This window comes from Nonomuraea sp. NPDC050478, from assembly GCF_044458265.1.
In the GTDB taxonomy this organism is placed as follows: domain Bacteria; phylum Actinomycetota; class Actinomycetes; order Streptosporangiales; family Streptosporangiaceae; genus Nonomuraea; species Nonomuraea ferruginea.
Map to the genome: position 1 here is coordinate 831,674 of NZ_JBITHT010000002.1, position 55,098 is coordinate 886,771.

General features: G+C 72.8%; 54 protein-coding genes and 1 tRNA gene (2 of these 55 only partly in view). 29 read left to right on the plus strand and 26 right to left on the minus strand.

The genetic code is table 11. From position 1 onward, the window contains the following. A protein-coding gene (locus tag ACIBF7_RS11850) for a DUF5925 domain-containing protein (RefSeq protein ID WP_148032526.1) crosses the window boundary here: on the plus strand, positions 1–1,067 show its 3' portion. It extends 46 nt beyond the left edge of the window; 1,067 of the gene's 1,113 nt are visible here — the last part of the coding sequence; the start codon falls outside the window, past its left edge; its stop codon occupies positions 1,065–1,067. Positions 1,068–1,118: 51 nt separating this feature from the next. Here the strand turns inward: ACIBF7_RS11850 and ACIBF7_RS11855 are convergent, their stop codons facing one another. After that, the gene (locus tag ACIBF7_RS11855) at positions 1,119–2,450 is read right to left on the minus strand and encodes an SWIM zinc finger family protein (RefSeq protein WP_148032527.1); all 1,332 of its coding nucleotides are present in this window, start codon (positions 2,448–2,450) and stop codon (positions 1,119–1,121) included. Positions 2,451–2,531: 81 nt separating this feature from the next. Between ACIBF7_RS11855 and ACIBF7_RS11860 the strand changes: the two genes are divergently transcribed. Genes ACIBF7_RS11860 through ACIBF7_RS11870 form a run of 3 tightly spaced genes read left to right on the plus strand, consistent with a single transcriptional unit; the run spans position 2,532 to position 6,709 of the window. Continuing rightward, positions 2,532–3,581: a peptidase C39 family protein gene (locus ACIBF7_RS11860; protein ID WP_271276492.1), complete on the plus strand. Its 1,050-nt coding sequence runs from the start codon at positions 2,532–2,534 to the stop codon at positions 3,579–3,581. 3 nt (positions 3,582–3,584) lie between these two features. Next, positions 3,585–5,450, plus strand: a complete 1,866-nt coding sequence (locus tag ACIBF7_RS11865) for a prolyl oligopeptidase family serine peptidase (protein WP_345483173.1) — start codon at positions 3,585–3,587, stop codon at positions 5,448–5,450. Beyond that, the gene (locus ACIBF7_RS11870; protein ID WP_148032528.1) at positions 5,447–6,709 is read left to right on the plus strand and encodes a M20/M25/M40 family metallo-hydrolase; all 1,263 of its coding nucleotides are present in this window, start codon (positions 5,447–5,449) and stop codon (positions 6,707–6,709) included. The genes ACIBF7_RS11865 and ACIBF7_RS11870 overlap by 4 nt, the downstream gene beginning before the upstream one ends. Positions 6,710–6,714: 5 nt before the next feature. Here ACIBF7_RS11870 and ACIBF7_RS11875 read toward each other — a convergent pair whose 3' ends face one another. From ACIBF7_RS11875 to ACIBF7_RS11900, 6 genes are all read right to left on the minus strand, one after another. Next, the gene (locus tag ACIBF7_RS11875) at positions 6,715–7,677 is read right to left on the minus strand and encodes an ABC transporter permease (RefSeq protein WP_397197063.1); all 963 of its coding nucleotides are present in this window, start codon (positions 7,675–7,677) and stop codon (positions 6,715–6,717) included. Beyond that, on the minus strand, positions 7,674–8,519 hold the full coding sequence (locus ACIBF7_RS11880; RefSeq protein WP_397197064.1) for an ABC transporter ATP-binding protein: 846 nt from the start codon (positions 8,517–8,519) through the stop codon (positions 7,674–7,676). Before ACIBF7_RS11880 ends, ACIBF7_RS11875 begins: the two co-directional genes overlap by 4 nt. Next, the gene (locus ACIBF7_RS11885) at positions 8,516–8,908 is read right to left on the minus strand and encodes a GntR family transcriptional regulator (protein ID WP_148032530.1); all 393 of its coding nucleotides are present in this window, start codon (positions 8,906–8,908) and stop codon (positions 8,516–8,518) included. The genes ACIBF7_RS11880 and ACIBF7_RS11885 overlap by 4 nt, the downstream gene beginning before the upstream one ends. Positions 8,909–8,962: 54 nt before the next feature. Beyond that, entirely contained in the window at positions 8,963–9,703 is a 741-nt protein-coding gene (locus tag ACIBF7_RS11890) for a DUF427 domain-containing protein (protein WP_364227411.1), read from the minus strand. A gap of 28 nt (positions 9,704–9,731) precedes the next feature. Beyond that, positions 9,732–10,319 (minus strand): hypothetical protein, encoded by a 588-nt coding sequence (locus tag ACIBF7_RS11895; RefSeq protein WP_148032532.1) that lies wholly within the window; start codon positions 10,317–10,319, stop codon positions 9,732–9,734. An 88-nt stretch (positions 10,320–10,407) separates the two neighbouring features. After that, on the minus strand, positions 10,408–10,875 hold the full coding sequence (locus ACIBF7_RS11900; RefSeq protein ID WP_148032533.1) for an adenylyltransferase/cytidyltransferase family protein: 468 nt from the start codon (positions 10,873–10,875) through the stop codon (positions 10,408–10,410). 157 nt (positions 10,876–11,032) lie between these two features. On the opposite strand from ACIBF7_RS11900, the gene ACIBF7_RS11905 reads away from it, so the two are divergent. Continuing rightward, a complete protein-coding gene (locus ACIBF7_RS11905; protein WP_261808648.1) occupies positions 11,033–11,473 on the plus strand; it encodes an ATP-binding protein in 441 nt (146 codons plus the stop codon). Positions 11,474–11,498: 25 nt separating this feature from the next. On the opposite strand, the gene ACIBF7_RS11910 is transcribed toward ACIBF7_RS11905, so the two are convergent. After that, positions 11,499–12,470 carry a response regulator transcription factor gene (locus ACIBF7_RS11910; RefSeq protein ID WP_397197065.1) on the minus strand — a complete coding sequence of 324 codons (972 nt, stop codon included), beginning with the start codon at positions 12,468–12,470 and terminating at the stop codon, positions 11,499–11,501. Between the two features lie 50 nt (positions 12,471–12,520). Here ACIBF7_RS11910 and thrS point away from each other — a divergent pair, with 50 nt between their 5' ends. The 3 genes from thrS (at position 12,521) to ACIBF7_RS11925 (ending at position 17,223) form a co-directional block, all read left to right on the plus strand. Beyond that, positions 12,521–13,840: a threonine--tRNA ligase gene (gene thrS / locus ACIBF7_RS11915; protein ID WP_397197256.1), complete on the plus strand. Its 1,320-nt coding sequence runs from the start codon at positions 12,521–12,523 to the stop codon at positions 13,838–13,840. 81 nt (positions 13,841–13,921) lie between these two features. After that, entirely contained in the window at positions 13,922–16,285 is a 2,364-nt protein-coding gene (locus tag ACIBF7_RS11920; protein WP_397197066.1) for a TRAP transporter fused permease subunit, read from the plus strand. Then, entirely contained in the window at positions 16,282–17,223 is a 942-nt protein-coding gene (locus ACIBF7_RS11925; RefSeq protein ID WP_271279261.1) for a TAXI family TRAP transporter solute-binding subunit, read from the plus strand. The genes ACIBF7_RS11920 and ACIBF7_RS11925 overlap by 4 nt, the downstream gene beginning before the upstream one ends. A 448-nt stretch (positions 17,224–17,671) precedes the next feature. Here the strand turns inward: ACIBF7_RS11925 and ACIBF7_RS11930 are convergent, their stop codons facing one another. Both ACIBF7_RS11930 and ACIBF7_RS11935 read right to left on the minus strand, forming a co-directional pair. Then, complete coding sequence (locus ACIBF7_RS11930; RefSeq protein ID WP_219544483.1) at positions 17,672–18,640, minus strand: magnesium transporter CorA family protein; 969 nt, start codon at positions 18,638–18,640, stop codon at positions 17,672–17,674. Beyond that, positions 18,641–19,354, minus strand: a complete 714-nt coding sequence (locus ACIBF7_RS11935) for a DUF72 domain-containing protein (RefSeq protein WP_397197067.1) — start codon at positions 19,352–19,354, stop codon at positions 18,641–18,643. Between the two features lie 74 nt (positions 19,355–19,428). On the opposite strand from ACIBF7_RS11935, the gene ACIBF7_RS11940 reads away from it, so the two are divergent. After that, positions 19,429–20,781, plus strand: a complete 1,353-nt coding sequence (locus tag ACIBF7_RS11940; RefSeq protein ID WP_397197068.1) for a YibE/F family protein — start codon at positions 19,429–19,431, stop codon at positions 20,779–20,781. A 9-nt stretch (positions 20,782–20,790) separates the two neighbouring features. Here the strand turns inward: ACIBF7_RS11940 and ACIBF7_RS11945 are convergent, their stop codons facing one another. Beyond that, entirely contained in the window at positions 20,791–21,648 is an 858-nt protein-coding gene (locus ACIBF7_RS11945; RefSeq protein WP_271279265.1) for an NAD(+)/NADH kinase, read from the minus strand. Positions 21,649–21,773: 125 nt separating this feature from the next. On the opposite strand from ACIBF7_RS11945, the gene ACIBF7_RS11950 reads away from it, so the two are divergent. The 5 genes from ACIBF7_RS11950 (at position 21,774) to ACIBF7_RS11970 (ending at position 23,983) form a co-directional block, all read left to right on the plus strand. Continuing rightward, positions 21,774–21,847 (plus strand) — tRNA-Pro (locus tag ACIBF7_RS11950). 136 nt (positions 21,848–21,983) lie between these two features. Then, positions 21,984–22,409, plus strand: coding sequence for a hypothetical protein (locus ACIBF7_RS11955; protein ID WP_148032541.1), 426 nt, complete (start codon positions 21,984–21,986; stop codon positions 22,407–22,409). Between the two features lie 69 nt (positions 22,410–22,478). Then, positions 22,479–23,024, plus strand: a complete 546-nt coding sequence (locus ACIBF7_RS11960; protein ID WP_148032542.1) for a hypothetical protein — start codon at positions 22,479–22,481, stop codon at positions 23,022–23,024. A 5-nt stretch (positions 23,025–23,029) separates the two neighbouring features. After that, positions 23,030–23,776 carry a hypothetical protein gene (locus ACIBF7_RS11965; protein WP_148032543.1) on the plus strand — a complete coding sequence of 249 codons (747 nt, stop codon included), beginning with the start codon at positions 23,030–23,032 and terminating at the stop codon, positions 23,774–23,776. 12 nt (positions 23,777–23,788) lie between these two features. After that, positions 23,789–23,983: a hypothetical protein gene (locus ACIBF7_RS11970; protein WP_397197069.1), complete on the plus strand. Its 195-nt coding sequence runs from the start codon at positions 23,789–23,791 to the stop codon at positions 23,981–23,983. An 82-nt stretch (positions 23,984–24,065) separates the two neighbouring features. On the opposite strand, the gene ACIBF7_RS11975 is transcribed toward ACIBF7_RS11970, so the two are convergent. Both ACIBF7_RS11975 and ACIBF7_RS11980 read right to left on the minus strand, forming a co-directional pair. Further along, complete coding sequence (locus tag ACIBF7_RS11975) at positions 24,066–24,419, minus strand: ATP-binding protein (protein WP_261808649.1); 354 nt, start codon at positions 24,417–24,419, stop codon at positions 24,066–24,068. 73 nt (positions 24,420–24,492) lie between these two features. Next, entirely contained in the window at positions 24,493–25,266 is a 774-nt protein-coding gene (locus ACIBF7_RS11980; protein ID WP_148032546.1) for a SigB/SigF/SigG family RNA polymerase sigma factor, read from the minus strand. 169 nt (positions 25,267–25,435) lie between these two features. Between ACIBF7_RS11980 and ACIBF7_RS11985 the strand changes: the two genes are divergently transcribed. After that, positions 25,436–25,798, plus strand: a complete 363-nt coding sequence (locus ACIBF7_RS11985; RefSeq protein WP_261808650.1) for an STAS domain-containing protein — start codon at positions 25,436–25,438, stop codon at positions 25,796–25,798. Here ACIBF7_RS11985 and ACIBF7_RS11990 read toward each other — a convergent pair. Next, entirely contained in the window at positions 25,795–26,514 is a 720-nt protein-coding gene (locus tag ACIBF7_RS11990; protein ID WP_148032547.1) for an ANTAR domain-containing response regulator, read from the minus strand. The two genes, ACIBF7_RS11985 and ACIBF7_RS11990, sit on opposite strands and share 4 nt — an antisense overlap. Before the next feature lie 64 nt (positions 26,515–26,578). Here ACIBF7_RS11990 and ACIBF7_RS11995 point away from each other — a divergent pair, with 64 nt between their 5' ends. The 3 genes from ACIBF7_RS11995 to ACIBF7_RS12005 all read left to right on the plus strand — a co-directional run bounded on the left by ACIBF7_RS11995 (position 26,579) and on the right by ACIBF7_RS12005 (position 30,238). Continuing rightward, positions 26,579–28,405 (plus strand): SpoIIE family protein phosphatase, encoded by a 1,827-nt coding sequence (locus ACIBF7_RS11995; protein ID WP_271280368.1) that lies wholly within the window; start codon positions 26,579–26,581, stop codon positions 28,403–28,405. Between the two features lie 107 nt (positions 28,406–28,512). After that, entirely contained in the window at positions 28,513–29,616 is a 1,104-nt protein-coding gene (locus ACIBF7_RS12000; RefSeq protein ID WP_148032548.1) for a glycosyltransferase, read from the plus strand. A 28-nt stretch (positions 29,617–29,644) separates the two neighbouring features. Further along, positions 29,645–30,238, plus strand: coding sequence for an FMN-binding negative transcriptional regulator (locus tag ACIBF7_RS12005; RefSeq protein ID WP_397197070.1), 594 nt, complete (start codon positions 29,645–29,647; stop codon positions 30,236–30,238). A 30-nt stretch (positions 30,239–30,268) separates the two neighbouring features. Here the strand turns inward: ACIBF7_RS12005 and ACIBF7_RS12010 are convergent, their stop codons facing one another. Then, complete coding sequence (locus ACIBF7_RS12010) at positions 30,269–31,321, minus strand: PucR family transcriptional regulator (RefSeq protein ID WP_397197071.1); 1,053 nt, start codon at positions 31,319–31,321, stop codon at positions 30,269–30,271. Between the two features lie 75 nt (positions 31,322–31,396). Here ACIBF7_RS12010 and ACIBF7_RS12015 point away from each other — a divergent pair, with 75 nt between their 5' ends. Continuing rightward, complete coding sequence (locus ACIBF7_RS12015; RefSeq protein WP_397197072.1) at positions 31,397–32,314, plus strand: proline dehydrogenase family protein; 918 nt, start codon at positions 31,397–31,399, stop codon at positions 32,312–32,314. A gap of 2 nt (positions 32,315–32,316) precedes the next feature. Then, positions 32,317–33,942 carry an L-glutamate gamma-semialdehyde dehydrogenase gene (pruA, locus tag ACIBF7_RS12020; protein WP_397197073.1) on the plus strand — a complete coding sequence of 542 codons (1,626 nt, stop codon included), beginning with the start codon at positions 32,317–32,319 and terminating at the stop codon, positions 33,940–33,942. Positions 33,943–33,952: 10 nt separating this feature from the next. Here the strand turns inward: pruA and ACIBF7_RS12025 are convergent, their stop codons facing one another. From ACIBF7_RS12025 to ACIBF7_RS12045, 5 genes are all read right to left on the minus strand, one after another. Beyond that, positions 33,953–35,299 (minus strand): mannitol dehydrogenase family protein, encoded by a 1,347-nt coding sequence (locus ACIBF7_RS12025; protein WP_397197074.1) that lies wholly within the window; start codon positions 35,297–35,299, stop codon positions 33,953–33,955. 38 nt (positions 35,300–35,337) lie between these two features. Then, on the minus strand, positions 35,338–38,553 hold the full coding sequence (locus tag ACIBF7_RS12030) for an HAD-IA family hydrolase (protein ID WP_397197075.1): 3,216 nt from the start codon (positions 38,551–38,553) through the stop codon (positions 35,338–35,340). A 102-nt stretch (positions 38,554–38,655) separates the two neighbouring features. Beyond that, complete coding sequence (locus ACIBF7_RS12035) at positions 38,656–39,546, minus strand: siderophore-interacting protein (protein ID WP_148032555.1); 891 nt, start codon at positions 39,544–39,546, stop codon at positions 38,656–38,658. An 84-nt stretch (positions 39,547–39,630) separates the two neighbouring features. Then, positions 39,631–40,356 (minus strand): DUF4142 domain-containing protein, encoded by a 726-nt coding sequence (locus ACIBF7_RS12040; protein ID WP_397197076.1) that lies wholly within the window; start codon positions 40,354–40,356, stop codon positions 39,631–39,633. Positions 40,357–40,423: 67 nt separating this feature from the next. After that, a complete protein-coding gene (locus ACIBF7_RS12045) occupies positions 40,424–41,029 on the minus strand; it encodes a winged helix-turn-helix domain-containing protein (RefSeq protein WP_397197077.1) in 606 nt (201 codons plus the stop codon). Positions 41,030–41,097: 68 nt separating this feature from the next. On the opposite strand from ACIBF7_RS12045, the gene ACIBF7_RS12050 reads away from it, so the two are divergent. Continuing rightward, positions 41,098–42,342 (plus strand): MFS transporter, encoded by a 1,245-nt coding sequence (locus ACIBF7_RS12050; RefSeq protein WP_397197078.1) that lies wholly within the window; start codon positions 41,098–41,100, stop codon positions 42,340–42,342. Between the two features lie 56 nt (positions 42,343–42,398). After that, positions 42,399–43,208 (plus strand): serine/threonine-protein kinase, encoded by an 810-nt coding sequence (locus tag ACIBF7_RS12055; RefSeq protein WP_148032559.1) that lies wholly within the window; start codon positions 42,399–42,401, stop codon positions 43,206–43,208. Between the two features lie 6 nt (positions 43,209–43,214). On the opposite strand, the gene ACIBF7_RS12060 is transcribed toward ACIBF7_RS12055, so the two are convergent. Further along, a complete protein-coding gene (locus ACIBF7_RS12060; protein WP_148032560.1) occupies positions 43,215–44,000 on the minus strand; it encodes a 1-acyl-sn-glycerol-3-phosphate acyltransferase in 786 nt (261 codons plus the stop codon). A 65-nt stretch (positions 44,001–44,065) separates the two neighbouring features. On the opposite strand from ACIBF7_RS12060, the gene dhaK reads away from it, so the two are divergent. The 3 genes from dhaK to ACIBF7_RS12075 are packed head-to-tail and all read left to right on the plus strand — an operon-like array spanning position 44,066 to position 46,049. Continuing rightward, on the plus strand, positions 44,066–45,046 hold the full coding sequence (dhaK, locus tag ACIBF7_RS12065) for a dihydroxyacetone kinase subunit DhaK (protein ID WP_148032561.1): 981 nt from the start codon (positions 44,066–44,068) through the stop codon (positions 45,044–45,046). Continuing rightward, positions 45,034–45,675 (plus strand): dihydroxyacetone kinase subunit DhaL, encoded by a 642-nt coding sequence (gene dhaL, locus ACIBF7_RS12070; RefSeq protein ID WP_397197079.1) that lies wholly within the window; start codon positions 45,034–45,036, stop codon positions 45,673–45,675. The genes dhaK and dhaL overlap by 13 nt, the downstream gene beginning before the upstream one ends. Further along, positions 45,675–46,049 (plus strand): PTS-dependent dihydroxyacetone kinase phosphotransferase subunit DhaM, encoded by a 375-nt coding sequence (locus ACIBF7_RS12075; RefSeq protein ID WP_397197080.1) that lies wholly within the window; start codon positions 45,675–45,677, stop codon positions 46,047–46,049. Before dhaL ends, ACIBF7_RS12075 begins: the two co-directional genes overlap by 1 nt. On the opposite strand, the gene ACIBF7_RS12080 is transcribed toward ACIBF7_RS12075, so the two are convergent. The 4 genes from ACIBF7_RS12080 to ACIBF7_RS12095 form a co-directional block, all read right to left on the minus strand. Continuing rightward, positions 46,046–47,791 (minus strand): thiamine pyrophosphate-binding protein, encoded by a 1,746-nt coding sequence (locus ACIBF7_RS12080; protein WP_397197081.1) that lies wholly within the window; start codon positions 47,789–47,791, stop codon positions 46,046–46,048. The genes ACIBF7_RS12075 and ACIBF7_RS12080 overlap by 4 nt on opposite strands. Further along, on the minus strand, positions 47,788–48,570 hold the full coding sequence (locus ACIBF7_RS12085) for a cyclase family protein (protein ID WP_397197082.1): 783 nt from the start codon (positions 48,568–48,570) through the stop codon (positions 47,788–47,790). The genes ACIBF7_RS12080 and ACIBF7_RS12085 overlap by 4 nt, the downstream gene beginning before the upstream one ends. An 80-nt stretch (positions 48,571–48,650) precedes the next feature. Beyond that, positions 48,651–49,241, minus strand: a complete 591-nt coding sequence (locus ACIBF7_RS12090) for a hypothetical protein (RefSeq protein WP_397197083.1) — start codon at positions 49,239–49,241, stop codon at positions 48,651–48,653. 21 nt (positions 49,242–49,262) lie between these two features. Next, entirely contained in the window at positions 49,263–49,691 is a 429-nt protein-coding gene (locus tag ACIBF7_RS12095; RefSeq protein ID WP_148032566.1) for a CBS domain-containing protein, read from the minus strand. Positions 49,692–49,814: 123 nt separating this feature from the next. On the opposite strand from ACIBF7_RS12095, the gene ACIBF7_RS12100 reads away from it, so the two are divergent. Beyond that, positions 49,815–51,209: an aminopeptidase P family protein gene (locus ACIBF7_RS12100; protein WP_397197084.1), complete on the plus strand. Its 1,395-nt coding sequence runs from the start codon at positions 49,815–49,817 to the stop codon at positions 51,207–51,209. Between the two features lie 93 nt (positions 51,210–51,302). Next, positions 51,303–52,832 carry an alpha/beta fold hydrolase gene (locus ACIBF7_RS12105; RefSeq protein ID WP_271278148.1) on the plus strand — a complete coding sequence of 510 codons (1,530 nt, stop codon included), beginning with the start codon at positions 51,303–51,305 and terminating at the stop codon, positions 52,830–52,832. Here the strand turns inward: ACIBF7_RS12105 and ACIBF7_RS12110 are convergent. Beyond that, positions 52,813–54,216 (minus strand): FAD-binding oxidoreductase, encoded by a 1,404-nt coding sequence (locus ACIBF7_RS12110; protein WP_397197085.1) that lies wholly within the window; start codon positions 54,214–54,216, stop codon positions 52,813–52,815. The two genes, ACIBF7_RS12105 and ACIBF7_RS12110, sit on opposite strands and share 20 nt — an antisense overlap. A gap of 110 nt (positions 54,217–54,326) precedes the next feature. On the opposite strand from ACIBF7_RS12110, the gene ACIBF7_RS12115 reads away from it, so the two are divergent. Then, a complete protein-coding gene (locus ACIBF7_RS12115) occupies positions 54,327–54,926 on the plus strand; it encodes a 4'-phosphopantetheinyl transferase superfamily protein (RefSeq protein ID WP_261808651.1) in 600 nt (199 codons plus the stop codon). Positions 54,927–54,996: 70 nt separating this feature from the next. Further along, positions 54,997–55,098 carry the 5' end (the start) of a MarR family winged helix-turn-helix transcriptional regulator gene (locus tag ACIBF7_RS12120; RefSeq protein ID WP_148032570.1) on the plus strand. It continues 357 nt past the right edge of the window, so the window shows 102 of its 459 coding nt (coding positions 1–102); its start codon is at positions 54,997–54,999; its stop codon lies beyond the right edge, outside the window.

Below are 55,098 nucleotides of genomic sequence, written 5' to 3' on the forward strand. Positions count from 1 at the left end.
AGCTTCCCATGAACATCTGGCTCGACGACTCCGACTCGGCCGTCGACGTGATCGACGCGCTGGCCCTGTCGCCGTTCGCGACGGGCCTGCAGCCGTGGTCGCGGGTCGCCAGCCTGGAGCGGGTCCGCGCCGACGCGCCGCTGCGCCCCGCCGAGGGCCGCGTGGTGCGCACCGCCATGGTCGAGGACGGCATGGAGTCGCGGCTGATCTGCGGCGAGGGCTGGACCCTGCGGGTGATCAGGCACCGCAACCGCTCGGCCACCCTGAGCGTGAGCGCGATCAGCGAGGACCTGGCCCGCACCGTGCTCAAGGAGAGCGTCGCCGGCGCCGAGGAGGCCGCGCCGGAGACCGACCACGTGGAGATGGGCTTCTGGTGGCGCGGCTCCCACGGCGGCAACCGGTCGGAGAAGCCGATCACCGCCCAGCCGTGGGACCAGATCAGCGGCAACTACGCCGAGCGGGTGCGCGGCGGCCTGGCCGACCTGATGACGATCACCCCCGGCGACGTGAACGGCCGCCTCCTCCTGCTGCACGGCCCGCCGGGCACCGGCAAGACGACGCTGCTGCGCACGCTGGCCAAGCAGTGGCACGACTGGTGTCAGGTCGACTGCGTGCTCGACCCCGAGCGGCTGTTCGACGACCCCGGCTACCTGATGGAGGTGGCCGTCGGCTACGACAACGACGAGGACGAGAAGCAGCGCTGGCGGCTGCTCGTGCTCGAAGACTGTGACGAGCTGATCAGCGCGTCGGCCAAGTCGCAGGCGGGCCAGGGCCTGTCGCGGCTGCTCAACCTGACCGACGGCCTGCTCGGCCAGGGCCGCGACGTGCTGGTGGCGATCACCACGAACGAGGACCTGACCCGCCTGCATCCCGCCGTCGTGCGTCCCGGCCGCTGCCTGGCGCAGCTGGAGGTCGGCCCGCTGTCGCGCGAGGAGGCGGTCGCCTGGCTGGGCTCCTCCGACGGCATCGGCCCGTCGGGCGCGACCCTCGCCGAGCTGTACGCGCTCCGCACCGGCCGCACCTTCACCCCGGCCGCGTCCGACGACAACACCGGCCTCTACCTGTAGCCCGGCCGGCCCTACGACACGGCGACACGGACGCCTGAACCCGGGCCCGTGTCAGACGGGGGCCTCCACGGTGGCGCGGGCGGCGATCCTGGCGGCGAGCACGTGCTTGCACGGGCCGCGGGAGCCGCGGTGGTCGAACCACCACTCGCAGGTGCACGAACCCGGCCCGACCGCGACCCGGCGGACGCCGCCCGGCGTGGTGACCTCCGCGTGGTCGCCCTCCAGCCGCACCGCGCCCGACTCCACCAGGGCGCGGGCCGCGGTGAGCCGCGGGTTGAGCTCCGCGACCTGGTCGCGGTCGTACGGGAGCTCGCGGTGGAAGTGGGACGCGTCGTGCAGGTCGTACCCGACGCGGCCGGCGGTGCCGAGCTGGGTGAGCGCGGCGCGCACCCGCGCGGGCGGGAGGCCGGAGCGGTCGGCGAGCAGCCCGATCTCCACGGCGGGCTCGAAGTTGAGCAGCATGCCGATCAGGTCGGCGTCGCCGGCGGCCTCGTCGGTGGCCAGGTCCTCCAGCACCTGGCCCTCGCCGGAGAAGCCGCGCCACGGCTGCGGTGAGACCGCCAGCGTGTAGCGCATCCCGGGCAGCTCCAGCTCCCACGCGCTCGCCTGGTGCTCGGCGTCGCCCGCGGGGCCGTACACGCGCAGCGCCTTAGCGAACCTGAGCAGCGGCATGAGCGTGACGATCCGCCCGGTGCCCGACAGGCAGACGGCGCCGCGGCCGGGGCCGGCGGCCAGGCGCAGGTCGCGTCCGGCGGGCGCGGCCCAGACGGCGCCGCGCGCGCGGCGCGGCAGCGAGCGCAGGAAGCGCACCGCCTGCGGCCCGTTCAGCTCGGCCCGCAGGTCGAACCCGGCCGCGATCACCTGCACCTCGGCGAAACCGCGCAGCCACCGGGTCGGCAGCGGCACCTTCTTCTCCACCACGGCGCCGTCGAGCGTGGTGACGGTCAGCTCGTCGGGGCCAACGCCCAGGTGGAGCGGGTCACGGCCGCCGACCCGGCGCAGCGACTCGCGCAGCGGGCCGTTGACGTCGACGTTGGTGGTGCCGCGGTCGAGCACCTCGCCGTCGAGGGCGGTCACGTCGAGCCGGGCGTAGACGCCGCCGCAGGCGGAGAACGACTCGAACCTGAGCCGGTCGCCGTCGCAGGTCACCACCGGGTCGCGGGTCCAGCCGGGGCGCGGCTGGTGGTAGCGGGCCAGCGCCACGTCGGCCACCGCCAGCAGCCCGGCCGCGGCCGGGGCGGCCTGGGTGAGCAGGCCGCTGAAGAACCTCGGGTGCGTGTGGGGCCCGGACAGCGCCGTGCCGCCGGAGGTCGACAGGCCGAGCCTGCCGTCGGCGAGCGTGGAAGCCCCGGCGTAGGAGTACGCCTGCACTGCTTGAGTCATGGGCCGGACGATAGTGATCACGACCGACAATCAGGCCAGTACGTAAAACATCCGATGCGTGACCTGCGGCGCGACCCCACAATGGGGCTGGTGCTCACTGTCGACCGGCCCCGCGTCGCCCTCACCCGCTTCGCCGTGCCCCCCGTGCTCCCGGACACCGGGGACGGCTGGACCGGTGACGACCAGCGGATCGGCTTCCCCGCGACGCAGCTGGTGCCGTCGTGGACCGCGCGCACCCCGCCGGGCTCCTGGATCGAGGTCGAGCTGCAGGCGGTCACCGCCGAGGGCCGCCGCACCAAGTGGTACGTGATGGGCCGCTGGTCCGAGCACGGCGAGCCGCGCACGTCGGTGGCCGGCCAGGGCGACGACGACGGCGACGTGGCGGTCGACACGTTCGTGGCCCGGCGGCCCGTCACCGCCTACCGGGTCCGGGTGCGGGCGTGCGGGGCGGGCGCGCGGGTCGACGGGCTCGCGGTGATGGCGTCGGCGCTGCCGCCGCACCCGTCCGGCTCGCCGCCGTCCGGCCGCGAGCCGGTGGAGCTTGACGTGCCGGCGTTTTGGCAGCACGCGCACGCGGGCCACCACCCGGAGTACGACGGCGGCGGCGCCAACTGGTGCGGCCCCGCCGCGACGTCCATGGTGCTGGCCTACTGGGGCCGCGGGCCCGACGATCTGGGATGGGTCGGCGGCGGCTGCCCCCACCCGGCCGTCGACCACGCCGCGCGCGGCACCTACGACCGCAGCTACCTGGGCACCGGCAACTGGCCGTTCAACGTGGCGTACGCGGGCTCGTACGGCCTGCGCGGGTTCGTGACCCGGCTGAGGTCGGCGGCCGAGCTGGAGCGGTTCGCCCGCGCCGGGATCCCGGTGGTGGTGTCGCTGTCCTTCAAGGAGCGCGAGCTGCCCGGGTCCGGCTACTCCACGAGCGGCAACCTCATGGTGGTGACCGGCTTCACGGCCGGCGGCGACGTGCGGGTCAACGACCCGGCCGTGCCCGACGGCCGGGTGCGGCGGGTGTATCCGCGGGCGGCGTTCGAGCGCGTGTGGCTCAGGAGTTCCGGCAGCGGCGGCATCACGTACGTCCTGCACCCACCCGAGATGTCCCTGCCCGAGTCCGATGGCAATTGGTGAGACATGAGTATTGAAGCGATTGATGTGGCCCGCACCGACGGCGGCCCCCAGTGGGTCGAGGCCGTCGCCACGCCCGCGGGCGTGGAGGTGTGGTGGGACGAGCCGCGCCCGCACGAGGGCGGCAGGCGGTGCGTGGTGCGCGGGCTGCCCGGCGGCGGGCGCGCGGACGCGCTGCCCGGCGGCTGGAACGCGCGCAACCGGCTGGTCGAGTACGGGGGCCGCTCGTGGCGGCCGTTGCCCGGCGGCGGCCTGGTGTTCACGAACTGGGCCGACCAGCGGGTCTACCGCGTCGACGGCGGCGACCCGGTGCCGCTGACGCCGGAGGGCCCGGCCCGCTACGGGGACCTCTACCTGCCGCCGGGCCGGGCCGAGGTGTGGGCGGTGCGGGAGACCGACGACGTGCGCGACCTGGTGGCGATCCCTCTTTCCGGCCTCCTTTCCGGCGGCGAGGTGCGGGTGGTCGCGAAGGCGCAGCACTTCCTGATGAACCCGCGTCTCTCCCCCGGCGGCGGCCACGTCGCCTGGATCGGCTGGGACCACCCGGACATGCCGTGGGACGGCACCGAGCTGTGCGTCGCCCCGCTCGGCGACGACGGCGTCGCGGGCCCGTACACGGTGGTGGCGGGCGGCCGGGAGGAGTCGGTCGTGCAGGCCGAGTGGCGCGACGACGACACGCTGTACGCGGTCACCGACCCGACCGGCTGGTGGAACGTGCACGAGATCGGCCGCGACGGCGTCCGCGGCCGTAACCTCACGCCGATGGAGCTGGAGTTCGGCAACGCGCCGTGGAAGCCGGGCATGACCTGGCTGGCGCTCGCCGGCGACCGCCTGGTGCTGGTGTACGGCACGGCCGACCGGCGGCGGCTGGGCGTGCTCGACCCGGCCACCGGCGAGCTGCGGGAGATCGGCGGCGAGGCCACCCACTGGGCCTCGACCGTCTCGGCGGCGGGCGGGAAGGCCGCGGCGGTGCCCGCGACCCCGTTCTCGCCCCTGGAGGTGGTGCTGGCCGACCTCGACGGCGGCGGGCTGGAGACCGTGTCGGCCCCCCGGCCGCTGCCGGACCGCGCGCTGCTGCCCGAGCCGGAATCGATGACGATCGAGGGGGTGCACGCGCACGTGTACCCGCCGCTCGGCGTCCAGGGCCCGGCCCCGTACGTGATCTTCGTGCACGGCGGGCCGACCGGCAGCAGCCCCGTCATGCTCGACCTGGAGATCGCCTACTTCACCAGCCGCGGGCTGGGCGTGGCCGAGGTCAACTACGGCGGCTCCGCCGGATACGGGCGGGCCTACCGGGAGCGGCTGCGCCACCAGTGGGGCGTGGTCGACGTGCAGGACTGCGCGAAGGTGGCGCGCGGGCTGGTGGAGCTGGGCCGCGCCGACGCGGCCAGGATCGCGATCAGGGGCGGCAGCGCCGGCGGCTGGACGACGGTGGCGGCGCTGGTGCACAGCGACGTGTTCGCGGGCGGCGTCGCGCAGTACGCGATCACCGACCCGGAGAGCTGGGCGGCCGAGACGCACGACTTCGAGTCTCGCTATCTGGACGGGCTGATCGGGCCGCTGCCGGAGACGCGGCAGCGCTACACCGACCGTTCGCCGCTGCTGCACGCGCACCGGGCGTCCGGCCCGTGCCTGATGCTGCACGGGCTGGAGGACGCGATCGTGGACGTGAGCCAGGCCGAGCGGTTCGTCGCCGAGCTGGACCGGCACGGCAAGCGGTGGGCGCTGCTCACCTTCCCCGGCGAGCAGCACGGCTGGCGCAGGGAGGAGACCATCGTCGCGGCGCTGGAGGCCGAGCTGGCCTTCTACGGTCAGCTGTTCGGGTTCGAGACGCCCGAGGTCGCGCCGCTGAAGCTGGAGGGCGGGAAGTGAAGAGCGTCGCCGAGATCTGCTCGGACCTGATCAGGTTCGACACCACCAACCCGGGCTCCGGCGAGCGCCCGGCGGCCGAGTACGTCGCCACGCTGCTGGCCGACGCCGGGCTGGAGCCTGAGGTGTTCGAGTCCGCGCCCCGGCGCACGACCGTGGTGGCCAGGATGGCCGGCGACTCCTCCGACGCGCTCCTGATCCACGGCCACCTGGACGTGGTGCCCGCCGACCCGGCCGAGTGGCGGATGCACCCGTTCTCCGGCGAGATCGTCGACGGCTGCGTGTACGGCAGGGGCGCGGTCGACATGAAGGGCTCGTGCGCGATGACCCTGTCCACCGTGCTCGGCATGCGGGCGCGCGGGCAACGGCCGAAGCGCGACCTGGTGCTGGCGTTCCTGGCGGACGAGGAGGCGACCGGCGACTACGGCTCCCGCCACGCGGTGACCGAGCACCGTGAGCTGTTCGACGGGGTGACGGAGGCGATCAGCGAGTCGGGCGGGTTCAGCGTCACGTCCGGCGGCCACCGGGTCTACCCGGTGGCGGTGGGCGAGCGCGGCACCGCCTGGATGAAGCTGACCGCGCACGGCGTGGCCGGTCACGGCTCCAAGCCCCCGGTCGACAACCCGGTGGCCACGCTGGCGCACGCGCTGTCGCGCCTGGCCGCACACCAGTGGCCGGTACGGCTCACGCCGCCGGTCGCGGCGCTGATCCGCGAGCTGTCGGCGATCACCGGACAGCCGGTGGACCTGGACCGGCTGGACGCCGAGGCGGCCCGGCTCGGCCCGCTGGGCGAGCTGTTCAAGGCCCAGATCCGCAACTCGGCCAACCCGACGATGCTGGCCGCCGGCTACAAGGTGAACGTGGTGCCCTCCTCGGCCGAGGCGCACGTCGACGGCCGCTACCTGCCGGGGCTGCGGGAGGAGTTCCTGGAGACGCTCGACGAGCTGCTCGGCCCGAAGATCACCCGCGAGTTCGTCAACCTGGAGGACGCCCCGGCGGCGCCGTACCCGTCGTCGTTCTTCGACGAGCTGGCCGGCTCGCTGGTGGCCGAGGACCCGCTCGCCAGGCCGGTGCCGTACGTGATGAGCGGCGGCACGGACGCCAAGTCGTTCGCCGGGCTCGGGATCCAGGGGTACGGGTTCGCGCCGCTCATGCTGCGGCCGGATCTCGACTACTTCGGCATGTTCCACGGCAAGGACGAGCGGGTGCCGGTGGCGGGGCTGGAGTTCGGCACGAGGGTGCTGGCCAGACTGCTCACCTGACGGTCTCACCCCCGGCGGCGCAGCACGCGGCGCGCGGTGAGGGCGCACAGCAGGGCGGAGGCGGCCACCAGGATGCCCGCCTCCGTCCACTGGAAGCGCCAGAACCGCTCCGGCGGGTGGTAGGTGACGGCGTAGGCGTAGCCCTCGGCGAACAGGCAGTCCTGCCACGCCTCGGCTTTCGCGCTGCTCCGCCCGGTGTCGAGGCCCCGTTCGCAGGCGGCGGGGTCGTCCACCGCCCGCCCCGACGGGTCCACCCAGGTGGCGCCGACCAGCCGGGCGTCGGGGTCGTCGAGCACGACCGTGCCCGACAGCACGGCCCGGTCCGGCGGGGCGTAGTGGTCGCTGAGCGCGAACAGCGTGAACATGGTGGCCGCGACCCCGGCCACGACCAGCGCCATCGCCGGGAGCGTGCGCCTGAACAGCGTCCCGGCGAACACTCCGGCCGCGAACGCGTACAGCCACCACGCGGCCGGCGCCACCCCCGTCATGTTGAACACCCCGATGTTGCCGAACCCGGAGTCGACCCCCTCCCTGAACACCGGACGCCACAGGCTGACCATGAGCGACAGCAGCAGCCCGCCGGCCACCACCGCGCCGCCCAGCACGCCGAGCTTGACCGCCAGCCACCGCCGCACCGGCACGGACTGGGTCCAGGCCAGCCGGTGGGTGCCGCGCTCGTACTCCCTGCCGAGCAGCGGCGCCCCCCAGAACGCGCCGATCAGCGCCGGCAGCACTAGCGGCATCCAGCCGAACAGCGTGTAGACGGCGTCGTACCGCTCCCCCAGGCCCACCGCCACCTCGACCGACCCGCAGTGGGCGAAACCGGCGGGGCAGCCGTCAGGGAAGTAGCCGGACACATAGCTCCGGGCCTCGGTCGCGGAGCCGAGCAGCAGCAGCCCGAGCACGACCAGGAAGCCGGCGGTGGTCAGGAGCTGCGCGCGGTGCTGGCGCCAGGTGACCCAGATCATCGCGCCACCCCCGCAGGGCCGGGCAGCGCCGCCGCCTGAGGGCTGCGCAGGTAGCCCATGACCAGTTCGTCCAGGTTGGGGCGGCGGGTGCTCCAGCGCGGGCCGAGCGCGCGGTCGCCGCGGACCAGCAGGGTGGCGTGCCTGCCGGTGCCGGTCGCGGAGACGGCCTCCAGCCCTTCGGCCGCCTCCGCCGGGCCGGACAGCAGCAGATGGCCGGCGAGCAGGTCGTCGATGTCGCCGCTGACCTGGAGCCGGCCGCCGTTGAGCACGACCAGCCAGTCGCAGGTGTCCTCCAGGTCGGCGATCACGTGCGAGGACAGCAGCACGGTGAGGCCGCGCCCGGCCACCTCGCCCATGAGGGTGCGCATCACGTCGTGCCGGGCCAGCGGGTCGAGGTTGGCCAGCGGCTCGTCCAAGACCAGGAGGTCGGGCGTCCTGGCCAGGGCGAGGGTGATCGCGACCTGCGCCTGCTGCCCGCCGGACAGCCTGCCCGCCCTGCGGCCGAGGGGGACGCCCAGCGCGTCCAGCCGGGCCCGCGCGCCCTCGCCGTCCCAGCGGGTGTTCGTCCGCCGCCCGAATTCCAGCAGCTCGCCGACGGTGAACGACTCGTACAGCGGCTTGTCCTGGGCCACGAACGCGGCGGTCCCCCGTACCGAGACGTGTCCCCGGTCGGGCGCGAGCAGGCCGACGGCGGCGAGCATGAGCGTGGTCTTCCCGGCCCCGTTGGGGCCGACCAGCGCGGCGACCCGCCCGGCGGGCACGGACAGCGAGCAGTCGCGCAGCGCCCACGCGCGCCGGCGCCGCACGCCCAGCCCTGTCACCTCCAGGATCGGCGCGCTCACGCCACGCCCTCCCGGGAGGCGTCGGAGAGGACGGCGGCGAACAGCGCCCGCAGGTCCTCCTCGTCCAGCCCGGCGTCCCTGGCCTCACGCACCCACGCGGCCAGCCCCCGCCGCAGCCGCGTGTGCTCGGCCAGCCCGGCCCCGCCGAATCCGCGCTCCACGAACGTGCCGAGCCCCGGCCGGCCCGTCACGAGCCCCTCACGCTCCAGCTCCCGGTAGGCCTTGAGCACGGTGTTGGGGTTGATCGCCAGCTTCTCGACGACCTCCCGCGCGGTGGGCAACTGGTCACCGGGGCGCAGCGTGCCGAGCCGCAGCGCGTGCTTGACCTGGTGGACGAGCTGGAGGTACGTGGCGACGCCCGACCCGCGGTCGAGCTGGAACTCGATCATAACACCCTTTCACTAATGAAGTAGTGAAATGGTGATGGACTCGGCCCCGGCCTGTCAACCGAAGACGGTCTTGGGGCGTTCCTGGAGCTCGCCGTCGACGTAGACGTCGACCTTCTCGTCGTAGAAGGCGATCAGGCCGGCGACGCGCTCGCTCTCGGGCAGCGGGGTCGGGTACGACCACGCCAGGTCCTTCTCGCCGTTGACCGACCAGTATTCGGCGGTGCCCTTGTAGGGGCAGTGCGTCACGGTGCCGGTGTGTTCCAGGAGGTCCAGCCGGACGTCCGTCTTCGGCAGGTAGTAGCGGGGCGGCAGGCCCGTCTCGAACAGGATGCGGGCGTGCCGCGAGTCGGCCACCGTCACGCCTCCGACCTCGACCCGGACGTGGCGGGAGCTGGGGAGGATGTCGACGCGGGTGTAGGGGCTGCGGGCGTGCACGTACACCTGTTCGTCCTCCTCGAACCAGGCGTCCATGGCGTCCCAGGTGAAGCGGACATGACCCCTGATCGCCTCCAGCGGCGAGTCCGGGTACGTGACGGCGGCGTCGGCCGCCTCCTTCCCGCCCGCCGTCACCGTGTGGACGACCCCGTCGCCCCGGCTCGGCGAGCGCTCGACCGCTCCGGTCGGCTTGAGCTCAGCCTGGACGTCGTCCAGCGGGACGTAGTACGCCGGGTAGTAGGGCACCTCCCACACCAGCAGGGCGCGGGTGGTGTCGGCGACCGGGCGTCCACCGAGAAAGATCCTGACACGCTTGGCCGAGGGCTCGACGCGGACCCGGCCACGGCTCACGGCATCCATACCCACGCAAACCCCGGCTCCCGCGGGGCTATTCCACCCCGAACGCCGCCAGCGTCGCCCACGTGACGAGCGCGCCCACGGCCGTGCCCGCGGCCACCTGGGCGGGGGTGTGGTGCGCCAGCCGGACCCTGGCCCAGCAGACCAGCGCCACCACCGCCGCCCCGGCCAGCAGGACCGGCACGGCGGGCAGCACGTACGCGAGCACCACGACCGTGCCCGCGCACACGGCGGCGTGGAAGGAGATCTTCCAGCGGAACGTGACCGGGATCGTCACGGCCAGCGCGGCGAGCATCGCGGTCACGGCGGCCAGCAGCAACCGCGGCGCGCCCAGCCAGGCCAGCAGCACCAGCGCGCCCAGCACGCCCGCGACGGCGGCCAGCAGCGGCCCCGGGCGGCTCGCCCGATCCACGATGTGGTGGGAGTCGAGGCGGCCCGACCGCACCCCGGCGGCGATCACCGCAGCGGGCACTCCCCCGCACAGCACCGACGCCACCAGCCCCCACGCGGCCCCCGTCCAGCCCTGGGCGACCAGGCCGATGGCCGGCGGCATGGAGATCACCAGGACCTGCGGGGCGAGCAGGTCGGTGACCCCGCGCGCGAGCCGATCGGACATCATGTCAGGAGGGTACGCGATCATGCTCCGCACCCCGGTGACCCCGGGCCAGGTGTCTTCCCGTCCCGGCCGTCGTACGGGAGAGGCCGGGCTACCCCTTGCCCGCGGCGTTGACGATGCGGGTGGTGGAGCGGTCGGGGATGGCCTCCATCTCCCAGCACTCGGCCCCCAGCAGCGCCGCGGCGGCGCGCCGGCCCCCGGCGTGCGGGTCGCCGGCGGTGTGGGCGAGAGCGCCCGGCCGCATCGGCGCCAGCAGATCGATGTAGTGCTCAGGCGCGTGCGCCTCCGGCGGCCCGGTGACGATGAACACGCCGGTCACCGCGCGCAGCGCGGCGAGCACCTCGGCCCGCTCCACCGCCGGGTTGAACGGCCGCGACGGGCCCTTCCACGCCCGTACGCGAGGATCGTCCTCGACGCCGACGACCAGGGGCAGCCCCCGGGCGGCCACCTCTCCGAGATAGCGCACGTGGCCAACGTGCAGGATGTCGAAAACTCCGGTCACGACCGCCGCCCCCGGGTGGTCGTACCGCTGCACCCAGACGGCCTCCAGGCTGCTCACCCAGGCACCCCTCCTAGTCGACTCGTCGATCGCAGCGTACAAGGTCCGGCGCGGCACCCCGACAGCCGATCGCCGGAAAGGCGATTCCTACCTTTTCGCGATAATCCGCGGGGGTGGGTTCGCGCGTCGAACAACGTCGCCGAAACGGGGGGTCAGCGTGACACGACCGGACGTCCATCAGCCCGAGCACGACCTCGAGATGCGCTTCCCCGGGGACCCGGCGGCGGTCGCCAGGGCGAGGGGCCTGGTCACCGGCACCCTCGGCCGCGACCACCCGCTGCACGACGACTGCGCGCTGCTGATCAGCGAACTGGCCACGAACGCGGTGCTGCACACCCGCTCGGGCGGGGGCGGCTCGTTCACGGTGCGGCTGCGCGCGACGGGAGCGACGGTGCTGGTGTGCGTCGAGGACGCGGGCTCGGACGGCCCGCCATGCGTGTGCGGCGCCGACCCGCGGGCGACGAGCGGGCGCGGGCTGCCGATGCTGGAGGCGCTCAGCAACCGCTGGGGCTACACCCGAGGTGACGGGACGACGACGGTCTGGTTCGAGCTGCTGCTGGTGACGGTGCCGGCCGGCTGGGCGGCCGAGCCGGTCTAACAGAGCCGGTTCTAGACGAGCCGGTCTAGACGTCGAGCCGGCACAGGCCCTCGGCCAGCGCCTTCGTGGTCAGCCGGGTGCGGCTGTCGCAGGCCAGTTTGGCGAAGATGTGCTCAAGGTGGGTGGTGACGGTGCGGACGCTGAGCACGAGCGCGGCGGCGATCTGCGGGTTGGAGTCGCCGGCCGCGACCCGGGTGAGCACGTCCACCTCGCGCCCCGTCAGGTCGTACGGCAGGGAGCAGGGCCGCTCGGCCACCACCGCGCCCTGCAGCGAGCCCTGGTAGCCGACGCCGGCGCGCAGCAGCCGGGTCTCGTGCCACTGCCCGCTCCGGTCGAGCCAGAGGCCGTGCCGGCCGAGCTCGCGCGAGTCGATGAACGCGCGCGCGTAGGCGGGCATCGCCGGATCGTCGCGCAGAGCCTCGGAGACCGGCCGCCCGGGGACCTCGCGCAGAATGCCTGCCCGGTCGAAGGCGACCGCGCGGAACCCCGGCGGCAGCCCCACCGGGTCGATCACGCACCGGGTGAGGTCGGTGACGTGCGCCAGCATCGGGCTCACGGCCGTCACCAGCCGACCGGTCAGCGCGGGGAACGCGTCGCGGGTGGCCAGGTGGAGCAGGCCCGTGTAGCGGCCCTCGGCCAGGAACAGCGGCGCCGTCAGCCCCGCCCGCCACCCGTAGGGCGCCAGATGGCGGCGGAAGTAGAGCTCGGTGCCCGGCTCCGGCATGACCACCGGCCGGCGGGTGGCCATCGCCGTGCGGTAGGCCTCCAGCCCGGTGTATTCCTCGGCGGCGTCGCCGTCGACGCGCCGGTGCCCGTCGGACACGACGCTCTGGTGGCGGCCGGTGGCGGGGTCGAAGGCGACGAACTCGTAGGCGTCGACCGGCACCACCTCGCGCAGCGCGGTCATCGCGCCGTGGGCCCCGGCTCCCGCGGCCACCTGGTAGCCGACCTCGGCGAACGCCTGCAGCTGGCGGACGTTCAGGGTGATCTCGGCCACGGTTCTTTATACCACTGCCGAATTTTCCGGGGGCGGACGCGAGAGTCAGGCTGCTATCGTCGGACCCATGCAGCACGCTCTCGTCACGACGACGCCGGACCCCGTCCCGGCGCGCTGATTCCTGCTCCCGGGCGAATGCCCGGGAGAGTCGGTCGTTCGCCCTTTCCACGCGAAGGACGATCATGAACGACCACCGCAGGCTCGGCCGCGAGCTCGGCCTCTTCGACACCGACCCGCTGATCGGCTCCGGGCTCCCCTTCTGGCTGCCCGCGGGCGCCGCCGTCCGCAAGGCCGTCGAGGACTACGTGTACGAGCTGGAGCGCCGCAACGGCTACCAGCACGTCAACTCGCCCGTGCTGGGCAAGCGCGAGCTGTACGAGCGATCCGGGCACTGGGCGCACTACGCCGAGGACATGTTCCCGCCGATGCGGGTGGGCGGGGAGGAGTTCGTGCTGCGGCCCAGCCTCTGCCCGCACCACGCGCTCGTCTACCGCTCCCGCCCGCGCACCCACCGCGACCTGCCGCTGCGGATCGCCGAGCTGGGCGGCATGTACCGCTCGGAGCTGTCCGGCGTGCTCGGCGGGCTGACCAGGGTACGGGCCATCCAGCTCAACGACGGGCACGTGTTCTGCCGGCCCGAACAGGCGGCCGGCGAGGTGTCGGCCGCGCTCGACCTGATCGAGGCCGCGCACGCCCAGCTCGGCATCGAGGCCGCCCGCTACCGGCTGTCGCTGCGCGGCGAGGGCGCCAAGTTCGTCGACGACCCGGAGATGTGGGACCGCTCGGAGTCGATCCTGCGCGAGGTGCTCCACCGGCGCGGGCGCGCCTTCGACGAGGAGCGCGGCGAGGGCGCCTTCTACGGCCCCAAGATCGACATTCAGATCGCGGACCCGGCGGGGCGCGAGTCGACCCTGTCGACCGTGCAGGTCGACTCCTTCCAGCCGGAGCGCTTCGACCTGGAGTACGCGGGCGGCGACCGGCCGGTGATGGTGCACCGCAGCGTGGTGGGCGGGCTGGAGCGGCTGGTGGCCCACCTGATCGAGGTGCACGGCGGCGCGTTCCCCGCCTGGATGGCGCCGGTGCAGGCGGTGGTGCTGCCGCTGTCCGACGCCGAGCTGCCCGCCGCGGGCGACGTGGTACGGCGCTGCGTGGCGGCGGGGATGCGGGCCGAGCTCGTCGAGCCGGGGCGGGGCACCCTCGGCGCCCGGATCAGGGCCAACCGGCTGGTTCCCTTCCAGCTCGTCGTGGGACCGCGCGAGGCCGCCGGCGGCGGGGCGGCGGTGCGGCTGCGCGACGGCAGCCAGGCCGGGGTGGTGCCGGTCGCCGAATTGGCGGCGATGTGCGCGCCGCGCTTCCAACCCGGGCAATAGATCAAATAAACGTCACGACTCTTCCCACAGCCGGTAAAGGGCTCGTACATTGCCCCCAACGCCGTGTCAGAGGGAGTTGTTTTGACCGAGTCGAGCGACCGACAGGCCGGGCCCGTACAGGCCCGCGAACAGGAACGCCCGGCCCGGCAGCTCGCAGGCCCCTTACGGCTCGGCGTGTGGGTCGTCGGCGGGCTGCTCTCGGCCTACTCGATCGCGGTCGTGTTCTGGCCGGTCGAGGCGTTGCAGCACCGGATGACGTTCCTGGCGGCGGCGCTGCCGCTGGTGTTCCTCTGCTACCGGTCGGGGGCGGCGCAGTCGCTGAGCCGCCTCCATCACCTCCCCGGCGAGCTGCGGCGCCTCGGCCGGCGGCTGGACGGGCCGTTCCCGCGCCGCCTGCGCGCCCGCTTCTCCCGGTCCGGGCCGCCCGCCGGGGCGGCGACGCACCCGGACGCCAGGGCGCTCACGTTGGGCGAGGCCCCGACGCTGCCGGAGGTCCGCGCTACGGGGGTCCTCCCGGACGCGCCGACGCTGCGCGACGTCCCGGCCGCCGACCCGCCGAAGGGCGCGAGCCCGTCGGCGGACACGGTGGTCATCGGCGTCGCGCCGGACACCCCCTCCCGCCCGGACACCGACCCCCCGGACACGCCTGACGACACGCTGGTCCTCGACCGGACGACCGGGGCGGCGGACGAGCCCGGGCCGGCGCCGGTCGCGGACACGCTTCCGGTGGAGGTCGGGGCGGAGGGTCCGGTGCGCCGGAAAGGCGAGTGGCCGACCGTCGGTGACTGGCTGCTGGCGCTGGCCTCGCTGGCGGTGCTCGTGTACCCGCTGGCGGACATCGAGTCGTTCCGCGATCGAGGGTCGGGCGCGGCGCTGTCCGAGCTGGACGTGATCGCCGGGATAGGGCTGACCCTGCTCCTGCTGGAGGCGGTGCGCCGCACGGTCGGCGCGGTTCTCTCCATCATTTGCGCCATTTTTCTGGCATATGCCTATTACGGCGCGATGCTGCCCGTCGATTGGACGATCGGCCACCGAGGTCTCGACCTCGACCAGATCGTGTCGCAGCTCTATACGGGCACGGAAGGCTTTTTCGGCGTCCCTCTCCAGGTGGCGGCAAGTTACATCATCCTTTTCACCGTCTACGGCGCGGTCCTCGACTACTCCGGCGCCAGCAGGTTCTTCATCGACCTGAGCTTCTCCGCCTTCCGCAGGTCACGCGCCGCCCCCGGCCGCACCGTCACCACCGCCGGATTCCTGCTCGGCACGGTGTCCGGCTCGGGCGTGGCGACCACCGTGAGCCTGGGCAGCGTGGCCTGGCCGGTGCTGCGGCGGGCCGGCTACCCGAGAGAGCCCGCCGGCGGCATCCTCGCGGCCGCCGGCATCGGCGCCATCCTGTCGCCGCCGACACTCGGCGCGGCGGCGTTCATCATCGCGGAGGTCATGCGGGTCAGCTACCTGCAGGTGCTGATCTACGCGACGATCCCGACGATCCTCTACTACCTGGGCATCCTGCTGGCGATCGAGATCGACTCCCGCCGGTTCGGCACGCACGCCGTGCGGGTGGACACGCCCGGCGTCGGCAGGCTGCTGCTGCGCTTCGGCTACCACTTCAGCTCGCTGATCCTGATCGTGGTCCTGATGGCGATGGACCGGTCGGCGTTCCAGTCGGTGGTGATCGCCACCGCGGTCGCGTTCGCCCTGTCGTTCCTGGACCCCGCCCACCGGATGGGCCCGAGGCGGATCGGCCGGGCGCTGGCCAAGGGCACGCTGGAGGTGCTCCCGGTGACCGCGGTGTGCGCGGCGGCGGGCATCATCGTCGGCGTCATCACCCAGACCGGGCTCGGCCTGAACCTGAGCTCGATCATCGTGGACTTCGCCGCGGGCAACCTGATCCTGACCACGGTGATGGCGGCCCTGGCGGTCATGCTGCTCGGCCTGGCGGTGCCGGTGACGGCCAGCTTCATCATCGCAGCGGTGATCATCGCCCCCGCGCTGACGGCTCTCGGCGTGGGGCAGGCCGAGGCGTACATGTTCATCTTCTACTACGCGGTGCTGTCCGAGGTGAGCCCGCCGACCGCGCTGTCGGCGGTCGCGGCCTCCGCCATCACCGGCGGCAACACGTACCGGACCATGATGATGACCTGGCGCTACACGCTGCCGGCCTTCCTCGTGCCGTTCGCGTTCGTGCTCACCCCGCACGGCCAGGCGCTGCTCGGCCAGGGGCCGTTCGGCACCGTGCTGGCCATGACGGCGGTGTCGGCCGTCGCGGTGGCGGCCCTGGCGATGGCCACCGGCGACCTGGCCGGCGCGCCCGAGCGGCTGCTGGCCGCGGTGGCCGCCGTGCTGCTGCTGTTCCTCGAACCCGTCCCGATCGTCGCGGGCCTGGCCGTGCTGGCCGCCGCGGCAGCCGTCCACCTCATCAGAAGAAGGAGCGTCCCAGCGTGAAGCGGATATTTGCGGTGCTCGCCGTGGCCGGCCTGATCGCGGGCTGCGGAGGCGCCGGCGGAGGCTCGGGCAACCGGCTGTCGATCGCCACCGGCGGCACCACCGGCGTCTACTACGTCTACGGCGGCGGCCTGGCCAAGCAGCTGTCGGCCAACATCGCCGACACCCAGGCCACCGCCTCGGTCACCTCCGCCTCCGTCGAGAACATCAAGCTGCTGGCCACCGGCAAGGCCGACATCGGCTTCTCCCAGGCCGACACGGCCGCCGACGCGGTCAACGGCACCGGCTCGTTCACCGAGAAGCAGCCGATCAAGGCGCTGGCCCGGATCTACGACAACTACGCGCACGTGGTGGTCGCCCCGGGCGTGCAGGCCGGGAAGGTGGCCGACCTGAAGGGCAAGACGGTCTCGCTCGGCCCGCCGAACTCCGGCACGCAGGTCGTGGCCAGGCGGATGCTGGAGGCGGCCGGGCTCGACCCCGACACCGACATCAGCAAGCAGCAGCTGTCGATCAACGAGTCGGTGCAGGCCGTCAAGGACGGCACCGTCGACGCGTTCTTCTGGGTCGGCGGCCTGCCCACGGCCGGCGTGGTGGACCTGGCCACCAGCAAGCCCGACATCAAGATCATCGACACCGCCGACGTGCTGGCGGAGATGCAGCGCGAGTACGGCGAGCAGTACGTCGGGCTCGACATCGGCCTGGACGTCTACAAGCTCGAAGGCTCCGTGGAGACGGTCGGCATCGCCAACGTGCTGCTGGTGCCCGACACCATGGACGAGCAGCTGGCCTACGACATCACCCGGACGCTGTTCGAGAAGAAGCAGGAGCTGGTCGCGGTCCACCCGGAGGCCGACAAGCTCGACCCGGCGCTGGCCCAGCAGGTGCGGCCGGTCGCCCTGCACCCCGGCGCGGCCCGCTACTTCAAGGAGAAGGGCTGATCCGGCTGGCCCTCTCGCTCGCCGCGGTGCTGGCCCTCGGCTCCGGCGGCGGGCCGGGCCGTCCGGCCGTCAACGGGCTGGTGCTGCCGCCCTCCGGGGCGTTCGCTCTCGCGTACGTCCATTCGGTCTACCGTGCGCCCTCGGCGGAGCTGTTCACCGCCGAGGGCCGCGGCTTCACCATGCGCGCCGTGGTGTCCACCGGCGGCGGCGTGCTCGACTACTACGCGCTCGACGGGACCCGGTCGCGTACGCCCGAGGGGGCGTGGCTGCTGCGGCTGGCGGCGCCGGCCGCGTACGGCGAGCTGTCGCTGATCGCCACCCCGATCGGGCGCAGGACGCTCGTCGCCGGCGGGCGCTGCCTGCCGCTGCACCCGGCCGGCGGCGCGCGCGAGGTGACGGTGCGGGTCGGCCTGACGCTGGAGGACCGGGGCGTGCCCTGCCCGCCGCCCTACAACCAGTCGTTCTTCTTGAACACCACGTACAGCGCCACCGACACGACGGACACCAGCGCCAGCGACATCCAGAAGCCCACCGCCTGGCCGGAACCGGGGAACGGCACGTTCTGGCCGTAGAAGCCGGTGATGGCGGTGGGCACCGCGATGATGGCCGCCCAGCCGGTGAGCCGTTTCATGATCTGGTTGAGCCGGAAGCCCTGCTGGGCCAGGCGCGTCTCGCGCATGTTGGCCAGCAGGTCGCGCAGCGACTCCAGCAGCTCGGCGGTGCGCTGCACGTGGTCGTAGACGTCCTGGTAGTAGGGCATCATCTGGGAGCCGCGCAGGACGCCCTGGTCGCGGTGGAGCAGGGTGCCGAAGAGCTCCCGCATCGGCATCACGACCTTGCGGAAATGCGCGGAGGTCTTGCGCAGCTCGTACATCTTCCGCTGCACCTCCCTGGCGTCGGCGGGCCGCTCCTCGAACAGCTCCTCCTCCAGGTCCTCGGCCCGTCCGTCCAGGTCGAGCACCAGCTCCAGCTGCCCGTCGACCACCCAGTCGAGCAGGCCGTGCAGCAGGAACAGCACCCCGTTCCCGGCCAGCGCGGGCGCGGCGTCCCAGCGCCGGACCACCTCGTCCAGGTCGACCGCCGGATCCAGCCTGACCGTGACCAGGGCGGTCTCGGTGACGAAGACGTCGATCTCGGCCGGGGCGAACCGGTCGCCGTCGAAGCGCATCGCGTACACGGTGATGAACAGGTGGTTGGCGTAGACGTCGGCCTTGGGGCGCTGGTGGTCGGCGAGCACGTCCTCGACGGCCAGCTCGTGCAGGCCCAGCTCGTCGCCGAGCGCGGTCAGCTCCTCAGGCGTCGGCCGGCACAGGTCGATCCAGATCGCGTTGCGGTGGTCGGACACGTGGTCGGAGACCTCGGCGAGGGGGAAGTTCTCCTTCTCCAGCCGGCCGTCCCGATACAGGCGGGTACGCACCTAAAGCAGTCTGGCAAAGCGCGCGGCGTTCCGCACCGCCGCGCCGCCGGGGTCGTTGTTGAAGTACACGTACGCGTCCCGCCAGCCCGCCTCTCGGACCCGCCCGGCCCAGGTCTTCAGCGCCGCGTCCCCGTACGAGAACCCGTCGGCGGAGCGGCCCTGATGAAGCCGCACGTACCCCCACGGCGCGGTCCGCCAGAACGGGTTCTGCGGCTGGTTGAGCCGGTCGGCCCAGCACAGGGCGGCCTGGCGGGCCTCCAGGATCGCCCGGGTCTCGCCGGTCCACCACGACTCGTGCCGGAACTCCACGGCCAGCCTGACGTGCCCGGGGAAGCAGCTCAGGCAGCGTTCCAGCCGGCCGGGGTCGGCCCGCAGCGTGGGCGGGAGCTGCAGCAGGATCGGGCCGAGCGTGCCGCCGAGCCCCGACGCGGCCGCCATCAGCCTGGCGACGGGCTCCTCCGGCTCGTCCAGCCGCTTGATGTGGGTGAGGTAGCGGCTGGCCTTGACCGCCATGACGAAGCCGTCGGGGGTGCGCTCGCGCCAGCCGGCGAACGTCTCGGGTTTCGGCAGCCGGTAGAACGCGTTGTTGTTCTCGACCGTGGGGAAGGTCTCCGCGTACGTCTCCAGCCAGAGCCGCTGCGGCACCCCCTCGGGATAGAGGACGCCGCGCCAGTCCGCGTACTGCCACCCCGAGGTGCCCACGAGCGTCGCCATTCCGATGGCCTACCCACCCCGTCCACGTGCAGTACTGTCGCACTCGCCGACCGGACGAGGAGGTCTGATCAGGGATGGGCGCCAACCACGCGCACGACCATGCGCACGGCACCCCGGTGCCCGCCTCACGGCGGGCCGTCGTGGCCACGCTGGCCGTTCTTGTGCCGCTGGCGGCCGTCACGCTGGCGGCGCTGGTGCTGCTGTGGCCGGACGGGCGTCCGGAGGCGGCCCAGGAGCAGACCGGGTTCCAGCGGGTGGCCGGCACGATCACCGCGGTGGCGCTGGAGCCGTGCGGTGAGACACAGCCCGGCGCGCCCGAGCCGCACCCGGCGACCTGCGGCAAGGCGACCGTCACCGTCGGCGAGGGGCGCGACGAGGGCCGCCAGGTCACCCTGTCGCTGCCCAGCGGGCCCGGCTCCCAGCGCTTCACCGCGGGCGACGACGTGGTGCTGCTGCACAACCCGCAGGCCGAGGAGGGCATGCCGGCCTACCAGCTGTCCGACCACGACCGGTCGGCGCCGCTGCTGCTGCTCGGGGCGGCGTTCGCGCTGGCGGTGATCGCGTTCGGGCGCTGGCGGGGGCTGACGGCGCTGCTGGGCCTGGCGATCACGTTCGTGCTGCTGCTCACGTTCGTGATCCCCGGCATCCTGGGCGGCGAGCCGCCGATGCTGGTCGCGATCGTGGGCGCCTCGGCGATCATGCTGTCGGTGCTGTTCCTGACGCACGGGTTCACGCTGGCGACCTCGATGGCGGTGCTCGGCACGCTGGCCAGCCTCGCCGTGACCGGCGTGCTCTCGTACGCGGTGATCGGGGTCGCCAAGCTGAGCGGCATCACCGACGACAGCTCGTTCACCCTCGACATGAGCATGTCCATCGACACGCAGGGGCTGCTGCTGGCGAGTATCATGATCGGCGCGCTGGGGGTCTTGGACGACGTGACGGTCACCCAGTCGGTGACCGTCTCCGAACTGGCCGCGGCCAACCCGTCCTACGGGTTCCGCCGCCTCTACCGGGCGGGCAGCCGGATCGGCCGGGCACACATCGCGTCGGTCATCAACACGATCATCCTGGCGTACGCGGGGGCATCGCTGCCGCTGCTGCTGCTGTTCAGCATCGGCGAGCAGCCGCTGGGCGAGGTGCTGACGACGCCGGTCATCGCCCAGGAGGTGGCCCGCAGCGTGGTGGGCACGCTGGGGCTCATCTCCGCCGTGCCGATCACCACCGCGCTGGCCGCCCTCGTCACCTCCCGCCACGCGAACCCGTCCGGCGCCGCCTCCGGCGAACCCGCGCCCGCGCCCCGGCCCTCCGGAGAGTCCTTCTTCGCCGACGACACCCCGCGGGCTCCCCTTCCCGGGCCGGACGGCCCGTACGGCGACCGGCCGCTCCCCCGCCGCGCCCGGCACCGCCGCGCCGGCTCCCCGCCGTAGAGTGCGGGCTCAGGCGATCTCGGCGCTGCCGTCGACCCGGAGCTTGCGGCGGGCGCGCTCGTAGAAGGTGGTGCCCAGGCGCACCACCTTGGCGGCTCCCGGGCAGGCCGTCACCGTGATCCGGTCGCCGGGGCCGAGGCGGCCCACCACCCTGCCGTCCAGCTCGACGGCGAGCTGCCCGCTGGACGGCAGGAGCTCCAGCCTGACCTCCTCGTCCGCCGGCAGCACCAGCGCCCGGTTGAACGCCGAGTGCGCCGCCGCGGGCACCACCAGCACCGCCTCCACCCGCGGCGAGACCACCGGCCCGCCCGCGGAGAAGCTGTAGGCGGTGGACCCGGTGGAGGTGGCCACGATGACCGCGTCGGCTGCGTAGTTGACGAACGGGTTGCCGGCCGCGGTGACGGTCACCGCCGCCAGCCCGTCGCCGGGGAAGCGCACCAGGGCGATGTCGTTGAACGCCATCAGCTCCTGATTTCCGAGCCTGGTGCGGACCGCCATCCGCGGCTCCACGGTGTGGCGGTTGTGGTCGATCGCCGAGAGCGTCTCCGACAGCTCGGCCACGTCGATCTCGGCGAGGAAGCCCAGCCGCCCCAGGTTGACGCCGAGCACCGGAGTGCCGCGACCGGCGATCAGCCGCATCGTGCGCAGCATCGTGCCGTCGCCGCCCAGGCTCACCACCAGGTCGGCCCGCTCCACCAGCGTCTCGCCGTCGACCGCCACCGCGCTGCAGTCGATCCGCCCCACCTCCTCGGGCAGCCCGAGCACCGTGACGTCACGGCCGGCGGCCCAGCCGAGGATGATGTCGATCGCCTCCTTGGAGTCGCGCTGAGGATGCAGCACCAGCCCGACCGTCCCGACCATGCCCATGGGGACACTCTAGGGTCCGCCCGCAACAGGCGGACCGGCGGAAAGGTGGCGCCGAGAGGTCCGTGGCGCATGGTAATGTTTTCCCCGCGGAGCAGAGCGAGAAGCTCGGCCACGCGACAGCACCACGGGATGTAGCGCAGCTTGGTAGCGCACTTGACTGGGGGTCAAGGGGTCGCAGGTTCAAATCCTGTCATCCCGACGTTAAAGCCCTGATGGGGAGCGATTCTCATCAGGGCTTCGTCGTCTCTGGCGCCGCGACGTCGGCGAGACCGTCCGCACCTGCCGGCGCCTGTGAATCCTGTTGCGCGTCCGCACGTCATGCCCGGAGGTGGCCCATGGGGCGCAGGCCGACGATCGACCGCGACGAGCTGGCCAGGCTGGTCGCCCGCGGGCTGAGCGTGCAGGAGCTGGCCGCCCATTTCGGGGTGAGCGAGTCCGGGGTGCTGCAGGCCAAGCGGGCCGCCGGGCTGGCCAAGCCGATGCTCGACCACAGCCGGGCGCTGCCGTGGAAGCTGGAGCGCGCCCACTCCCAGTCCGGCCCCGCCACCAACCTGCGCAACCTGTCGGCGGCGGCGCAGGGCAGGCCGCCCGCGCCCGAGCGGCTCAACACCGCGCTGCGGTGGGCCAAGCGGCTGGTCGACGCCGGGCTCGACGTCGGCTACGACCCGGCGACCGGCTTCGTGGAGATCCCTGCGGCCCCTGACGGCTCCCACGTCGCAGCCGTGCTGGAAGCCGCCAGAAAGGCCCTGGAAGAGGGCTGAAGGCGGCGTTTCACCGGCGCTTCGCTGGGCAGTTCGCGGTCTCAACAGAAGAGACCGGAGGCGAACAATATGGACACCTTGATCTGGGTGGCCCTCGTCGTGGTCGCGATCGCGGCGGTCGCCGCGGTGGCCTACGTGGTCGTGCAGCAACAGCGCCGCAGCCGGTTGCGCGACCGTTTCGGCCCCGAGTACGAGCGCACGATGGCCGAGCACGACAGCAAGCGCGAGGCCGAGCAGGAGCTGATCGCCCGCGAGCAGCGCCACGCCGAGCTGGACATCAAGCCGCTTCCCGAGCAGTCACGTGACGATTACGCCAACCGGTGGGCCGAGGTGCAGGAGCGCTTCGTGGACGCCCCCGAATCCGCCGTGGCGGAGGCCGACCAGCTGGTGACGGCGGTCATGGCCGAGCGCGGCTACCCGACGGAGGACTTCCGCCAGCGGATCGCCGACCTGTCGGTGGGGCACGCCGAGACGCTGACCCACTACCGGAAGGCGCACGACATCAGCGAGCGCGCGACCCGCAAGGAGGCCTCGACCGAGGACCTGCGCCAGGCGATGGTCCACTATCGCGCGCTCTTCGAGGAATTACTGCACGAGACGACCCGAGGACGGTGACGGGTATGAACGACGAGCTGAACGTGCCGTCGCAGCGCTCCGACCAGCAGGTACGGAACGACCGCGACGACGAGTACACCACGGACGACAAGGCCGGCGGCACCCACCGGGAGCCGTACGGCAGGAATGACGAGGACGTGCTGGTCGTGTCGGACAGGCACACCACCGATGACACCGGCCCCCACCCGGCGCCCGGTGACCCGGACCCGCTCCATGACGGCACGGCGCACGCCGACCCCCTTCATGACGGCAAGGCGCACGCCGATCCCCTCCATGACGGCACGGCGGACGCCGACCCCCTTCATGACGCGGCCCGGGATCCCGACCCCGACTCCCCGTATGACGGACCGCACGACACGGTGACGGCGACCGAGCAGGTGACCGCGGCCGGCCCCGGGCCCGCCCAGCCCGCCGAGGATCCACCCTCGCACGCCGCTCCCCAGGCGTTCCCCCTGTTCGAGCAGGACCCCGACGAGGTGCAGTCACGCTGGCGGGACGTGCAGGCCTCCTTCGTCGACGACCCGGCGGAAGCGGTCCACCGCGCCGACGGGCTCGTGGGCGAGGTCGTCGACTCGCTGACGAACGCGTTGCGGTCCCGTACGGGAGAGCTGCGCGAGCGCTGGAAGAGCGACGGCGGCGACGACACCGAGCGGCTCCGGCAGGCACTCCGCGAGTACCGGGGCGTACTGGAGGGACTGCTCGCCATGTCAGGCCGGGACAACCCGGCGTCGTCCAGCAAGACCACGGTGTAGGAGGAGGATCACATGCTCGCGATTGTCGCCGCGATCGTCTTCGGTTTAGGTTTCCTCCTGGACCTGCTGGACACGCAGATCGCCGGAGGCATCTCCGGCACCACGTTCATGCTGCTGGGCTTGACGCTGCTGGCGCTGCACCAGGCCGGCATCGGCACGGCGAGCGTGAAGAGCTACGGAGGCTGGCGCGGCCGTAGCCGGCGCTAGCCGATCAGGACAAGCGGCCGCGCCCGGCGTACTCGATACGCCGGGCGCGGCTCTTTGCACGTGGGCCAGTCGGCGGCTGATATCAGCTCTTGCCCGGAAACCTCATGGTCACCGTGCTTCCGCCGCCGATGTGAAGGGTCAGGTCGGACGACAGCAACCGGGCCACCCACAGCCCCATGCCGCCCACCGAGCCGGGCAGCGGGCCCGGCTTCCAGGTGCCGTCGTCGTGCACCTCGATCACGATGTCCCCGGAGTCGGACCAGAGGCGCACCCGCGCCGCGTCGTCCCCGTGGGTGACCGCGTTGGTGGCCACCTCGTTGACGGCGATGACGAAGTCGTCCACGGCCTCATGGCGCATGCCGAGCTCTCGGGCCCCGGACGCGGCGAACTCCCGGACCTGCGGCAGGTCCGGGAGCCGGAAATGAAGCCTGCGCACGCGCGCGCCGGGTGGCGGGCCCGGTGAGCCCGCCTGAGGATGGATGTCCTCTGTCATCACCCGGCGTTCCCCCTTAACCGACGGTCAGCTCTGCGCGCAACTGGTCGAGGACCTTGCGGAGAATCCTGGAGACGTGCATCTGCGAGATGCCGAACTCCGCGGCGATCTCTGCCTGGGTCATGTTGCCGAAGAACCGCAGCAGCAGGATGTGCTTCTCGCGCGAGGGGAGCGCGTCGATGAGCGGCTTGACGGCTTCGCGGTCGACCATGGTGCTGAGCGTGTCGTCGTCCTCGGGGATGACGTCGCCGAGGGAGGCGGCGTCGTCATCGGTGCCGAGCGGCGCGTCCAGCGAGAGCGTGCTGTAGGCGGCGGAGGCGTCGAGCGTGAGCAGGACGTCCTCCTCGGAGATCTTCATCTTCGCGGCCAGCTCGGCGACGGTCGGCGAGCGGCCGAGGTCCTGGCTGAGGTCGGCGACGAGCCGGTTCAGCTCGGAGCGGCGTTCCTGGTAGAGGCGGGGCACCCGGATCGCCCAGGTGCGGTCGCGGAAGTGACGCTTGACCTCCCCGGTCATGGTGACGACGGCGTAGCCCCTGAAGGCGTGGCCGAGCGAGGGGTCGAAGCCGTTGATGGCCTTCATGAGCCCGACGTACGCCGCCTGGAGGAGGTCCTCCAGCGGCTCGCCGCGGTAGCGGTAGCGCCGGGCGATCTCCATCGCCAGCGGCCGGTGCATCTCCACGATGCGCTCGCGAAGCCGTTCTCTGAGACTGTCGGGGGTTCCTTCCCCGACCATCTCGGCCAGGAGCTCTTCGGCGGTCATCTCTTCGAGGACGAGTTCCTGCACAGCCATCGCTGCTCCTCTATGGGGTGGCAGGCGGCCTCTGTAACAGGAAAAGCCCATACAGAGGCACGCCTCGCTCAACGTTCGAGACGAAAGCCCTCTGCTGGACTTCGGACACCAGTATGCCCTACTCCCGAAGGAGTATTCCTCTCTACTTCAGTGACAGTAAGGTTGCCCCGTGACAGTGCCCGAGAACGGCGAGGGGTCCACGGCCGCCCTGAGCCTGACGTCGTCCACCGTTGACGAGATTGCCGTGATCAGGGTCGACGGTGTGCTCGACGCCACGACGCGCGAGCAGTTCGCGGACTACCTCTCCCTGGCGGGGCCGGACCTGATACTCGACCTGGCCGGGGTGACGTTCATGGACTCGCGAGCGCTGGGGCTGATCGTCCATCACTGGCAGACCAGCCTCAGCTCGGGCGCGAAGTTCGCGCTCATCGGCGTCGAGTACGCCAAGTCCAAGGTGATGTGGATCACCGGCCTGGCGCAGCGACTGCCGATCTACGACACCCTCGACGACGCCCTGGCGGCGATCGGTTAGCGGCGGCGGTTCTTGCGCTGGTGCTCCTCGACCAGGAGCCTGGCCAGGTCGGCCACCTTGACCTGGTGGTGCTGGGAGATCCTGCGCAGTTCGTCGAAGGCGGCCTCGGCGGTGCATCCGCTGGTCTGCATGATGATGCCCTTGGCCTGGTCGATGAGGGCGCGCCCGGCCAGGGCCTCCTGGAGCTGGGCGGCGTCCGTACGGACCTCGTCGAAGTCCGACATGTTGGCCATGGCGACGCCGACCTGCTCGGTCAGCATCTCCGCCAGCGACTGCGCCCCCTGCGGCGAGAACGCGTCGCGCCGCACCGAGTAGAGGCCGACGACCAGCAGCGCGGGCGGCACCTTGATGGGCACGGCGAGCACCGAGCGGACCCCGCAGCGGGTGGCCAGGGCGGCGTAGCGCGGCCAGCGGGTGTCGGTGAGCACGTCGGCGACGGCCACCCGGGCGCCGGTCTGGCGGGCCTCGGTGGAGGGGCCCTCGCCGATCTCACGCTCGCCCTCGACGAGGGTGATCAGTTCGCTGTGCGAGCCGGAGGTGAGGACACGCCGGTCGCGCCAGTGTTCGGCCGACCCGCCCGAGCATCCGGGGACACCCGCCGCGAGCGCGGTGGTCAGGCCGCGCAGCACGGTCTCGGTGGAGGTGTCCTCTCCCAGTCTGCCCAGCGTCGCCAGGTCGCGGGCCAGCCCAGGAGTGATCATCGCGGTGGATTCCATAGCAGCAAGCATCTACCCCTTATGGCTACCATTATCCCGGGTGGCGTAGCGTCGGAGGGTGAGCATGCCGGACCTCGAACACGCCTTGGACGCGCTGACCGGGCGGGTCTCGTCGTTGCGTGAGGCGAGGGCGGCCTACCCCTCGGACCTCGCGCCCACTCTGGACGCCGCCCTGGCGGAGCTCGACACCGCCGTGGAGCTGCTGGCCGAGGCGCGCGAGCAGCTCAGCAGGGGGCCCAGGAGGCAGTCCGGCAAGAAGGACGGCTCCCAGCGGGAGCTGAAGCTGCTGCGGCAGGTGTTCCGGGCCTTTCCCGTGCCGGTCATCGTGCTCGACGGCGGCGGCACGGTCCGGCGGATCAATCCCGAGACCTCGCGGCTGCTGGGCAGCCCCGACGGCTATCTCGTGGGCCGATCCTTCCCGCTGCTGGTGGACGTGTCGAGGCGGGCGGCGTTCCGGTCCCATCTGACGGCGGTGCTGAGCACCGGCCAGCCGGCCGCGTTCGAGACCAGGCTCGCCCACCAGGGACGCACGCATCTCGCGCAACTGGCCATGGCGCGGCTCACCATGCCGGGCGAGCCGCAGCAGATGGTGGCGGTGGTGGCGCTGCCGATCGAGGTGCAGCTGCCCGAGCCGGGCGACAGGCGGCCGGAGGAGGCCGACGGCACGGCGCTGCTGGCGGCGGCCAGGCGGCAGGACCTGCTGTCCAGGATGGCCGCCCTGCTCCTGGACGAGGAGGCGCTGCGCCGGCCGGTGGCGCTGCCGCGCGCCACCCGGCTGCTGGCGGCCGAGTGGGCCGACTGGGTGGTGGCCGACGTCGTGCGCGACGGGCTGCCGCGGCGCTCGATCGTCATGGGGCCGAAGAACCTGCCGGTGAACGAGGTGATCCGGCAGGTGGAGTCGAGCGACCCGGCCGGCGCCCAGGTGGTCGCCCAGGTGCTGGAGCGCGGCTCCGGCGTGGTGTTCGAGATGGTCGACGACGAGTCGCTGCTCGGCTTCTGCGCCGACGGGCCGGTGCTGACGGCGATGGGCGCGGGCTCGCTGCTGTGCGTGCCGATCGGCGGCGGCGACGGGGTGCTGACGCTGGTGCGCACGCACGACCGCCAGCCGTTCACGCTGGCCGACCTGAGCGTCATGCAGGAGGTGGGGCTGCAGCTCGGCATGGCGGTACGCGCCCAGAACAGCTTCCAGAGCCGCTCGCGGGCGGCCGACGCGCTGACGGCCAGCGTGGTTCCGCGCAGCCTGCCCAACGTGCCCGGCTACGAGGCGGCGGCCGTCTACCACCCCGGCTCGTCGGTGGGCGCGGAGTTCTACGACGTGTTCCCGCTCCCCGGCGGCTGGGGGTTCGCCCTGGGCGGCGCGGCGGGCAAGGGCGAGGAGGCCGCGTCGGTCAGCGCGATGGTGCGCGGCGGGCTGCGGGTGCTGAGCGTCTGGGAGCAGGACCCGGACCCGGTGGTGCGCAAGGTGAACGAGGCGCTGGTGGAGCAGAGCACCGGCCTGTTCGTGATGGCGGTGGCCGGGTTCGTGAAGGGCCGCAGGATCCGCATGTCGTCGGCCGGCCATCATCCGGCCGCGCTGGTGCAGCCCGACGGCTACGTGCGCTTCACGGCGGGCGGCGGGGTGCCGCTGGGCATCGCGGCCGAGGCGGAGACCTGCACCGAGGAGATCACGCTCGGCGTGGGCGAGACGATGGTGCTCTACTCCGAAGGGCTCATCTCGTCGAGGAACGACAAGGGCGAGCCGTACGGCGAGGAGCGGCTGGCCGACGTGCTGAGCAGATGCGCAGGTCAGGCGCCGTCGGCCGTGGTCAAGGCCATCGAGGCCGACCGCAACACGTTCTCCGGCGGGCAGGTGTGGGACGAGATCGTGGTCCTCGCTCTTCGAGGCGTCTGATTGGCATGGGTTTGCGAACACCGGGAATACGGGTATTGTCGGCTTAGACACAGACGTGCCTAAGACGCAGGCACACCTTGAAAGCTTTTTTCACGCTGAGGTGTGCCATGAATATCGCGATCGTCGCTTCTGGTTCCGGCAACAAGCGCCACCACATTCTCTCCGTAGCCCGCGAGCTCGGGCGCGATCACCACGTCACCATCTATTCCCGCCGTAACAGTGATGAGGGCAAGCCCAAGACGCGGGTGGCCCCGGGTGTCACGGTGGAACACATCGACGTGGGCCCGGCTCGTGACCTCAGCCCGGCCGATGTGGTGCCCTATCTGAACGACGTCGGCGAGTATCTGAGCAAGCGGTGGCGGCAGGACCGCCCCGACGTGATCCACGCGCACTCCTGGACCAGCGGCCTGGCCGCCGTCACGGGCTCCAAGGACCTGGACGTTCCGGTGACGCACACCTTCCACACCGTGGATCCCGCGCGTCTGCCCCTGGAACGGGCACTCGGCCGCCGCGCCAGGGCCGTCATCGCCGGCTCGGGCGACGAGGAGTCGGCGTTGATCCGCATCGGCGTGCCGCGCAACCACATCGCCGTGGTGCCGTACGGCGTCGACACCGAGCGCTTCCACCGCCGGGGCGTCACCGCCTCGCGCGGCACCAGCAAGCGGCTCCTGCACGTGGGCCCGCTCACCAGTGACCGCGGCGCGCAGACCATCGTGCGGGCCCTGCAGGGCCTTCCCGACGTCGAGCTCGTGCTGGCCGGCGGGCCCGCGCCCGAACTGCTCGACGAGGACGCGGACGTGCGCCGGCTGCGCGCGCTGGCCGAGCAGCTCGGCGTGGCGTCCCAGGTGACCCTGCTCGGCCAGGTCAAGCGGGCGGCGGTGCCCAAGCTCATGCGCAGCGCCGACGCGGTCGTGACGGTGCCGCGCGAGGCGCCGACCGGCATCGTGGCGCTGGAGGCGATGGCCTGCGGCGTGCCGGTGATCGCCTCGTCCGTCGGCGCCCACCTCGACTCCGTCATCGACGGCGTCACCGGGCTGCTGGTGCCGCCGGACCGCCCGTCGCGCACCGCCAGGCTCGCCCGCGAGCTGCTGACCGACCCCACGCTGCGCACCGCGCTGGGCTACGCCGGCGCCGACCGCGCCCGCTCCCGCTACTCGTGGGAGCGCGTCAGCCAGGAGCTGGTCCGGGTGTACGAGGCCGCCTGCGCCTGACCCGTCACCCGTCGCCTATCGTCGTGCCATGCTGATCCACCCCTGGGACGCGGGCGACGACGAGCGGTCCATCGCTTACCTGAAGGACAACCAGTTCGGGCACCTGATCGCCGCCGGCAGGGGCAGGGACCTGCCGGTGGTGGTGCCCACCCAGTTCCTGCTGCGGGACGAGCAAACGATCTGGCTGCATCTCGCGCGGCCCAACCCCATCTGGCCCGCCATCGAGGAGAACCCCAAGGTCCTCCTGTCGGTGGCGGGCCCTTGGACGTACGTCCCCGGCAAGTGGCGTGCCGAGAGCGGCATCGACCCGTCGCTCGGCGTGCCCACCACGTACTACTCCTCGGTCCAGCTCGTCTGCCACGCCGAGATCGTCACCGACCCCGAGGGCAAGCTGGAGATCCTGCGCGCCCAGCTCGCCGACCAGGAGCCGGGGCACGGCGACCCCGCGCGGATGCCGCGGCTGCTCGCGGGGCTGCTGGGGCTGCGGCTGGCGGTGGAGGAGCTCCGCGGCAAGTTCAAGTACGACGGGCACAAGGACGCCGGACTGCGCGAGCGGGTGGCCGCCGAACTGGCCGCCCGCGGCGGCCCCGGCGACGAGGCCGCACTGCGCCACCTGACCTGACCCCCTGCCACAGCCGCCTGAGCAGGGCGGTCAGCGCAGGTGGGACGCTTTGAGTCCCAGGTGGACGGTGAGCCGGTCGTCGCCGTCGGACAGGTCGCGGCCGGTGAGCCGTTCGGCCTTGCCCAGCCGGTAGTAGAGCGTCTGCCGGTGGATGCCGAGCTCGGCGGCGGCCTTCTGGGCGTGGCCGCCGAGGTCGAGGTAGACCTCGACGGTGCGGGCCAGCTCCGGGTCGAACGGCGCCACCGCCTCGGCCAGCTCGCGCAGGTCGCCCACGCCGAGCCGGGCCAGCAGCCGGTACGCGCCCAGCTCCTCCCAGCGGGCGACCGGCGCGTGCCGGGGGAAGTTCTCCGCCACGCGCAGCGCCTGCCGCGCCTCCCGCCAGCTCAGCCAGGCGTCCGCCGGGTCGGCCCGGGCCGCGCCGATGCCCGCGGCCGTCCCGTACGCGCCCTGGACCGTCCGCGCGACCTCGGCGGCGAGGTGCGCGGGGGCGAGCAGCGCGACCGGGGAGCCGGCGCGGGCGAGCACCCCGCGCGGGAGCGTCCACAGCGCGGCGGCGCGCTCCTCGGACTCGCGCACCGCGACGGCGGCCACCGGACCGGACATCTCCGGGAAGGCGGCGGCCCGTTCCTGCGGGTCGGGCGACAGCAGCGCGTCGAGCCGGCGGCCCAGGTCCTGGCGGCTCCTGGCCTCGTGGGCGAGCGCGGCGGCGGCCCTGGTCACCAGCGGGGCGACGCGGTGCAGCCGGGTGTCGGCGAGGCTGCCGGAGTCGAGCAGCCACAGGTAGCCGTAGGTGACGTCGCCGTGGCGCAACGGCCAGCAGATCCTGGCCAGCACCTTGAGCCGGTCGTCGGCCGGGATCCGGACGGGGCCGTCGGCCCGGGCGATGCCGTAGCGTTCGAAGTAGTCGCGCACCTCCTGCGAGGCGCGCCGGCGCAGGATCGACTCCTGGCGGACGGTGTCGATGTCGCCGTGCTGCGCCCCGTACGCGAGCAGGCGGAACGAGCGGTCCTCCAGCGTCGCGGAAGCGCCGAGCAGGCCCGCGATCTCGTCGACGATCTCCTGCAGATCAGCGGTGTTGTGCATGTGTATGACAGCCTGCCACACCTGGCGTTACTCGCGTCCATAGACCTCTCTGACCTGCGGTTTTAGCCTGGACGCATGTTGGGACAAGTGCTGCTCGCCGCTTCGGGGAGCCGGCTGGTGCGCCGGTCCGTGTCGGGCTTCCCGCTCACGCGCAGGGTCGTCGACCGCTTCGTCGCCGGTGAGAGCGTGCCGGAGGCCCGTGAGGCGATCCTCCGGCTGCTCGGGACCGGCCTGTCCGTGACCGTCGACCATCTCGGCGAGGAGACCCGCGACGCGGGTGACGCCGCCGCCATCGCCAAGGCGTACCTCACGCTGCTGGAGGAGCTGCGCCCGCTGGAGCTGGGCCGCGCCGCCGAGGTGTCGGTGAAGCTGTCGGCCGTCGGGCAGGCGCTCGACGAGGACCTGGCGCTGGAGCACGCGCGGGCCGTCTGCGCCGCCGCCGCGGCGGGCGGCTCCACCGTCACGCTCGACATGGAGGACCACACCACGGTCGACTCCACGCTGCGGATCCTGCGCGAGCTGCGCCGCGAGCACCCGTCGACGGGCGTGGCCGTCCAGGCCTACCTGCACCGCAGCGAGGACGACTGCCGGGCCCTGGCCCACGAGGGGTCGCGCGTGCGGCTGGTCAAGGGCGCCTACCGGGAGCCCGCCACGGTCGCGTACCAGAGCAAGGCGGACGTGGACAAGGCGTACGTGCGATGCCTGCGGATCCTCATGGCGGGGAAGGGGTATCCCATGGTGGCGACGCACGACGACCGGCTGATCTCCATCACCGAACTGCTCGCCGACCGCCACGGCCGCTCCCGTGGCGACTACGAGTATCAGATGCTGTACGGGATCCGCACGGACCGGCAGGAGGCCCTGGCCGGAGCCGGTCACACGGTCCGCGTCTACGTGCCGTACGGCGCCGACTGGTACGGCTACTTCATGCGCCGGCTGGCCGAGCGCCCCGCGAACGTCGCCTTCTTCCTTCGTGCCCTTGGAGGCAAGTGATTATGGATGCCATCAGCAACGTGCCGGCCCCGGCCAACGAGCGGGTTCTCGGGTACGCGCCCGGCAGCGCGGAGCGCGCGGCCCTGGAGTCCCGGATCAAGGAGCTGTCCGGCGCCTCACTCGACCTGACCATGACCATCGGCGGCGAGCAGCGGCTCGGCGGCGGCACGCCCATCGACGTGGTGCAGCCGCACAACAAGGCCGCGGTGCTCGGCCGCACCCGCGAGGCGGGCGCGCAGGACGTGCGGGCCGCGATCGACTCGGCGCTGGCCGCCGCCCCGGCCTGGCGCGCGCTGCCGTTCGACGAGCGGGCGGCGATCTTCCTGAAGGCCGCCGACCTGCTGTCCGGGCCGTGGCGGGCCACGCTCAACGCGGCCACGGTGCTCGGCCAGTCGAAGTCCGTCCAGCAGGCGGAGATCGACGCGGCCTGCGAGCTGATCGACTTCCTGCGCTTCAACGTGGCCTACGCCCGGCAGATCTACGCCGACCAGCCGATCTCCTCGCCCGGCGTGTGGAACCGGATGGAGTACCGCCCGCTCGAAGGCTTCGTGCTGGCGATCACGCCGTTCAACTTCACCGCCATCGCCGGCAACCTGCCGACCTCGGCCGCGCTGATGGGCAACGTGGTGGTGTGGAAGCCGTCGCCGACGCAGCAGTTCGCCGCGCACTTCACGATGCGGCTGCTGGAGGAGGCCGGGCTGCCGCCGGGCGTCATCAACCTGGTGACCGGTTACGGCGAGGCGGTCTCCGAGGTGGCGCTCACCCACCCCGACCTGGCCGGCATCCACTTCACCGGCTCGACCGCCACCTTCCAGCACCTGTGGCGCACGGTGGGCGAGAACATCGCCTCCTACCGCGGCTACCCGCGCCTGGTCGGCGAGACGGGCGGCAAGGACTTCGTGCTGGCCCACCCGTCGGCCGACCCGGCGGTGCTGTCGACGGCGCTGATCAGGGGCGCCTTCGAGTACCAGGGCCAGAAGTGCTCGGCGGCCTCGCGGGCGTACGTGCCGCGCTCGGTGTGGGACCGGATGCGCGACGACTTCGTGGCCGTGGCCGAGTCGCTGACCGTGGGCGACGTGGCGTCGGACCTGTCGGCGTTCATGGGCGCGGTGATCGACGAGCGGGCCTTCGCCAAGCACAAGGCCGCCATCGACCGGGCGCGCTCAGCCTCGCACATCGACGTGCTGACGGGCTCGTACGACGACTCGACCGGCTATTTCGTGAAGCCGACCATCCTGGAGTCGGCGGACCCGACCGACGAGATCTTCGTCAAGGAGTACTTCGGGCCGATCCTGGGCGTGCACGTCTACGACGACGCCGACTTCGACGCGGTGCTCACCCAGATGGAGAGCGTCTCGCGGTACGCGCTGACCGGCGCGTTCATCGCCCAGGACCGCTACGCCATCGCGGCGGCGTCGGAGAAGCTCCGCTTCGCGGCGGGCAACTTCTACGTCAACGACAAGCCGACCGGGGCGGTCGTGGGCCAGCAGCCGTTCGGCGGCGCCCGCGCGTCGGGCACCAACGACAAGGCGGGCTCGATGTACAACCTGGTCAGGTGGGTCAGCGCCCGCGCGGTCAAGGAGCTGTTCACCCCGCCGACCGACCACCGCTACCCGCACATGGGCTGATCTCGGCCGGTCAGGACACTCTGACGCGGTCGAAGCGGGTGGCGGCGTCGCGGACCGCCGCCACCAGCGTGTCGTCGGCGCCGAGCTCCGGGTCGAGCGCGTCCAGGACGCGGTGGGCGCCCTCGGCCAGCGGGCCGGCGGCGAGCACGGTCAGCTCGGCCGCGCGCGGGTCGCTGACCGGGGCGCCGTGGCCGCGCAGATGGCTGATCCAGGCGGCCAGGATGAGGGCCGCCCCTTCCGGCACGCGACCGGCGGCGCGTTCGGCGCGCAGCACGGGCAGGACGCGTTCCGGCAGCTTGCGGGAGCCGTCCGCGGCGATCCTGGCGAGGCTGTGGCGGATGCGCGGGTTGGCGATCCGTTCCAGCAGCGCCTGGCGGTACGCGTCCAGGCCGGCGGCGGCCCGGCCGAGATGCCGTCCGGCCTCCGACCACCACCGTTCCAGCCAGCCGCGGCAGGCGTCGTCGCCGCTCGCCTCCGCCAGCGTGGCGTGCTCGCGGATCGAGCCGGCGTAGGCGAGCAGCGAGCAGGAGCCGTTGACCAGCCACTGCTTGCGATGCTCGTACGGGGTGACGTCGGTGGTCAGCAGGGCGCCGGCGTCCTCCCAGCGCGGGCGGCCGGCCGGGAACCGGCCTGCCAGCACCCACTCGGCGTACGGCTCGGCGGTGACCGGGACGCGGTCGTCGCGGCCGGTGGCCTCGGCGACGGCGCGCAGCCCGGACGGGCCGGTGTGCGGGGTGACCCGGTCGGCGACGGTGGCGACGACGGACACGTTCTCGTCCAGCCAGCCGGTCAGCTCCTGATTGACCTCGTCGGCCATCTCGTACAACAGGCGGGACAGGATGGCGCCGTTGCCGGCCGTGTGGTCGCACGCCACCAGCGTGACCGGGCCCGCGTCGGCGCGGCGGCGGGCGGCGAGGCCGGCGAGCAGCCGGCCGCGGGTCGTGCGCACCGGCGCGGCCGGGTCGGCGCGCAGGGCGGCCACGTCCTCCCGGACGTCCGGGTGGTCGCGGGCGCCGAGCTCGGTGATGGTGACGGCGGCCACCTCGGGCGCGCGGAACAGGCGCAGCAGGGCGTCGTGGTCGGTCGCCGGCCACGCCTCGGACACGGTCGCGATCACCTCGAACCGGTCGCCGTGGGCGCTCCTGGTGATGAGCGTGTAGAGGCCCTGCTGGGCGGCGAGCAGGTCCGACGCCTCGTGCCCGCCAAAGGCGGCGAAACCCCACTCCTCGCCGTCGGGCGCGTGCTCGGTGTACCAGGCCTGATGGGCGCGGAAGAAGTCACCGAGCCCGAGGTGGATCAGCCGGACGGGCGCCGCGGGGCGGGCCGCGCCGGCGCGGCGGGACAGTTCGCTGCTCATGATCAGACCTTTCTCGGCCGGTGGTACGTGGTGATGTGTCAGGCGGGCCTCCGGTCGAGCCGGTGCGCGGCCAGGGCGCCCAGGTCCACCTCGTCGAGGCTGGTGACGACGAGGTCGGCGTGCGCGCCGGCGAGTATCCGCGCGTCGTCCGCGCGGGCCACCCCGAGCCCCGCCATGCCGCCGGCCTTGGCGGCCTGGACGCCGCTGACGGCGTCCTCGACCACGAAGCAGTCCTCCGGAGGCACGTGCAGCTCGGCGGCCGCGGTGACGAAGATCTCCGGGTCGGGCTTGCCGTGCTCGAAGTCACGGCCCGACAGGTCGGCGTCGAAGAAGTCGGCGAGGGTCTGGCCCCGCCGGATGAAGTCGTAGGACAGTCCCTGCTCGGCCGCGAACGTGTCGAGCCGGATCCTCCGCAGGAACAGGTCGGCGTTCTTGGACGAGGACGCCACCGCCGACGGGATGCCGGCCGCGCGGACGGCCAGCGCGAAGCGGAGGGCGTCCGGATAGGCGGTGAACTCCCCCGCGTCGATGAGCCGCACCACGATCCGCTGCTTGTGCGCGGCGTACTGCTCGACCCGCCGCTCGGCGTCCGGGACCTCGAAGTACTGCAGGGCGGCCAGCGCGCCGCTCATCCGCGGCTTGCCGGAGATGACCCGCTGGTAGACCTCCGGTGTGAACCGGTCGTCCGACCAGGTGGTCCGGTCGCGGACGTCCGCCCACTCCCCCTCCATCAGCTCGCGCAGCGCGTCCTTCCACGCGCGCTGGTGCGGCGAGTCGACGAGCACGCCGTCGACGTCGAAGATCGCGCCCTGGAATCCGGCGGCGGGCATGGTGCGGCCCCTCTCTCGGGCGGGTGGCCCTCCCGGGATGGTGAAGACGCAGGTCCCTCCGGGGACGAGCTCGCGGACGTCGTCGCCCACGCCCGCGTGCAGCGGGCCCCGGAACCCCTCCGCCTGGGTGAACAGGATGAGCTGGTCGCCCTCGATGCTCAGCCTGAGCGTGGTGCCGCGGAAACGCATGGAGAACGAGACGCCGTCGAGCCGGTCGACCAGGCGGGGCGACAGCCTGAGCACGTCACCGGTGATGCTGGTGCCGACGTAGCAGCGCTGGAGCAGGTCGAGGGTCCCGGACATGACGCCCATGTGGATGCCCTCCTGGGTGGTGCCGCCCTGCACGTCGTTGACGTCGCTCTCCAGCGCCGCCAGGTAGCGTTCCCACGAGCTCTCCGGGTCGATGGCGGCCAGCACCCCCGCGTAGGTGACGAAGCTGAGCGTCGAGCCGTGCGTGGTGCGCGCGTCGTAGTACTCGATCGTGCGCTTGAGCAGGTCGGCGTCGTAGTCGTAGCCGAGCCGCCCGAACAGCTCGCGCTGCTCCTGCTCGTCGAAGAGGAAGAACAGCATGACCGTGTCGGCCTGCTTGGACAGCTTGTAGCGGTTGGGGTCCTTGCCCTCGGCCCTGAGGATCCGGTCCATGCGCTGGAGGTTGTGGTAGCGGGCGCGGTAGTGGTCCCAGTCGAGCTCCTCCAGGTCGCCGTAGCCCTCGAACTGGCTGATGACGCCGTCGTGGAACGGGATGTACATGCGGCGGCTCATGTCCTCCCAGGTCGCCAGCTCCTCGTCGGTGACCTGGAGGCTGCGCCGGATGCTCGCCGCGCGGCTGCTGGGCAGCAGGTCGAGCACTTTGGGGGCGGTGGCGGCGATCCAGGCCGCCATGGCGTTGGTGTAGGCGTTGTCGCGCAGCCCCGGCTCCTCGGTGTCGGGGTAGCGCTCGTGGAATTCGTCGGGCCCCATCACGCCGTGGATCTCGTACCGCTGCCTGGCGGGGTCGAAGTGCGCGATCGACGCCCAGAAGCGGGCGATCTCCAGCATCAGCTCGGCCCCGTAGTCGCGCAGGAACTCCAGGTCGTCGGTGGCCTGGAAGTAGCGCCACACGTTGTAGAAGATCGCCGCGTTGACGTGCCGCTGGTGGTGGCTGAGGTCCGGGTCCCATTCGCCGGACATCGGGTTGAGGTGCAGCTGCTGGGTCTCCTCGGTGCCGTCGCTGCCGCTCTGCCAGGGGAACATGGCGCCCCGGTAACCGGCCTCGGCCGCGGCGGCGCGCGCCTCGGTCAGCCGCCGGTGCCGGTACAGCAGCAGGGCCCGGGTGATCTCGGGCAGGCGCAGGTTGAGGTACGGGTAGACGTACATCTCGTCCCAGAAGACGTGTCCGCGGTACGCCTCGCCGTTGAGTCCGCGGGCGGGCACGCCGGCGTCGTGCCGGGCGGTGTGCCGGGAGCAGACCTGCAGGACGTGCGCGATGTGCAGGCGCAGCAGCAGCTGGGCGCGCGGCTCGGCGGGCAGGCGCACGTCGCAGCTCTCCCACAGCTCGGTCCAGGCCGACTCGTGCTTGTCCAGCGCCCCGGCGAAGTCGGGGTAGCGCAGCACGTGCCGGCCGGCGGCGGCCAGCGGCTCGGTGATGGCGTTGTCGTGCGAGGTGAACATGGAGACGAGCTTCTCCACCCGGCTGGGCCGGCCCTCCTCGACGTCGAAGCTGAGCACCTCCTGGATGTAGTCGGCCATCTGGTGCAGCCGCCGCTCGGTCGCGGCGGGCCGGTCGCCGTGGAAGGCACGGGTGCGGGCGGCCTGGGCGATGTAGAGGTTGGACTGGCGGGTCTTCACCTCCAGCGCGATCACGTCGGGGCCGAACGTGCGCGGCGACACCGGATCCAGGTGGCGGCCCTCCAGGTCGCGGTAGCGGACCACGATGTGGTTGCTCATGCGGCCGTCCAGCGCGGAGACCACCTCGACCCGGCCCGACCAGTTCTCCGGCGTCAGCGTCCACTCGATCGCGGCCTGGTGGCTGTGCGCCATGCTGACGAACCGGCGGCTGCGCAGGCTCGTCACGCGGCCGGCGGCGTCGCGGAAGCGCAGGTCCCGCTGGACCAGGGCGAGCCGGATGTCGTAGGTGTGCCGGTAGCCGAGCACCTCCACGTCGCCGAACCGGACCGCCCCCTCGCCTTCGACGCGCAGCTTCAGCGGCAGCCAGTTCGGCAGGTTGACCAGGTCCTCGTTGAGCACCGGGTGACCGTCGAAGATCGAGGTCTCCCGGTTGTACCCGCCGTGGGTGTAGGTGCCCGGGTAGTGGAATTCGCCGATGTCCTCCCACTCGGCCGTGCCCCTGGTGCAGAAGTAGCCGTTCCCGGTCGAGGTGATCGCCTCGCGCAGCTTCTCCGCCTCGGGATCGTAGTGGTCGTAGGTGAGTACGAAGCCGTCCATGGTGCCCCCCGCGACAGCCTGTCCCGGTCCGGCTACCCTGCCACCGGGCAGGAAACCCTCACGGCGGCGGCATGACCAGGGGAGATCCGGCGCGGGCGGCGGTCAGGCCGCCCAGTCCTCCGAGCGGCCCAGCCGCCAGTAGCCCATGAAGGCCACCGCGCGGCGGTCCATGCCGCGTTCGGCGACCAGGTGCCGCCGCAGGGTCCTGATCATCGCGGCCTCGCCGGCCAGCCACGCGTACAGCGGGCCGGACGGCGCCTCGGGCACCTCCCAGAGCTCGCCCGCGTCGACGTCCACGTCCTGGAAGTCCTCGGACGCCGGCAGCGCGGGCAGCAGCCGGTGGGCCGCCTCGCGCACCGCCGGGACGAGGTGGGCGCCGTGCGGCGCGCCGTCCCTGGCCAGCCAGGTGACCTTGACCGCGCTGCCGGTCTCCACGGGCAGGAAGTCTCCCCGGGTGGCGACCTCCAGGAGCGCCTCGCCCTCGACGCCGGCGGGCAGGCGTTCCAGGATGGAGCAGATGGCGGGCGCGGCTGTCTCGTCACCGGCGATCAGCACCGCGCCGGTGCCCTCCGGGGGGCGGAACTCCAGGCCGGAGGGCGGCCCCTGGTAGCGGCCGTCGGGCCCGAGCACGACGAGCTCGTCCCCCACCTCGGCCGCCGTCGCCCAGCGGGACATCGGGCCGGTGTCGCCGTGCAGCACGATGTCCACGTCCAGCTCACAGGCCTCGGGGCGGGCCCGGCGGACGGTGTAGGTGCGCATCGGGTTGCGGTCCTCGTCGGGCATGGCGCGCCACTGCCCGTACCAGTCGGAGCCCCCGGGCAACCGGCTCAGTCCGTGGGAGGGCACCGGCAGGATGAGCTTGATCCGCTGGTCATAGCCGTTGTCGGCGAAATGCCGCAGGTCGTCGCCGGTGAACGTGACGCGCAGGAACGTCGGGCTCAGGCGGTCCAGCCTGCCGACGCGGACGCCGAACATGCGGAAGGGCTCGGTCATGGCGGGTCTCTCTCCTCAAAGTATGTCAGGTTAGGCAAACCTAACCTGACATATCCTGATTCGGAAACCCCGGCCCTCGTCGGATCACACCTCCGGCGGATCCGGGAACGCCTCCGGCCCGGCCAGGCCGGTGCTCTCCAGCAGCCGCTGGTGGTTCAGCACGGCCTTGTTGCAGGACTCCGCGAACGTGCGCACCAGCGTGTTCTGGGTGCTGCCGCGCACCTGCCCGATGAAGGCGAAGATCTGCCCGTGCGCCAGCCGCAGCCACTTCACGTAGGTGACGTCGTAGTCGCGGCCCGACCTGCCGGAGATGTCGGCCATCCACTTCTGCTGGTCCTCGGTCGGCCGCACGGGCAACCGCACGTCCAGCTTCTGCGCCAGGTCGCGGGCCTCGTTGTCGAGGGCGTGGTGCTGTTCGGAGATCTCCCGGCTGATCTCCCGTACGCGTGAGCTGTTTCCCCGCTGTATCGCCTCCTGAGCGATCGTCATCTCCCACAGCGTGGCGAGACGAACCTTCTTGATCAGATCCCGGTCGGCCGCGGACAACGGCCCCCACTTCGTCGGCCGGGTCTCGCTGTCGTCGCCGCTCTCCGCAGCCTGCGCGGTGGGCTCGGCGTCCTCTTCCCGGGTCAGGCTCGTCGCGGGCGGCGCCATCAGCTCTTCCGGAATCTCCGTCGGCACCGCGTCGGCCACCTGCGCCGTGTCGGTCGCCGGCGGCACGGCCGGGGCGGTGCAGGCCGTGCCGGCGGCGACGGTGACGAGGCAGGCCGCGGCGAGAGCGAGACGGCGGTGTCCCTGTCGAGATCGCACGTGCCGTCATCCCCTTCCGGATCCTCGGACTGGTCACCTTGAGGTACGCGGCGGACCCCTCAGGTGTTCACTCCGGCTCCGGATCCCGGCGCGCCCCCACCGGGAAGACGTCGAAGTGGACGACGACGCGGCCGAGCGCCGGGTCCGCCGCCGGCTCCTCGATGCGCGCGTCCGACAGGGCCCGGTAGCGCTCCAGCACCGCGAAGATCGCGTCCCGCATCGCGGTCGTCTCGGCGGGCGTCAGGCGCAGCGCGCGGCGGCCGAAGCCGCTGGCCTGGACCCACTCCTCCGGCGCGTCCCGCTCCTCCTCGCGCCAGCGGGCCAGCTCCGCGCCGCGCTGCCGGATCAGGTCGTCCATGAGGAACTCCAGCGCCTCGGCCGCCTCCGGCTCCGGCGGGGTCTCCCCGTAGGAGTAGCCGCCCGGCGTCACCCGCCAGTACTTCTCCTTGCCGCGCCCCATCCCCGGCACGATCTCGATCATCTCGTGCCTGGCCAGCTCGCGCAGGTGGTAGCTGGTGGCGCCGGTGTTCTCCCCCACCTGGCCGGCGAGCTGGGTGGCGGTGGCGGGGCCGCGCTCCTCCAGCAGCTCGTACAGGCGCAGGCGCAGGGGGTGGGCGAACGACTTGAGCGCGCCCGTGTCGAGGGTCCTGGCGGAATAGCTCTTGCGCTCCACAGTGTGCAAACCTATCTTTGCAAAGGAATCCATGCACAGTTCTCCTTACACACTAACGGAGCCCCGTCTTGTCACGCCTCGGCCGATCCTTCGGCTTCCTGCTGTCGTCCACCGCGCTGTCCAACCTGGCCGACGGCGTGCTGAAGGTCGGCGCGCCGCTGATGGCGGTCTCGTTCACCCGCTCCCCCGCCCTGGTGGCGCTGGCGGGGGCGGCGGCGACGCTGCCGTGGCTGCTGCTCGCGCTGCCCGCGGGCGCGCTCGTCGACCGGCTGGACCGCCGGCGGATCATGGTGGCGGCGAACGCCGCGCGCGCCGCGGTGCTGGCCGTGGCGACGGCGCTGGCCGCGCTCGGGCTGATGAACCTGTGGGTGCTGCTGGCCGCCGTGTTCCTCGCGTGCGTGTCGGAGGTGTTCGCCGACACCTCCGCCCAGGCGGCGCTGCCCATGGCCGTGCCGGAGACCGAGCTGACCCGGGCCAACGGGCGCGTCGTCGGCGTCCAGATCCTGGGCAACGACTTCGCCGGGGCGCCGCTGGCGGGCCTGCTCGTCACGGTCCTGCCCGCCGCCGTGCTGGGCGCGCCGGGACTCCTGTACGGGGTCGCGGGGCTGCTCCTGCTGGGCATGCGCGGCCGGTTCCTGGCCCCGCGCGCGGCGCCGCGGCCGGTCGCCGGGGAGATCACCGAGTCGCTCCGCTACCTGTGGTCGCACCGGTTCCTGCGCACGCTGGCCCTGTCGGCCGGGCTGATCAACACGGCCGGCGCCGCGTACTTCGGGGTGCTCGTGCTCTGGGTGGTGGGCGACGGCTCGCCGATGGGCCTGGCGCCGAGCGGCTACGGCCTCATGCTCACCGTGTTCGCCGTCGGGGCCCTGGCCGGATCGCTGGTGGCCGGCCGGGCCGGTCGCCTGGCCGGGGACGCGCCCGCCTTCGTCATGCTCTGGGCGGTCTGCGCCCTGGCGCACCTGGTGCCGGTCCTGCTGCCGGTCCCCTGGCTGCTGTACGCGACGGCGGTCGTGTGGGGGGTGTCCGGGGCCGCGGCGAACGTGCTCGTGATCAGCACCCGGCAGCGGATCATCCCCGGCGAGCTGCTGGGCCGGGTGAACGCCGCCTACCGGCTGCTCGGGATGGGCGGCATGCCCCTCGGCGCGGCGCTGGGCGGGCTCGCGGGAGAGGTGGCCGGGCTGCCGGCGGTCTTCGCCGGGGCGACGGTGGTCCAGTTGCTCGCGGTCTGCTGGATCGGACGGGTGGTATTCTTTCCGACTTCCAAGCGGGTGACCAGCGGCGTTACCATTCCCGACATAACCGGATCACGTTAGGCACCCACAACAGTGCGCTGAGATGACATGATTACCCCTGTCAATGAGGGGATGGTATGCGGGAGATCGGCGGACGGTACCTCCTTAACGAGGAGGCCGGTCGTGGGGGCATGGGCGTCGTATGGCGCGCGTTCGATCGGCTTCTCCACCGGGAGGTGGCGCTCAAGGAGCTGACGCTCACCGGCGAGGCCGAGATGGTGCGTCGGCGCGTGCTGCGCGAGGCCCGGATGGCGGCCAGGCTGTCGCACCCGAACATCGTCACGGTCCACGACCTCATCGAAGAAGGCGGCAAGCTCTGGATCGTGATGGAGTATCTCGACGGGCTCTCCATGCACCAGTTGCTCTCCCAGGTGGGCACGCTGCCCGCCCAGTCGGTGGCGGCGATCGGCCGTCATCTGCTGGCCGCGCTGCGCACCGCCCACCAGGCAGGGGTGCTCCACCGTGACGTGAAGCCGGCCAACGTGATGCTGACCGGCGACCGGGTGGTGCTGACCGACTTCGGCATCGCCACCGCGGAGGGCGACATCCGCAAGACCACGACCTCCAGGCGGCTACGCGGCACGCCCGCGTTCATGGCCCCCGAGCGGCTCTACGGCGGCCCGGCCAGCAAGGAGGCCGACATGTGGTCGTTCGGCGCCACGCTCTACAGCGCCATCGAGGGCCAGCCGCCCTACCCGGGCCAGGACGCCGCGACCGTGCTCGGCATGGCGCGCAGCGGGCCGTTCCCGCCGCCGCGCCGGGCCGGGGTGATGCGCCCGCTCATCGAGGGGCTGCTCCACCACGACCCGCGCCACCGCTACTCGCTGTCGCAGACGGAGACCCTGCTGGCGGGCATGCGGGCGAGCGCCTACCAGACGGCCATCTAAGGCCGTCTAGGTTCCGGCCGGCTCCTCGTGGGCGCCGCCGCCCGCCGCCTTCTTCGCGGCGCGGGCCTCGGCCTCCGCGGCGTCCAGCGCCGCCGCCTCCTCGGGGGTGGGCGCGGTGCCGCCCAGGTGGGCCGGCTGCCACCACACGCCCTGCGGGATCTCCGGGTAGGTGCGCTGCGCCCGGTCGACCAGCTCCGAGAGCCGCGCGTGGAGGGCCGTGGTGTGCTCGGCGACGTCCTCGCCGCGCTTGGGGTGGATGGGCTCGCCCACCAGGATCGTGATCGGCACGTGGCGCTGGAAGATGCGCCGCTCCCTGCCCTTGGTCCACAGCCGCTGCGTGCCCCAGAGCGCCACCGGGATGACCGGCACCTTGGTGGCCTGCGCCATCCGGATCGCGCCGTTCTTGATCTCCTTGACGGTGAACGAACGGCTGATGGTGGCCTCGGCGAACACCCCGACCATCTCGCCCGCCTTCAGCATGCGCAGCGCGGTCGCGTACGAGCCGGCGCCCGCGCCGCGGTCGACCGGGATGTGCTTCATGCCGCGCATGAGCGGGCCGGAGATCTTGTGGTCGAACACGTCCTGCTTGGCCATGAACCGCACCAGCCGCCTGGCCGGCAGCGCGGCGTAGCCGGCGAAGATGAAGTCGAGGTAGCTGATGTGGTTGCTCACCAGGACGGCGCCGCCCGTCGACGGCACGTGCTCGGTGCCCTCCAGGTGGAAGCGGTAGTCAAGCACGCGAAACAAGGTCCGCGCGGCAGCGATCACCGGCGGGTACACGATCTCGGCCATGTGCAGACGGTAGCCTACTCCGCCCGGTGCTTGCCTCCAGCGGAAAACGGGCAGATGTTCAGACCATGAAGAAGCTCATCAACACGGCCGAATCCGTGGTCGAGGACGCCCTCAACGGCCTCGCCGCGGCGCACCCCTCGCTGCGGGTACGCGACCGGGTGGTCTACCGGGCGGAGGGTCCGCGCCCCGGCAAGGTGGGCCTGGTCTCCGGCGGCGGGTCGGGGCACGAGCCGCTGCACGCCGCCTTCGTGGGCCACGGCATGCTCGACGCCGCCTGCCCTGGTGAGATCTTCACCTCCCCGGTGCCCGACCAGATCATCGACGCCACCAGGGCGGCCGACGGCGGCGCGGGCGTGCTCCACATCGTCAAGAACTACACGGGCGACGTGCTGAACTTCGAGATGGCCGCCGAGCTGTGCGACGACGTCCCGGTGGCGAGCGTGCTGGTCGACGACGACGTGGCCGTGCAGGACTCCCTCTACACGGCGGGCCGGCGCGGCACCGGCGCGACGCTGTTCGTGGAGAAGATCGCCGGGGCCCTGGCCGAGGAGGGCGCGCCGCTGGAGGAGGTGGCGCGGGTGGCCCGCGAGGTGGACGACCACAGCCGCTCGTTCGGCGTGGCGCTCACCTCGTGCGTGACGCCCGCGGCCGGCAAGCCCACCTTCGACCTGCCCGAGGACCAGGTGGAGCTGGGCATCGGCATCCACGGCGAGCCGGGCAGGTCGCGCGCGCCGATGGCCCCCGCCCGCGAGCTGGCCGCGCTCGCCATGGAGGCGATCCACGGCGACCTCCCGCTCCGCGACGACCTGCTCGTCATGGTCAACGGCATGGGCGGCACCCCCTTGATCGAGCTGTACGTGGTGTTCGCCGAGGTGGAGGCGTTCGTCCGGGGCAAGGGCGCGCGGGTGGTGCGCTCGCTGGTCGGCAACTACGTGACGAGCCTCGACATGCAGGGCTTCTCGATCACGGTCTGCCGCCTCAACGGCGAGCTGACCCGGCTGTGGGACGCCCCGGTGGAGACGCCCGGCCTGCGGTGGGGGCGCTGATGGCCGGGATGCTCGACACCGGTCTCTTCCTCGCCTGGACCGAGGGCGCGGCCAGGGCGGTCAGGCTGCACCGCGACCGGCTCACCGGCCTGGACGCCGCGATCGGCGACGCCGACCACGGCACCAACCTCGACCGCGGCTTCACCGAGGTGGGCAAGGCGCTGACCGAGTGGCCGCCGACCTCCCCCGCGCAGGTGCTGGTGTCCGCGGGCACGACACTGATCCGCCGGGTGGGCGGCGCCTCGGGCCCGCTGTACGGGTCGCTGTTCCGGCAGCTCGGCAAGTCGCTGGACACGCCGGTGACGCTCGCCGGGTTCGCGGCGGCGTTCGAGTCCGGTGTCCAGGCGGTGGAGCGCCTGGGCAAGGCCGCCCAGGGTGACAAGACCATGATCGACGCGCTCGCTCCGGCCGCCCGTGCCCTGACGCAGGCCGTACAGGAGGGCGCCGACGAGCACAAGGCGTTCGAGCGGGCGGCGCGCGCGGCCGAGGAGGGGGCGAAGGCGACGATCCCGCTACGCGCCCGCAAGGGCCGCGCCAGTTACCTGGGCGAGCGCAGCATCGGCCACGAGGATCCGGGCGCGGCGTCGGCGGCGCTGATCATGGCGGCGCTGGCCGAGGCGGCGGCCTGATGGTGGGCGTGGTTCTCGTCGCCCACAGCGCCGGGCTGGCCGCGGAGACGGCGGAGCTGGCGCGCGGCATCGCGGGCAGGGATGCGCCCGTGGCGGCGGCCGGCGGCACCGGCGACGGCGGGCTCGGGGTCAGCATCGACCGCATCGAGGCGGCGGTGCGCGAGGTCGACCGGGGCGACGGCGTGCTGCTCATCCCCGACCTGGGCAGCTCGGTGCTCACCGCCCGCCTGCTGGAGGAGCCCGGCCGGGTGGTGCTGGCGGACGTGCCGTTCGTGGAGGGCGCGATCGCCGCGGCGGTCGCGGCCGGCGGCGGGGCGGCGCTGGCGGTGGTGCTGGCCGCCGCCGAGGAGGCCCGCACCCACCGCAAGCTCTAGTGGCCCCTGAACGCCTCCTCCAGCCACCAGGAGGGGCGGTCGCCGGTGACCTTGGCGTGCACCAGCAGGGGCCGCTCGCGCGGGCCCTTGAGCCACTCGGCCACGCCCGCCAGGTCGGCCGGCCCGGTGACGGTCACGGCCGCGAACCCGTACCCGCGCGCGATCGCGGCCAGGTCGGCGGGCGGGAACCGGACGGTGCCGAGCGGGTGGCCGTGCGGGCCGAAGTGGTGCACCTCGGCGCCGTAGGCCTCGTCGTCGTAGACCACGACCACCATGGGCAGCCCGAGCCGGACGACGGTCTCCAGCTCGGCGATGCCCATGAACGCGCCGCCGTCGCCGAGCGCCGCCACCGGCAGCCGGTCGGGGCGGGCCACGGCGGCGCCGATGGCGGTGGCGAGCCCGAGCCCGACCGCCTGGAACGCCTGCGTGAAGCAGAACCCGCGCTCGTCGGGCACGTCCAGGAACATCGCCGGGTAGCCCATGAAGTTGCCCGAGTCGGTCGCCACGATCCGCTCGGCGGGCAGCAGGTCGTCCAGGCCGATGGTGAGAGTCCTCGGGTCGATGCGGCCGCCGCCGCTCTCGTCGTGGTACGGGACCGCGCGCCAGCGGCCCTCCTCCCGGATGCGGCGGGCCAGCTCGGGCGAGCGGTAGCCGGCCCGCTCGCCGCCGGCCGTGAGGGCGCGGGCGACCTCGGCCACGTCGCCCACCACGCCGTGGTCGGCGGGCACGTGCAGGCCGACGGCGGCCAGGTCGAGATCGACCTGCGCGACCTTGGCGCCGGGGCCGATCAGCGAGCCGTGGCGGGTGGTCCACATGTTGAGCGCGCACCCCCAGCCGACCACCAGGTCCGCGCCCCGGACCAGCTCGGCCGTGAGCGGCGTGGCGAACCCGCCGCTCACGTCGAGGTCCCACGGGCTGCCGCGGAACAGGCCCTTGGCCACGGCCGAGGTGGCCAGCAGGGCGCCGGTCCGCTCGGCCAGCTCCACCAGCTCGGCCCGCGCGTGCCGTGCTCCGCGCCCGGCGACGAACACCGGCCGTTCGGCCCCGTCGAGCAACCGGCGCAACCCGTCGAGCTGCTCGGCGGAGGCGGCGGGCGCGCCGGGACGGCTCTCACGAACAGCCGCCGCGGCCCGGTCCAGCTCGCTCGCGCCCGCGTAGTCCGGCCGCTCCCCGCCCGGACCCGTCCCCGCGGCCCGCTCCGGCCGCTCCCCACCGAGTTCCGTCCCCGCGGCCCGCTCCGGTCGCTCCCCGCCGAGTTCCGTCTCGGCGGCCTGCACGTCCAGGGGCAGGTTGAGTACGACCGTGCGGCGTTCGTCGCGGGCGACGCGGAACGCCTCCAAGGTGTGCCGGGCCGCCTCGGCGGGGCCGGTGACCCGCATCGGGACGGCGCCCACCGCGCGCACGGCGGCGTCCTGGTCGATGTGGAAGTTGGAGCGGGCGTCGGTGGCCTCGCCCGCCAGCACGACGAGCGGGGTGCGGCTCTTCGCGGCCTCGGCGAGGCCGGTGATCGCGTTGGTGAGGCCGGGCCCCTGGTGCACGGAGACGACCGCCACCTCGCCCGTCATCCGGGCGTAGGCGTCGGCCATGGTGGCCGCACCGCCCTCGTGACGGGCCGCGACGAAGCGCACGCCGTGGCTCACGAGGGCGTTGGTGAGGTGGAAGTTGCCGCTGCCGACGACCCCGAACGCGGCTCGTACGCCCGCCGCGGCGAGCAGCCCGCCGACGGCCTCGGCGACGATCACCCTTCGCCCCGCTCCACCAGCGCGAGCACCCGCACCGGGCTGCCCGAGCCGCCGAGGATGGGCAGCAGCGGCGCCACCACGACCGCGCCGGTGACCGGGAGCCGGTCGAGGTTGCGCAGCTGGGTGAGGCCGTACTTGCCGGCGCCGAGGAAGAAGGCGTGGCAGGGGAAGGCCGGGTCGAAGGAGTGGGCGGCGCCCGCGTCGGTGCCGACGGTCTCGACGCCCAGCCCGATGATCGGCGTCTGCTCGGCGAGCCACCTGGCGCATTCGGCGGAGACGCCGGGGGTGTGCGAGCCGGTCTCGTCGGCGTTGAGGAACGTGTCCTGGTCACCGGAGCGGGAGTCCCAGCCGGTGCGGTAGAGCAGCCAGCCGCCTTCGGGCAGCGGGCCGTTGGCGCGCTCCCACTCCTTGACGTGGTCGATCTGGAGGAGGAAGTCGGGGTCCTTGCCCGCCTCGGCGGTGAAGTCGAGCACCACGGCCGGCGCGATCAGGCTGGTCACCGGCACCTGGGAGACGTCCTGGCCGTCACGGCCGGTCGCCCAGTGGATGGGCGCGTCGAAGTGCGTGCCGGTGTGCTCGCCGGTGTGGATGTCGTTCCAGTACCACCCCGGGCCGCGGTCGTCGTAGCGGCTGATCTCCTCCAGCCGGAACCGGATGGTGTTGCCGAACGGCTCGGGCAACTGGAGGATCGGCGTCTCCTCCGACAGGGGCGCGGTGAGGTCGATGACCTCGATCGCGCCGTTGCGCACACTGTCTACGAAGCTCCGCAACACCGACATGGTTTCCTCCTCGCGTGGGGCTGAGCGCATCCTCCTACGCGGGTGTCACCTCCGCAAACAGGCACCGCTGCGGCGGTCCGTCAGGCCCTGGTCCATTCGGCGCAGCCGGCCGTCTGGAAGCTCTTGTCGGTGGCGGCGATGGTGACGGTGGCCGGGCCTGAGGGCATGCCGGCGTCGATGACGTCCCCGATGTCGCCGGTGGTGCTGTTCATGCGGGCCCAGTAGCACTGGCCCCCGCCGCCCGCGGGGCCGGTGGTGCGGTAGGTGCCGGGCTGGATGTCGACGCCGACGACGAGGGTGCGCATCGACGCGAGCGGATCGCCGGGGTTCGCCGTGACGGGGTCGTCCGGGGCGCCGGCGGACGGGTCCGAGGTGACGGGGGCCGACGCGGACGGGTCGGCGGCCGGAGGCGACGCGGCAGGATCGGACGCGGCGGGGTCGGACGGGACGGGGTCGGACGGGACGGGGTCGGTGGGCTGCGCGTCGGGGTCGAGCTCTCCCTCGACCGTCACGGTGACCCGGGGAGCGGGGGCCGCCGCCAGCTCTCCTGACCCGAGCCCGGTGAGGAAGCCGATCAGGAAGCCCAGCACCCCGGTCAGCCCGGCGACGAGCAGGATGATCGTCGGGCTGCTCGACGCGCGCGGGTAGTCAGGCGGGGGGCGGTACATCACCTGGACAGCGTCCCACCCGCGTCAGCGGTGGAGGTAGTCCACCAGTGAGGCCTTCTCCGTCTCCAGCTCCTCGATGGTGTTCTTGACCACGTCGCCGATGCTGACGATACCGGCCAGGCGGCCGTCCTCGACCACCGGCATGTGCCGCACGCGGTGGGTGGTCATGGTCTTGCGCAGCTCGTCGACCCGGTCGCCCGGGGCGACGGTGCGCACCTCGGCGGTCATGATCGACGAGACCGGCTCGCCGAGGATGCCCGCGCCGCGATCGTGCAGCCGGCGCACCACGTCGCGCTCGGAGACGATCCCGTCGATGGTGACGCCGTCGGCGGACACGACGACGGCGCCGATGTTGTGCTCGGCCAGCCGGGCCAGCAACTCACGGACGGTCGCGTCGGGCGCCACCGTCGTCACGTCGCTTCCCTTGCCGTGCAAGATCGTGCTGATCAGCATCCGTACCACCTCGGCTAGGAGTTACCCCGTCGTGGTTACAGGCAAGCAAGGGGGTGGGAGGCCGTCAAGGACTCCCGTAAGCTGACCGTACTTGCCATATGAAATACCACTGTTGGAGCCGCTGTGACCGAGCCTCTCAACACCGGGAGCCACGACCTGCCGATCTCCGAGGAGCTGGCCGCGTTCATGCGGACGGGCTGGGCGGACACGCGGCGGACCGGCGTGCGCGCGCTGCCCGTCGCCCCGTGGGCGGCCAAGCGGCGGGCGGCTCTGGCGAGCCGGTTCCCCGGGGAACGGCTGGTCGTGCCGTCGGGCACGCTCAAGGTGCGCAGCAACGACAGCGACTACCGTTTCCGCCCGCACAGCGCCTTCTCGTACCTGACGGGCGCGGGCGAGCCCGGTGACGTGCTCGTGATCGAGCCGTCCGGTGAGGCGACCCTCTACACGCGGCCGCGCTCCCCCCGCGAGGAGGGCCAGGAGTTCTACCGGGACCGCCGTTACGGCGAGTTCTGGGTGGGCCGCAGGCCCGACCTGGCGGAGGCGGCGGAGCTCTACCAGATCGACTGCGCGCATCCGCGCGAGCTGGATCTGAAGGGACCCGCGCGGGTGCTGCGCGGCGTGGACCCGGCGCTGGACGAGGCGGTGGAGCCCGGCGGCGGCGACGCCGAGCTGGAGAGCTTCCTGGCGGAGGCGCGGCTGGTCAAGGACGAGTGGGAGATCGGCGAGCTGCAGGCCGCGGTGGACGCGACCGTGCGCGGCTTCGAGGACGTGGTGCGGGCACTCCCGCAGGCGCTCGGCCACCCGCGCGGCGAACGCTACCTGGAGGGCGTGTTCGGACTGCGCTCGCGGCTGGAGGGCAACGCGGTCGGCTACGAGAGCATCGTGGCCTCCGGCGCGCACGCGTGCGTGCTCCACTGGATCCGCAACGACGGACGTCTCGACCCGGGCGACATGCTGCTGCTGGACGCCGGCGTGGAGACCGACACCCTCTACACCGCCGACGTCACCCGCACGCTGCCGCTCTCGGGCCGGTTCGGGCCGGTGCAGCGGCAGGTGTACGAGCTGGTCTACGAGGCGCAGTCGGCCGCGATCGCGGCGCTGCGGCCGGGCGTCCGGTTCCGCGAGTTCCACCTGACGGCCATGCGCGTCATCTGCGAGGGCCTGCACGAATGGGGCCTGCTGAAGGACTCCCCCGACGCGCTCATGGAGACCGGGCTCTACCGCCGTTACACGCTCTGCAGCAGCGGCCACATGCTGGGCCTGGACGTGCACGACTGCGCCAGGGCGCGGGCGGAGACGTATCTGGACGGCGTGCTGGAGGAGGGCCAGGTGCTGACCGTGGAGCCCGGCCTCTACCTCCAGCCGGACGACCTCACCCTGCCGGAGGAGTTCCGAGGGCTGGGCGTCCGCATCGAGGACGACCTGGTCATCACGGCCGACGGGGCGCGGCTGATGTCGGCGGCGCTCCCCCGCCACCCTGACGAGGTGGAGAGCTGGATGTCGGTCCTGCTCGGCTGATACCTGAGGACGACGCGAAGACCGTACTCAGGGTCGATGGCGCCGCCGGCGGGCCCGTCCGACGATCGGGTCCCACCGACGATTGGACGCGTCATGCGAAGATCTGTCCTGATCCTCAGCCTCGTCATCGCCGCGGTCCTCCCCCTCGTGCCCGTCTTACCGGCCGGCGCCTCGGGCGGGATCGCGTGGACCCCCTGTCCCGAAGCGCCGGAGGTCGAGTGCGGCACGCTCGCCGTGCCCGTCGACTGGGACGACCCCGGCGGGCCGACGCTGGACCTGGCGCTGGCCCGCCGCAAGGCCAGCGATCCGGGTGCCCGCATCGGCTCGCTGGTGATCAACCCGGGCGGTCCCGGCGGCTCAGGGGTGGACGCCGTGATCACGAACCGGATCGCCTTCACCGCCGAGCTGACCAGCAGGTTCGACGTGGTCAGCTACGACCCGCGCGGGGTGCGCCGCAGCCACCCCGTCCGGTGCTCGCTGGAACTGGCCCTGCGGGCGCCCGACCCGCTCACCGCCGGCAGCCGGGCGGGCTTCGAGGCGCTCCTGGCCCACAACGAGCGCTACCGGCAGGACTGCCGGGCCCGCACCGGGCCGCTCTTCGACCACGTCGACACCGGCAGCGTCGTGCGGGACCTCGACGCGCTGCGCGCCGCGCTCGGCGACCGGAAGCTCACCGCCTACGGCCTCTCGTACGGGACGCTGATCACCCAGCTCTACGCCGAGCGCTACCCGCGCCGGGTGCGGGCGCTGGCGCTGGACAGCAACATGGACCACAGCCTGCGCACCCGCGCCTTCCTCGACACCGAGTCGCGGGCGGCGCAGGACTCCTTCGACGAGTTCGTCTCCTGGTGCGGCCGGACGGAGTCCTGCGCGCTGCACGGCAGGGACGTGCGGGCCGTCTGGGCGGAGCTGCTGGAGCGCGCCGGGCGGGGCGAGCTGACCTTCCCCGGCGAGCCGGGCGTGCCGCTCTCCAGGACGACGCTGATCAGGCAGGCGTTCGGCGCGTTCTACGGGCCGGACTACTCCGGGCTGGCCCGGTTCCTGGTGGCGCTGGAGACCGGCGGGCCCGCCGAGCGGCTCCTGGCCGCGGCCCCGCAGGAGGAGACGGTCAACGACGCGTCGCGGGTCTTCTGTCTCGACTATCTGCTGCCGGTGCGCGACCATCGCGAGTACACCGCCCACCTGCGCCGGTCGGCGGAGATCGCGCCGGACATGCTGGTCAGCCCGCTCGCGTACGGCATGCTGGCGGCCTGCGCCGGCACGCGGGCGCCGATCCCGAACCCGCAGCACCGGCTGCGCGTCGACGGCACGCCGCCGCTGCTGCTCGCCAACGCCCTGCACGACCCGGCCACCGCCTACGCGTGGGCCACCGCCGCCGCGCGGCAGATCGGGCGCGAGGCCCGGCTGCTCACCTACGAGGGCTGGGGGCACGGCGTGTACGGCATGGGCGACTGCGCGACGGCGGTCTTCGACCGCTACCTGGTCGATCTGGAGATCCCGGCCGAGGGCGCCCGCTGCCCGGCGGTGCCGCCGTCGGAGGGCACGGCCACCCTGCGCGACGCGCCGCCGGACACTCCGTTCCCCGGCACCCCGGGCTATCTCCTCAGCCGGTGGCGGGCCTGATGTTCTGGTTGAGTCGGAAGACGTTGTCGGGGTCGTACTCGGCCTTGATCGCGGCCAGCCGGGCGTACTTCTCCTCGCCGTAGGAAGCCCGCACGCGGTCCTCGTCCTGGTCGGTGAGGAAGTTCACGTACGCGCCGGTGCCCCGGGAGTACGGGAGCAGCGCCGACCAGGCGTCGCGGGCCCACGTCCTCTCCTGTTCCAGGGCGTCCGCCGTGGGCGTGAGCGCCATGACGGACAGCGTGTAGTGCGGCTCGCGGCTGCCGCCGAAGGCGGTGGCGTCGTCAGGGATCGCGCTGAAGGCGCCGTCGAGGCGGAACGCCGGTATGAACGACATCGGCGACCGCTTGAGCGCCGCCTGCTCGCAGAGCGTGGCGATCGCGTCCGTCCCGAGCGACGGCAGGTCGAGCGCCTTCTCGTAGGCGGGCGTCCCCCAGGGCACGGTGTCGTCCAGCAGCGACTGGAGCTGCGGGTACGACATCGGCGCGGCGAACGAGAACAGCGGCGGCAGCGCCCGCGTGATCGGCTCCAGCACCGAGGCGTGATGCCGGGGCGAGCCGAACCCGGCCACGATGAGCGCGTGCCCCTGCCGCAGGCGGTGCTCCTCGGGGACGAACGGGGCGGGCGGTGCGCTCATCCCGAAGGCGATCAGCACGCCGACGTGTTCCGGCAGGCTCCGCACCGCCTGGTCGATCGTCTCGATCGCCTCGGGGCCCCGCTCCGCCTCCCAGAACAGGATCCCCACCTGCACCTCGGGCCCGACCGGGTGCAGCCGGAAGGCGAAGGAGGTGACGACGCCGAAGTTGCCGCCGCCGCCTCGCAGCGCCCAGAACAGGTCGGGATGCTCGCGGGCGGAGGCGTGCACCTGCCGCCCGTCGGCGAGCACGACGTCGGCCGACTCCAGGTTGTCCACGGTCAGCCCGTGGTCGTGGCTCAGCCAGCCGAAGCCGCCGCCGAGCGTCAGCCCGCCGACGCCGGTGTGGCTGATCGTGCCGCCGGGCGTGGCCAGCCCGTACACGTGGGTGGCCGCGTCGAGATCGGCCCAGGTCGCGCCGCCGCCGCAGGACGCCCACCGGCTGGCGGCGTCGACCTCGATCTGCCGCAGCGCGCTGAGGTCGAGCATGACTCCGCCGTCGGTCACGGCCAGGCCGCCGAAGCCGTGGCCGCCGCCGCGCACGGAGATCTCCAGGTCCTCCTGCCGGGCGTAGGCGACGGCCGCCTCAGCGTCGTCGGGCCCGCCGCACCGGACGATCACGCCGGGGCGGCGGTCGACGGCGCCGTTCCAGATCTTCCGCATGCTCTCGTAGCCGTCGTCCTTCGGGGAGACCACACGCCCGGCGCATCTCTCGCGCAGTCCTTCGAGCCCGCTTCTGATGAGCTGAACCATGTCGCACTCCCAGGGCGCGCTATAGGCGAACCTCAATTAATCGTAGGTTTCGCCGGATTTGTGGTTGGTTGGCGGATGGGCAAATCCGGGTCACGGTGTACGTTGCGGACATGGCGCTGGTGATGGGCGGTCGGCCTGACGAGGTGGACGCCCCGGTGACGTTGCTGACCTCCGCCGAACGGGAGCGGGCCGCGCGGTTCCGGCACGAGGCCGACCGCCACGCCTTCGTCGCCGCCCACCTGCTGGTCCGCCTCTGCGCGGCCGAGCTCCTCGGCGTCGCCCCGCACCGGCTCACGCTGGCCCAGGTCTGCCACGTGCACGGCCCCGGCCACGGCAGGCCGTACCTGGAGGAGGCCCCGGCGGTGGGCGTCAGCCTGAGCCACACGCGCGGCTACGTGTGCGCGGCCGCCGGTCACGGCCGCGTCGGCGTCGACGCCGAGCGGGTGCCGCCCGGCCCGCTCGACCGCATGCTCGCCGGGATGGCGCTCACGCCCCGCGAGCGGAAGGAGGCCGGCGGCAACGAGGACCTGATCCGGGTGTGGGCGCGCAAGGAGGCGCTGATCAAGCGGGGCGAGCTGACCCTCGACGAGCTGTCCGCCCGTGAGGGCGACTGGGCGGGCCGGCATCTGCTGGAGTGGCGGGCGGAGCCGGACATCCTGGTGGCCGCCATCACCGACACCCCTGCCAGGAGAGCCGCCATCCCCGGTTAACCTTGATACGAGTCCCACAGGCGGCGCCACCGTCGTGGCCGGCCGCCGGACGTGTCCCGGATAGGAGATCATGAGCGCGCCTCGCTGGCTTTCCCCCGCTGAGCAGCGTGCCTGGCGAACCCACCTGGCGCTGCACAAGCTCCTCATGCACCGCCTGGACCGGGAGCTGCAG

Bases quoted from the DNA above. Each gene is read 5' to 3' on its own strand.
- ACIBF7_RS12060 (WP_148032560.1), bottom strand. From the start codon at position 44,000: ATGGCCGAGATCGTGTACCCGCCGGTGATCGCTGCCGCGCGGACCTTG.
- ACIBF7_RS12005 (WP_397197070.1), top strand. From the start codon at position 29,645: ATGCTGATCCACCCCTGGGACGCGGGCGACGACGAGCGGTCCATCGCT.
- ACIBF7_RS11980 (WP_148032546.1), bottom strand. From the start codon at position 25,266: ATGGCTGTGCAGGAACTCGTCCTCGAAGAGATGACCGCCGAAGAGCTC.
- ACIBF7_RS12030 (WP_397197075.1), bottom strand. From the start codon at position 38,553: ATGGACGGCTTCGTACTCACCTACGACCACTACGATCCCGAGGCGGAG.
- ACIBF7_RS12025 (WP_397197074.1), bottom strand. From the start codon at position 35,299: ATGAGCAGCGAACTGTCCCGCCGCGCCGGCGCGGCCCGCCCCGCGGCG.
- ACIBF7_RS11995 (WP_271280368.1), top strand. From the start codon at position 26,579: ATGCCGGACCTCGAACACGCCTTGGACGCGCTGACCGGGCGGGTCTCG.
- ACIBF7_RS11960 (WP_148032542.1), top strand. From the start codon at position 22,479: ATGGACACCTTGATCTGGGTGGCCCTCGTCGTGGTCGCGATCGCGGCG.
- ACIBF7_RS11945 (WP_271279265.1), bottom strand. From the start codon at position 21,648: ATGGGCATGGTCGGGACGGTCGGGCTGGTGCTGCATCCTCAGCGCGAC.
- ACIBF7_RS12110 (WP_397197085.1), bottom strand. From the start codon at position 54,216: ATGGTTCAGCTCATCAGAAGCGGGCTCGAAGGACTGCGCGAGAGATGC.
- ACIBF7_RS11970 (WP_397197069.1), top strand. From the start codon at position 23,789: ATGCTCGCGATTGTCGCCGCGATCGTCTTCGGTTTAGGTTTCCTCCTG.
- ACIBF7_RS12010 (WP_397197071.1), bottom strand. From the start codon at position 31,321: ATGCACAACACCGCTGATCTGCAGGAGATCGTCGACGAGATCGCGGGC.
- ACIBF7_RS12000 (WP_148032548.1), top strand. From the start codon at position 28,513: ATGAATATCGCGATCGTCGCTTCTGGTTCCGGCAACAAGCGCCACCAC.
- ACIBF7_RS11890 (WP_364227411.1), bottom strand. From the start codon at position 9,703: ATGGATGCCGTGAGCCGTGGCCGGGTCCGCGTCGAGCCCTCGGCCAAG.
- ACIBF7_RS12095 (WP_148032566.1), bottom strand. From the start codon at position 49,691: ATGCTGATCAGCACGATCTTGCACGGCAAGGGAAGCGACGTGACGACG.
- ACIBF7_RS12085 (WP_397197082.1), bottom strand. From the start codon at position 48,570: ATGTCGGTGTTGCGGAGCTTCGTAGACAGTGTGCGCAACGGCGCGATC.
- pruA (WP_397197073.1), top strand. From the start codon at position 32,317: ATGGATGCCATCAGCAACGTGCCGGCCCCGGCCAACGAGCGGGTTCTC.
- ACIBF7_RS12115 (WP_261808651.1), top strand. From the start codon at position 54,327: ATGGCGCTGGTGATGGGCGGTCGGCCTGACGAGGTGGACGCCCCGGTG.
- ACIBF7_RS11965 (WP_148032543.1), top strand. From the start codon at position 23,030: ATGAACGACGAGCTGAACGTGCCGTCGCAGCGCTCCGACCAGCAGGTA.
- ACIBF7_RS11865 (WP_345483173.1), top strand. From the start codon at position 3,585: ATGAGTATTGAAGCGATTGATGTGGCCCGCACCGACGGCGGCCCCCAG.
- ACIBF7_RS11860 (WP_271276492.1), top strand. From the start codon at position 2,532: ATGGGGCTGGTGCTCACTGTCGACCGGCCCCGCGTCGCCCTCACCCGC.
- ACIBF7_RS11990 (WP_148032547.1), bottom strand. From the start codon at position 26,514: ATGGAATCCACCGCGATGATCACTCCTGGGCTGGCCCGCGACCTGGCG.
- ACIBF7_RS11895 (WP_148032532.1), bottom strand. From the start codon at position 10,319: ATGATGTCCGATCGGCTCGCGCGCGGGGTCACCGACCTGCTCGCCCCG.
- ACIBF7_RS12055 (WP_148032559.1), top strand. From the start codon at position 42,399: ATGCGGGAGATCGGCGGACGGTACCTCCTTAACGAGGAGGCCGGTCGT.
- ACIBF7_RS12015 (WP_397197072.1), top strand. From the start codon at position 31,397: ATGTTGGGACAAGTGCTGCTCGCCGCTTCGGGGAGCCGGCTGGTGCGC.
- ACIBF7_RS11855 (WP_148032527.1), bottom strand. From the start codon at position 2,450: ATGACTCAAGCAGTGCAGGCGTACTCCTACGCCGGGGCTTCCACGCTC.
- ACIBF7_RS12105 (WP_271278148.1), top strand. From the start codon at position 51,303: ATGCGAAGATCTGTCCTGATCCTCAGCCTCGTCATCGCCGCGGTCCTC.
- ACIBF7_RS11940 (WP_397197068.1), top strand. From the start codon at position 19,429: ATGGGCGCCAACCACGCGCACGACCATGCGCACGGCACCCCGGTGCCC.
- ACIBF7_RS11875 (WP_397197063.1), bottom strand. From the start codon at position 7,677: ATGATCTGGGTCACCTGGCGCCAGCACCGCGCGCAGCTCCTGACCACC.
- ACIBF7_RS11955 (WP_148032541.1), top strand. From the start codon at position 21,984: ATGGGGCGCAGGCCGACGATCGACCGCGACGAGCTGGCCAGGCTGGTC.
- dhaK (WP_148032561.1), top strand. From the start codon at position 44,066: ATGAAGAAGCTCATCAACACGGCCGAATCCGTGGTCGAGGACGCCCTC.
- ACIBF7_RS12035 (WP_148032555.1), bottom strand. From the start codon at position 39,546: ATGACCGAGCCCTTCCGCATGTTCGGCGTCCGCGTCGGCAGGCTGGAC.
- ACIBF7_RS11935 (WP_397197067.1), bottom strand. From the start codon at position 19,354: ATGGCGACGCTCGTGGGCACCTCGGGGTGGCAGTACGCGGACTGGCGC.
- ACIBF7_RS11885 (WP_148032530.1), bottom strand. From the start codon at position 8,908: ATGATCGAGTTCCAGCTCGACCGCGGGTCGGGCGTCGCCACGTACCTC.
- ACIBF7_RS12075 (WP_397197080.1), top strand. From the start codon at position 45,675: ATGGTGGGCGTGGTTCTCGTCGCCCACAGCGCCGGGCTGGCCGCGGAG.